The following is a 54,716-nucleotide window of genomic DNA, read 5'->3' as shown; positions in this document are numbered from 1 at the left end:
CAGTCTCCTTTCGGTTGTTGATCGCCCGATAGTAGACTATTGCAGTGCGCACGAATTTGGAGATAATGCCAAATGATCTCCAAATCGGGCCAATCCGCAAAGCTGCTGCGTTCCTGCTACGACGACTTCGATCCCGACTGGTTGGATCGCCCGGCCGCCGCCGTCCGTCTGGACTTCAGTGACTATGAAGCTGAAGTGCCCCAGGCCCTGCACGGGGCAGTCACATGCAGGACGGAGAATGGCGTCTGGATTGTCCCACCGGACTGCGGAGTCTGGATACCCGGCGGCGTACCCCATAGCAACCAGGTCACGTCCAACGCACGCCTATCCTATCTGTTCGTTCAACCCGACGCAGCGACGCTGCCGCAGGAGTGCTGCACGTTGTCTGTGTCGCCGATGCTCCGCGAGATGATCCTCCGACTGGCGGAGGTACCGGTCAATTCTGCTCCGGAAGATCATGTCGGCCGTATGGTGCGGGTCTTGCTGGATGAACTCGCTCAAATGCCGGTACAGGGGCTGGACTTACCCGCGTCCAGCCATCCCAAAATCGCCGCGATCACCGCTGCCCTGATGGCGGAGCCGAGCGACCGTCGCACCCTGGTCGATTGGGCGGCACACGTTGCCATGAGCGAGCGATCCCTGAAGCGGCTGATGGTCCAGGAAACGGGACTGACCTTCGGTCGATGGCGGCGGCAACTGCATCTGGTCATCGCATTGCGCGAACTGGCTAGCGGCGCGACGGTCCAGAGGGTGTCGAGCGACTTAGGATACGAATCGGCTACCGCCTTTATCGTAATGTTCAAGAAGGCATTGGGCACAACACCAACACGCTACTTCGCGAGATGATTTGCCGAGTGGCCGAATTCGGCAACGCTGGCCGGCCACGGCTGCGTCCTTCTCAACCCGCGCCATCTCAGGCTGGAAATCGGGATCGAGGGGAGGATAAACTCCGGTAGCGTATTTGTATCCCAAGAAGAAAACGGCGTTTAGCTCAAGTTTCCGCAGTACATGCCTGCAACGACCGCGCCAGCGGCGTAGGACAGAAACTGCTCCCTATTCAGTATTGAATAGGCCTGCGGTTCTGGCCCACTGCCGTCGAACAACTGATCGACAATCCAGCGAAAACCAAAATTGCACTTTTCAAACGGCATCTCCCACGCATTGTATTCTCACCAAGTCTAAACCAACGCCGTAATGGTCCAAACTGGACCTGCCGTTTAGACGCGCCACCAGTGTGCACTCTCGCTTTTAGTCAAAGCTCAGATTGGTCAGGGAGGCATCATTACCGATGACTGCATTGGGCCGGGCGTGATCGAAATCGAACGCTTTTGATTTTCTTCGGAACCATCGTGAATCGGCCTCGTTTGCCGCTCGGAAGGTGGAAACACATGCGCGATGACAAGGAGACATTGCCCGTCGTCGGGGAGGAACTCGTCGTAGGCACGCAGACCGTTACAGACGGCCGCGTCCGCGTCAGCACGCATACGGAAACCATCCGGGATTTCGCCGACGTTGAGCTCGGCGCGAGCGAAGTGGACCTCGAGCGAGTGCCGTTCGGCACGGTCGTTGAAAGGGTTCCTCAGGTTCGGATCGAGGGCGACGTTACCATTGTTCCAATTCTTGAAGAGCGGCTAGTCGTGGAAAAGCGGCTGGTGCTCGTAGAGGAGATCCGAATCACCCGGCGAACTACCTTTCGTACCGAACGCATCGAGGCCGATCTGCGCAGGCAGTCGGCGTCGGTCGAGCGCATCGAAGATGATGAAGCAACCAAGGAGACCTGAAATGGCAAACCTTTATAGCAACACCACGGGTTCAGTTACCTCGAACCCGGCGAACAACACTCTAAGCGCCTTCTTCGACAGTCGCAGCGACGCCGAGAGTGCGGTTGAGCGCCTGAAGAACGCAGGCGTCGCGAACGACGCGATCCGCTTCCTACCCGGCTACGAGGCTAATGGCGACGCCGCGGCGGTTGCGAGCGACGACCGCTCGGGCTTCTGGGCAAAACTCGAAGATTGGCTTTTCCCCGACGAAGACCGCGCCACCTACGCTGAAGGCCTTCGCCGCGGCGGGTTCCTGGTTTCGGTCCAGGTGGACGATGCGACCTATGAAACGGCGCACGACATCCTTGACGACGAGGGATCGATTGACATCGACGAACGTGCCGACTCCTGGCGCAAGGAGGGGTGGGACGCACAGCGCTCGAACGAGGCTTTCGCTACATCGACGTACGACGCCTCCCGGCAGCGTAAATTCGACAACGACCGCGACCGCGTCGTGAAATCGTCTGCAATAGCGCGCGAGGACACGTTCGACGACGGTTCGCGTGATGGGGCCATCCCTGTCGTCGAGGAGAAACTCCGCGTGGGCAAGCGCGACGTCAACCACGGCTCGGTTAGGGTTCGCGCCTATACCGTCGAGACGCCTGTCCGCGAGGACATCAGCCTACGCGACGAGAACGTCGAGATCGAACGTCGCACGGTTGATCGCCCGCTGACCGATGCAGACCGTGCTTTCCAAGATCGGACGATCTCCGCCGAGGAGCATCATGAAGAGGCCGTCGTCTCAAAGGATGCCCGCGTGGTCGAGGAGATCGGCATCCGCAAGACCGCGAGCGATCGTACCGAAACGATCGACGATAGCGTCCGTAAGACTGAAGTCGAAGTCGACGACGGTCGCAGGGGTGGCCAGTCCCAGTCCCAGAGCGCGTCAGGCCAGAGCCAGAGCCAAGGACAGGGCTTCCGCCGCGAGTGAATATCGATTGAAGCATCTTCGAAGCCCGGCCGTAGCGCCGGGCTTTCTCGAGGAATAGATGCGCACTTCTCGGTCAGTCCTTTGCGCCGCTCCCTGGGCAGGATGTAGTTCCGATGCTATTTCCGCTTAGTCGGTCCGCTAGTTTCAGACTACCTCGCATTCGCCTGAGGACTTCGGGCACGTCGGCATCGCGTTCGACCGTGGGTGTCCGTTCGCCCTCGTCAACCGTTTCGGAGGTGAATGCAATCGCTTAGCATAAGTTTTCGCGTTGCCCATCAGACCAAGCCGGTGGCAACTTCCAGCATACATCGTGCATACAATAGGACAGCCCATTTGACCGATGAAAAGCTGCGATCCGCGGATCCGGAACTGGAACACCAGAGCCGGCGAGGATTGCCATCGCTCGTTCTCGCCGCTCTGGGAGTCGTCTATGGCGACATTGGAACGAGCCCCCTCTATGCCTTTAGGGAAGCCCTCCACGCCACCGGTGGGTCGGGAGCGGATCGTGCGAACGTGCTTGGAATTTTGTCACTGATCGTCTGGGCACTCACGATCGTCGTTACGTTAAAGTATGTGACGTTCGTGCTGAAGGCGGACAACCGAGGCGAAGGCGGCACGCTGTCTCTCATGACTCTCGCCCGCGAAGGTCTGGCCGGACGCCCCAAATGGGTGCTTGTCCTGGGCGTGATCGGCGCCTCGCTGTTCATCGGTGATGCGATCATCACGCCTGCGATCTCAGTCCTGTCTGCGGTCGAGGGCATCGAGGTGGTCGCACCGGCGTTGTCCAACTGGGTCGTGCCGATCACTCTCACGATCATCGCCATGCTGTTTTTCGTCCAGCGATTCGGTACGAGCGGCGTGGCGTCGGTGTTCGGTCCCGTAACGGCTCTGTGGTTTATCGTCCTTGGCGTCAGCGGGGCGATCCACATATTTGACGACCCGTCGGTTTTGGGCGCGGTCAATCCAGTACACGCGCTCCGCTATATCGCAAGCAACATCGGTTCGGCCATCGCGGTGCTCGGGGCCGTCTTTCTTGCCGTGACCGGCGCCGAGGCCCTCTATGTCGACCTCGGACATTTCGGACGCCGTCCGATCGTCACGGCGTGGTTTTCGCTCGTCTTCCCCAGCCTGCTTCTGAATTATTTCGGACAGGGAGCGTTCGTGCTCGCGAACCCGCAGATGGCTGAGCATCCCTTTTTCAGCATGCATCCGGAATGGGCGCGGATTCCTATGGTATGTCTTGCCACCGCGGCAACGGTCATCGCCAGCCAGGCAGTGATATCCGGCGCTTATTCCCTTGTCCGTCAGGCGATGCACCTCAACCTGCTTCCTCGCCTGCGCATCCTCCACACCTCCGAAACTCAGTCCGGACAGATCTTCATGCCGCAGGTGAACAACCTGCTGTTCATCTTCGTGGCTGCTCTGGTGCTCTTCTTCCAAAACTCGAGCGGCCTTTCCGCCGCCTATGGCATCGCCGTGACAGGCGAAATGTTCATCACTTCAATCCTGCTCTTCATCGTGATGCGCCGTATCTGGAGCTGGAGGCTGGCGGCGGCTCTTGCAGTCATCGTGCCGATTACGCTGATCGACGCCGGGTTTCTAGCCGCCAACATCGCGAAGTTCGCAGATGGAGGATGGGTTCCCGTTGCGGTGGCGACGACGATGGCGCTCATCATGCAGACATGGACGGCGGGGCGTCGGCTGCTTGCTGCCCGCACCAAGGCCGACGAAATCCCGCTTGCGGCGATCATTGACAACCTAGCGCGGAAGAAGCCACCCACGGTGCCCGGCACGGCGATGTTTCTGACAAGCGACATCGAAGGCGCGCCAACCGCACTCCTCCACAGCCTGAAGCACTATAAAGTGCTCCATGAGCAGAACGTCATTCTTAGCGTCGTGACTTCAACGATGCCGTTCGTGCCAGACGATGAGAAGATTTTTCTCGAAAGCTTCAATCGCCACTTCAGCCGGCTGGTGCTCACGTTCGGCTACATGGAGACGCCCAACATCCCTCGTGCGCTCGTCCTCGCCCGCAAGCTGGGCCTGAAGTTCGATATCATGTCGACGTCGTTCTTCCTGTCCCGCCGAACGATCCTGCCGTCGAAGAAAGGTGGCCTGCCGCTCTGGCAGGACCGGCTGTTCATCTCGCTTGCTGAAAATGCCAGCAATGCGACAGACTATTTCGGGCTGCCGTCGGGGCGAGTGGTTGAACTTGGGCTGCAGACGACTATCTAGCGGATCCGAAATACCGCCGGCATTCGAAACCTGTTGAGGAACGAGGTCGGCGTCCGACCGGGAAATCGTCGACTCACGAGCTGACACGACCATTCGATTCTAAGATTAGAAGCAAGCCGCCGCGTCGTGCGTTTCGCGGGTCAACGATTCCCTGTCTTAAATCGACTTCATGCCTCTGCGATCACCGCAACGGAAATTTTCATGCCGGGAACGCGCACGGGCAGCTTCGCGCCCTGGCGTGCCGGGGGATCGATTGGAAACCAGCTCAGCCATTCCTCGTTCATGCCGGCGAAATCTTCTTCCTCGAGCATGATGACGGTCGCGCTTACGACCTTGTCCAGCGAACTGCCGGATTCTTTGAGGATGGCGGATATATTAGTCAGGCACTGGTGTGTCTGCTCTTGGATGGTCTCGCCCTTGATCTTGCCGGTACTGGGATCTATCGGGCTCGTCCCCGACACGAAGACAAGGCCTGCGGCCTTGACGGCTTGGCTGAATGTTGGCGGCGGCGGCGGTGCATTGGTTGTTCTTATGATGGTGCGGGACATGTTGGGCTCCGTGTGGGTAACAGCGTAACCTTATTCGGTTTCCGTCTTGAATTCGACCGCCGCGGCACCCAGCGAGCTTCGCGACTGGGGGTTGGTTCTAATATGCGGAGTCGGCGGCGGCGCGCTCGGGGCGGTCTTCAGCGGTTTTGCGCTGCATTTCGGCCTGAAAGATTCGGCGCTGGGCGCAGCCGCAGCCGCTAAAACGCATGGGGGACATTTGAGGTCCGGAGCCTCGTCCCGATCTGGTTCCTTTAAACCAAAAGACCCAAAGTCGACGCTGCAGATCTTCAGCCGCTTCAGGCTAGTCGTTTAGAACGATCTCGCGCACCATCTCGACGACCGCCGAAGCCAGCTTGGTCCTAGGCACCTTCCTGCCCAGCACCGGTTCAACGTCCTCCCCGACATAGTGGATGATGCGGCATTGCCAGTCCGGCCTCGCCTCCGACCATATGGCGATCGCGCCGTCCGGGTCGAGGCCGGAATCCATCACGATGATCCGGGGCTGAAGTCTGCGCATTTCTGCGACGGTCTCCTGCGATCTCCGGGTGGTGAAGACGGCTGCGCCTGCCTGCGCCAGAGCCAGCTCGAGGCGGCGCGCTGTTGGAGATTCGTCCTGTATGATGACGACGATTCCTTCGAGGGGTGGTGTCGCGAACGTCATGGCGCAACTCCCGATAATACGAACGACTTCATCACGGCAAGTTGCGTCATTGGCAAACTACTCCGATATTGCGGCCGGCAGGTTATCGAAGGATTCTGGACGTCATCCTAGGATATGCGGAGCGTCGAAATGGCGGCTGACACTAAACGACATATGATACTCACCAGCAAAGACCCGCTCGCATGTCTTGAGCTTTATCTTCAAGCCGGGTTCTTGCGCCCCGTCGAGAATTTCATACGCGACCAAGGCGCCTGGCTGTCGAGCCTTGTTGGTGATGGGAAAGCACGGTTTCAAGCAATTACCGACAAAACACAGGTTCTGCAGGACGTAGAACATCGACACGGGACTGGAGCTGCGATCGATCTCGATCACCCCTTCACCTCTAAGGCGTTGCGCGTCAATCGTAACAAGCGCTTCCTACCCGACGACGTCGCTGCAAACGCTCAGCGGTACCGCGCTAGTCACCACTGTATGAGGTCGCCGGGAGGTTCAGCGCACTGACGAAATCCTCCTCCGTCTCGTAGGCCACCACTTCCTGGTCGAAAAAACCGTTGCTTATCTGCGCGTAGACAAAGTCGCCGTCTTCCAGGTCGATGCGTGCGGTCTCGTAGATTTCGGCAAATGCTGCAAAGTGCTCCAGCCACATCAACAGTTTCTGAGGCTCGACTTCGATATCCAGTTGCTGGTGGGCGAAGGCGACGGCGGCGATGACCTTCTCAAGGTCGCCTCAGATGTCGCCACCGCCCGGCAATCTTGAAAAGTATACCACGATGGGATCGGCATCGGCTGTTTCGCCCGGTCGAGTGAAAGCCCCTATTCGATAATCCGGCATCAGAATCTCCATGGTCGCCGACCAGATCCCACATTGCTGGTGTCGATTCCGTTAACGGTGGCTACACCGAATCCTTTGAGATGGCTCACATTTTACCGAACCGATTACCGGCGCTGAAAGATCCGCTGACGTTTTGGTCGTTCGCTGAACCCTCCAACGCCTTGACGGATGAGAGCAAGACGCCCGGTACGGGTGCACTTCTCGACCGAGAGGACGAGAGCGTTTCGTCGGGCGATGGATGAGAATGCGACGCTATAGAGGACGCAGCATTTTCAGCCGGCGAGCCAGCCTCCGACCTGCTCAAGCGTCCGCCGTTCCTGATCCGCCGCCATGATGAATTCCGGCTGCCAGTTGTCTGAACGGCGTCTCAAACAAAGTGGTGGGCGACGCGGCCCCGAAGATAACGATGATCTACCTTGTAGGAGCGCCCGATGTTGGCGAATCGCCGTCTCACCGTATGACGGCGGCAGTCTTCCAAAAGCATCGCGATCATGGTGCGAGCGTGCCAGCTTACCCTAATTGAGCAGGTCCTGACGGCGCGTCCGACGGTGCCCTCGTCCGATCCGGGATCGGGGAGCGGTTCCTCGCCGGGTATGGGCTCGGGCTCAGGATTATCGAACGGGGGCACTGGCGGCGGGACAATGGGTTCGAATGGAACGGACATTGGCATTCATCCTCGTCGCGTGACAACGCAGAGCGTACTGGCAAGTTCCGGTCGATTGAAGGCCGGCGTCGGGGTCAATCATGGAGATCCATTTTTTGGACTGATTGACCCATTTTCTGGACCGACTGCACCATTTCTCGCTCTCACATCGCGCGGCACGATTGACAAACGGCTCGCTATCCTCCGCTGACGGAAACCGCCGTTTTGAGGTCCCCTACCCGTTCAACCCGTCAATCGGTTCGTGCACGCCATTTGAATTTCCGCTTCTCGTTCCGACCTCCCAAGCAGGTATTTGCTCGTCGAAACCTTTGAGCTGTCGCGGCCCTAGAGCGACCAATAAAATTTCTCCACGCACGGATTGCGCCACGGCGTGATCGACGAGGATTTGCAGATCATCGGCGGATGAACACAATCGCGAAGCCAAATTTACGACATGGCCGATCGCAGTGTAGTCAACCCGCTCTTCATAACCAATTCGGCCGACCGTCGCCCACCCCATCGCCAGTCCAATGCCGAAGCCGATCGCGTGGCCGTGCAGTCGCCACTCGGCAATCAAACGCTGAACGTCATCCTGCATGTCGATCGCCATCTTAACAGCACGAAGCGCCGGGTCTGCGCACGGTACCGGGGCGTTGACGAGCACCATCAAACCGTCTGCCGCGAAGTTGGTCAGCGTGGCCTCGTAGCGTGTGATGATCGCGCCGAGCGCCTCATAGTACTCGCGCAAGACCTGCATGATCTCCTCGGGTTCGGCGTGCGCCGAAAAAGCAGTGAAGCCACGTAAATCGCAGAATACAGCGACGACTTCTGCGCGCTGTCCGGCGAGCACGCTCTCGTCGCCGGACTTTTCGACGAGTTCCGCGACCTGCGGCGCGAGAAAACGCTTCAGCCGTGCAATTCGCTCTGAACGATCCCGCGATACGCCGAGTTCTTGCGCCATTTCATTGAACCGGCCCGCCAGCCGTTCGAATTCGTCTCCTGTGGCGATGTTGATCCGGTGCTCGAACTGTCCAGCACCGATTTTTTCGGTGCCTTCCTCCAGCAGGCGGATTGGTCCGGTCATCCGTCGGGCAAGCCAGTAGGCAAGCGCCGATGCGAAGACGGCGGCGGCGAGCAGCAGGCCACCCGTCCGCCACAATGACGCATACAGCGGTGCGAAAGCCTCGGCCTGCGCCTGCTCCACGAACACAGTCCAACCAAGACTGGCGATCGGCGTCATGGCGGTCACAACCGGTTCGTTCTCGGCATTGCGGGCAGTGGTCGCCTCTCCCCCTGCGGCGGCGATCTCATCCCGCAATCTGGTATATGCGGCCGCCGTCTTCTCGTCCGTTCCCTGCAAGACCTTGCTGATGTCGGGGTGGGCGATGAGCCGGGCGGTCCGATCGAGAACAAACGCCCGGCCACGACTACCGACGCGAATTTCCGAAACAACCGTCCAGACAAGCTTCAGGTTGATCTCGGCAACGACGATCCCACTTGCCTGGCGGTTTCCGGCCATGGCCATGGTCATGAACGGTTCGGAGCCGTCGCGAAAAGTGACTGGCCCGAACCATGTGCCATTCGAACGAACTCCCACGACAGCAGGATCGCCAGAGCGATCCGAGCCGCCTTCGGTCCTGTTCAAGTCGATTCGGGAGACATGCAGCCGTTCGACGCCGACATGGTCAACAAGGGTGACGCTGACGATCGCCGGGGCTTGGCGCATCACCCGCAGTGCATCGAGCCGATGGTCAGCATCAGCAGTCCAGTCGAACTGGACCGTCCAAACCAGTTGATCCTTGATGCCGTCGAGAAAGCTCTCAATTTTGTAGGCGGCCGATGTGGCCTCCACTCGCAATAGAGCGCTAAGCATCGAACGCTGCTCGCGATAGCCGAACCAGGCGTCGCCGACGCCACTAACAGCCAGCGGGACAATGACCGCAGCGAAGAAGGCGAGAAAGTATTTCCGGAACAGCGATCGGCGCATCGGGGCGGCTTGAGGCTGGACCGAACGCCGCACACCATCCTCACTCGATGACTTCATCAGCCATCAGCAAGACGGTCTGCGGCAGCTCGATCCCTAGTGCATCGGCCGTCTTCAGATTGACCGATAAGTCGAACTTTGTCGGTTGCTCGATCGGCAACTCCCCTGGCTTGGTGCCTTTCAAAATGCGATCGACATAATAGGCGAGCCGATGTTGCATTACACCATAGTCCGCCGAATATGCCATCAGGCAGCCATCTGCGACGTACCAGGAACCCCAAGCCATGATCGGCAGGTGATGCTTGGTCCCCAAGGTGGCGATTCGCGACGACTGGTCGGCCAGCATGAGGTCGGGCAGCACCAAGGCAGCTTGAGCGCCATCGGCCTTCATGCGCTCAAACGCAGCATCGAGTTCTCCTGGATCGCTGACTTGCTGGAGGCTCAAAGCCACTCCGAGGAGGCGGGCAGCTTGCTTGGTGTCTGTTTCGAAGGGAAGATACGACACCACCGGGTTTGCCAGCACGCCGACAGTGGCAAGGCCCGGCATGGCCTCCATCAAAAGCTGCAGCCGCTTGGCGGCTAGTTCGGTGGCGTAATAAGTGACGCCCGTGAGATTGCCCCCAGGTTTTGCGAGACTGCTAGCCAAGCCTGCCGCAACTGGGTCACCGCTGATGATGGTCACGATTGGAATCGCGTTGGTCGCTCTCTGGGCAGCATGAGCCCCCGGCTGAGACGACGTCACGATCACATCCACGGGGAGCTGCACCAGGTCCCTTGCCGCATCCGGAAGGTGACTGTCTTGCTTACTCGCGCTCCGGCACTCGAAGCGGAGTTCGTGCAGCGTGTAGCCCAGATCGTGAAGTCCTTGCATGAAGATTCCGAACTCACTGGCTTCGCTCGCATACGGCATATCGCAGGGCAACCAGGCGAGAAGGCCGATTCGTGGCGTCTTCGCCGACGTCTGCTGCCCGGCTGCAACGGCGGGAAAGCTCATCACCAGCGCGACTAAGAACTTTAGGTAGGGACGTCGTTTCGGTTTCATCCGAACACCCCTCGCTGCCCCTTCTCCTGATGGAGCGACCGACGAACAAGCCAAGATATTCAGTCGACCGAAGTATAGTTGATATTAGCCCGCATTGGTAGCACGCGCAGCCTGACCGACGGCGCATCACCGACAGCCGGAACTGACAAGGTAGGCCCACTGGCCGCATGTCCTTTTCGCGGCCTCGTCGGGTCAGGTGCCTTCTCACCCAATTGGTTGATCTTGGGTTCCGCGAGCTGGGTCAGCGTCTCATCGATCTTGATCTCCTCGACGAGCGTCTGCTGGAGCAACTCGGCTTCCTTCTTCATTCCGAGCTGCATCGCCCACGACTTGAGAGTGCCGTAGCGAGCGATCTCGTGCTGTTCGAGGGCCTGGGCTGCGGCCGGCAGCGTCGAGAGCTTCGGAGTCCTAGAATTCCTCGAGAATTTCCTGACCTTCCTCGATGATGCCATCGATCGCCGGCCGTTCTTTCCGTGGCCGGCTTTCCAAGCAGTTCGAACACCCTGGACCAGCCGCTCAACCTGCCCCTCCGTCTCCTGGAGATGCAGATCGAAAGCGGCCTTCAAGTCCTGGGACTTGGCCCTGCGACTTATTTCTCGTGAGAGCCGGGATGATCTTGCGTCTGCTTAATAGACATCCTTGAGACCGTCGACAAAGAGGTCTTCTAAGGTCTTTTGAGGCGAAATACTCCAGTCAAGAACTTCTTCACAGTGGCTTGTGCTGCCTCCGTTGCAGCTTTGTCGTAGCCCACGGTTGAACCGAGTTCCACACAAGCATCATTGAAGGTGAAGGGTTTGCCAGTCTCGACATTGAGTATCTTGCCGTCTTCCTCGCGCCGCTGACAATTGCGAGAAGATTGTGCGCTTTGGCTAACGGAAACCAACCGCGCATCGGGGTTATCGAACCCGTGGTGCGCGCCGGGATACTCGGTCATGACAGCGTCCTTTCCGGCCGCGTTGAGACGCGTGATGTAACCGAGGCACGTCACAGCCAGGGTCGTGTCGTCCGCCGCGCCGTGGAATTCGCGGACTGGTGCGTCGACAATGTCGAGTTCATCGACGAAGTGAATGTTGCAGGCAGGATAGAACGAGAGGTGTGCGGCGATGCGCGCCTTTGTCGGTCCGTGGAGAGCTTGGAAGTGCCGCATGCTGGTATAGAGCGCTGCGGTGGCGCCGCGCGAAAAGCCCATCACGCCGATGCGTGATGGATCGATCCGCGGGTGGTTCGCGAGCACGTCGACGGCGCGATAGGTGTCGTAGAATTGCGCGAAGGAGCTCAGCCGCGACTGATCTGTCTCGACCTGATCTATGCCTCGTCCGCCGAAGCTATCAAGGCGGAACGTCGCGATGCCCATTCTGTTGAGGAATTCGCCCCATCGGAGCGCCGGAGTGCTGTTGGCAGCACCATTGGAACCATGGAGCAGAACGACGGCCGGCAAATGCTCATTCCAACTGGGAAATCGGAGCTGACCAGTCAGCGTCACAGCAACTCCGTTCGCCGTATTCCCCCGCAAGAACTGTTCGTCCGTCAGGGTGAGTGATGGCACTGTCAACGTCTCGTCTGGGGGGAATTTCGGCCGGACTTCCCCGGCGCGTCCGAGCGCGGCGAAAAGTGTCACGATGCACAGGGTGAGCGCGGCTCCAATGAAGCGTGCCATGTCAAGCACCTCCGACTTTGCGCTCAACCTAGCACGTAAACCGGCCGCCATCTTTGGTCGGAGAATTGGGACCGGCCCGATGAGGACGTGTTCGCCGTTCAGACCGAAATCGCAGAGCAGGTCGCCAACCGCCTCGGCGGCGGAGTGGGACTGATTCAAGAGGCCGGGCGGGCGGCAGCCAAACGCAAACGGCCTGAAAACCTGAATGCCTATGATTACTATCTTCTCGGGTCCGAGAAGTCTCGGGCTTTAGGGAATGGGCTCGGCATAGTGTCGGGCTCGGGATAAGTGCCGTTATGCCGAGTTCGGCATAAAGGCACAAAGATGTCCCGCGGCTGCGGCACCGGCATCGGCTTGCCCCGTGCATCCGGACTGCCTGGCGAACTGTGGGCGAACTCGTCTCCTCTCCCTGTCGGGAGTTTGAAGTCGGCGTCGCGATCCGCAAGGCCTGATAGATCGCTGCTCAGATCGAAGAGCTGCTGCGCGACGAGATGGACGACGTCCCCTTCCCGCTGGATGCGGCCGTTGATCGCCATCATGGACGACCCAAGCACGACGCGGCGACGCCTCTCGAAGAGCGAAGGCCAGACGACGACGTTCGCGGGTCCGCTCTCGTCCTCGATCGTGATGAACATGACGCCCTTGGCGGATCCGGGCTTCTGGCGGACAAGGACGAGGCCGGCCGTCATAAGCCAGCGGCCGTCGCGGGCGTTCATCGCCTCGGCGCAGGTGACGATGTTCCGCTTCAGCAGGTCTCGCCTCAGGAAGGCGACCGGATGCTCCCGCAAGGTCAAGCCGACGTGGCCGTAGTCTTCGACCACGTTGTGGCCCTGGGTCATCTGACGCAGCCGGACTTCCGGCTCACGCTGCTCGGCAATCGTCTTCATGTCGCGTCCGGCCGCCGCAGCGAACAATGGAAGCGGCTCGTCGCGGAGCGCTTTAATCGCCCACAGCGCGTCCCTGCGTTCGAGGCCCAGAGACGGCCGGAAGGCGTCGGCCTCGGCCAGTTCGACGAGCGACGCCGCGGGGACGCCGGACCGCCGCCACATGTCGTCGACGCTGTCGAATTCCGAGTTCATCCGCGCCGCGACTATGCGCGCGACGTCGGCGATCGCCAGGCCTCTCACCATTCGCATTCCCAAGCGGACCGCGTGACGGTCGGTGTTCTCGATCCTCTCGAGCGTGCAGTCCCATCGCGAGCGGTTGATGCAGACGGGCCTGATTTCGACGCCGTGCTTCGCGGCGTCGCCGACAATCTGCGCCGGCGCGTAGAAACCCATCGGCTGCGAGTTCAACAAGGCCGCGCAGAAGACGTCGGGGAAATGGCACTTCACGTAGTTGCTCGCATAAGCGATGAGCGCGAAGCTCGCGGCATGCGATTCCGGGAATCCATAGGACCCGAAGCCTTCCAACTGCGAAAACGTCTTCTCCGCAAACTCTTGGGTGTAGCCATTCTTCACCATGCCGCTGACGAGCTTGTCCTTAAACCTGCTCACCCCGCCGGTGAATTTGAACGTTGCCATGCTCTTGCGAAGCTGGTCGGCCTCGCCGCCGGTAAAGCCGGCGCAGACCATGGCCACCCTCATCGCGGATTCCTGAAACAGCGGCACGCCCAGTGTCTTTCCAAGGACGGCTTCAAGTTCAGGTGTCGGATACTCGACCTTCTCCTTGCCCTCGCGACGCCGGAGGTAGGGATGGACCATGTCGCCCTGAATGGGGCCGGGCCTGACGATCGCCACCTGGACGACCAGGTCGTAAAACGTCCGCGGCTTCAGACGGGGCAGCATCGCCATCTGCGCCCGGCTTTCGATCTGGAACGTGCCGAGCGTGTCGGCCTTGCGGATCATCGCGTAGGTGGCGCTGTCCTCCTGCCGGATCGATGCAAGGTCGAGATCCTCGTCCTTGTGCTCGCGGATCAGGTCGAGCGCCTTGGACATGCAGGTGAGCATCCCGAGGGCGAGCACGTCGACCTTCATCATCTTGAGGGCTTCGACGTCATCCTTGTCCCATTCGATGATCTGCCGGTCGACCATGGACGCCGGCTCGATCGGCACGAGGTCGTCGAGACGATCTTGGGTGAGGACGAACCCTCCGGGATGCTGGCCCAGATGGCGAGGCGCGCCCATGAGCTGCTGGGCGAGCTGGAGCGTCAATATGAGGCGACGATCCTCGGGATTGAGGTTGAGTTCACGCACGTTCCTGTCGCTGACCTCCTCGGACCACGACCACATGCCGGACGACAGCGCCTTGATGACGTCCTCGGGAAGCCCGAGCGCCTTGCCGACGTCGCGGATCGCGCCCTTGGCGCGGTAGCGCGTCACAGTCGCGCAGAGCGCCGCCTTCTGGTGGGTATAGGTACTGTATATCCACTGGATGACCTCCTCGCGCCTTTCGTGTTCGAAGTCGACGTCGATGTCCGGGGGCTCGTCGCGTTCCTGCGACACGAACCTTTCGAACAGAAGATCATTGGTGGAAGGATCGATGCTGGTGATGCCGAGGATGTAGCAGACGGCCGAGTTCGCCGCCGACCCGCGTCCCTGGCACAGGATTCCCTGCGAACGCGCGTAGCGCACGATCGAGAAGACGGTCAGGAAGTACGGCGCGTACTTCATGGTCCTGATGAGATCGAACTCGTGCCGAACGGTCTTCAGCACGTCCGGCGGCAGGCCCTCCGGATAGCGGCTTGGAACGCATTCCCACACGTAGTGCTCGAGAGATTCCTGCGCCGACTTGCCGGGTATGATCGCCTCCTCCGGATACTGGTACGTCAGCTCTTCAAGCGAGAACTTGCAGCGGTCGACGATCTCCATCGTCCGTGCGAGCGCCTCCCGGTAGCGCGGGAACAGGCGCTCCATCTCCTCCGGCGGCTTTAGATATCGATCCGCGTGGCGCTCTCGCTTGAAGCCGACGTCGTCGATCGTCGTGTGCTCGCGGACGCAGGTGACGACATCCTGAAGCTGGCGGCGGCCCGGCTGGTGAAAGAGGACGTCGTTGGTGACGACCGTGCGAACCTTGTAGCTCGTCGCCAGGTTCGACAACTCGTGCAGCCGCATCTGATCGTTGGGACGACGCCGCAACGAGAGTGCTACGTAGGCGCGGTCGCCAAACAGACGGACGAGTTTGCGGAGTTGGACGGCGCCCGCCTCGTCCGGCAGGTCGGGGACAAGAACGGCCAACAGTCCTTCGGCGTAAAGGGCGACGTCCTCGAGAGAGAGGATGCAGTTGCCCTTGCCGCCCCTGCTCTTTCCGAGCGTCAGAAGGCGGGTGAGCCGGGAATATGCGGCGCGGTCGGTAGGGTAGACTAGGAGGGACATCCCTTCGGTCAAATCGAGACGGCATCCGACGACGAGGCGGACGCCCGTGGCGCGGGAGGCTTCGAGCGCCCGGACGACGCCTGCAAGCGAATTGCGGTCGACAACACCGATCGCCTCAATGCCGATCTCCTTCGCCGTCGCGAACAGTTCGTCGGCCGACGACGCGCCACGAAGGAAGCTGAAATGCGTGGTGACCTGGAGTTCGGCGTATCTCATGCGAAGATCCCGTGCAGGAACCATTTGTGAGAACCGGTGCCCGCGTCGACGCCGTCGCCGGAACGAAAGATCCAGTAGCGTTCGCCGATGTCGTCCTCGACGACGAAGTAGTCCCGCACGGCCTCGACCTCCGAAGTGCGCACCCACCATTCGCCGAACACCCGCTCCGGCCCGTCGGCGCACTTCACGCGACGCCGCTTGCCGCGCCACGAGAACCAGACCGGGGGATGATCCGGCATCAAGGCCATCGCTTCGATCGGATCGGGGCGGTCGAGCAGCCGAACCGGCCGCTTCCATTCGTGCGTCCACGACTCCCCGACGTCCTGGGCGGAAGCGGCGATGCGCCTGACGCTGCGCTCGGGCACGTCGGAGGCGGCCGGAGCTAGACGATAGACGCGCTGGCCGCGGTTGCCGAAGATGTCGATGAGAGGCGTTATGTCGTCGTTCTCCTCCTCGACCAGCGAGGACGTCTTCTGCATCTCTTCGAGCGGCTGCGACATCACCGCGACCAGCGAAAGCTTCTCGATGCCGAAGCCGGGCTCGATCTTCTCGGTACGATCCTTGAAGAGCTTGGCCAGCCAGGCGACCTCGCGCGCCGGTTTGGCGGTGCCCGCACGGATCGCCTGCCGGGTGCCGTCGACCTTCTCCACGACGAGGTCGGTGCGCCGGACGCCCAGCCCCTTGCGCTGCAGCTCCTCGACGAGCTGGACGACAAGCCGCCCGACGTACTTGTTGATCGTCTCGGGCGCGCCAATAGGCTCTGCAAACGAGCGGCTGACCTCGATCAGCTCCGGGCTGCGGATAGGGTCGATCGGCTCGGACACGCGCCCGAACGTCTGGTCGAGACGGCGGCCGAGTTCGGGGCCGAAACGGAGCGCGAGCGGCGCTCGAGCGGTGTTCGCAAGCTCGCCGATCGTGCGGAAGCCCAACGTACGGAGGTCGCCGGCGACCTTCTCGGGCAGCCGCAGCAGTGAGATCGGCAGACGTTCGACCGCCCGGACGATCTCCCCGCGCGGCACGATCACGGTTTCCCGGCTGATGGCGCGCGCGCACGCATGTGCCGCACCCCAGGTGTCGGCTATCGCCACCCTCGCCGTCAGTCCCCTGGAGCGGAAGTGGTTGGCAATGCCGGTCAGCATGGGCTCCTCCCCGCCTTGCAAGTGGTCGGCACCTTCGGTGTCGAGGACGATACCGTCCGGAGCGTCCATGGCGACGATCGGCGAGTAGACGGTCAGTGCCCAGAGCGTGATCCGCTCCAAGGCCGAGGCGTCTGCGACCGGATCGGCATCGACCATCATGAGCCCCTGGAAGAGCGCCTGCGCCTTGGCGGCCGGCATTCCTACCAGGACGCCCGCCTTCTTGGCGGCGGCGTCGGCGGCCGAAACCCAGCGCCTGGCGCTGCTCTTCGCGATCACCGCGATCGCCCGTTCAGGCGGAATGTCGGGATCGGCTCGACGTATCCTGTCGGTCGCCAGATCCGGAAGGTAAATGGATACGACCCTGCTCATCACATGCTCCCACGCAAAACTCGGCACACTCGCCTGCACGCGATCTCATCAGTTCCACAAGCCATCTCGCCCGTCCGACGCCGGGTACGGGGAGTGCTTCGGACGGTAGGACACTCACCCTCCACCGCGTCGTCGACGCCGTCGGCTGGCCGAAATCGTTCGCCTCCGTCTGTCTTCTCCAACGCCGGACGGCTATCCCCATCGTTCCGGTCTTCTCGGCTGCAAGCTGCAGCCTTCGCGAGGAGACCATCGGAAGACGGACGATCTCGCCGACCACGGCGCCCAGGCCGCCGTAACCGAGGGCCTCCTCCATGCTCGCGAGGACGTCCTCCTCCCGGTCGGACTCGACGAAGATCACCCGGTCCGGGTGGAGGCCAGCCTGCGCCAGGGCCGGCATGAAGAGATCGGGCCGGGTCAGGCACCAGACGACCTTCCCTTTCGTGCGGGCGGCGACCCCCGCGGCGAAGAGGGCCGCCGCCGCTCCGTCGACGGTGCCCGATCCGCCGCCTGCAAATTCGTGCAGAGCGCCGTAGGCGAGGCCTCCTCCGGGAAGGGTGGCGTCGATGTCCGGTAATCCGAAAGGCAGGCAGCCCTTCCGCTTCGCGACGCCGCCTTCAAGAGCAGCGATACGCTCGCGGAGATCGGCGATGGCTAGCTCGCGGGCAGCCGACATCGTTGGCGAATCCTTCAAAATCGCGTTGAAAAGGACGACATCATGTCGTGAAAACTAAACTGTTCTTCTTCTGTTCCTTATCGCCGGCGGCGTCAAGGCACGCATTGGACAGGAATCTAGTCCTAAAAATTAGTAGGAACTCAGATTAACAAAACGAATCAAATCGGTAGCGACAGCGCATAACTTGGCTGCACCGTCTAAAAATATTTGGACGCCGCTCGTCCCGTCCCAGTCGATTTGGCAAACCGAAATTTCGAGTCTTCGACTGCCTCTTAGGCGCCCCAGGCGCGACCACTTCAATCTCGGTGCATAGCTGTCAGAATCCCGTTCAAACCAGCGATCCACTGATCGGCATGCTTCCGTTTTCCATCTAATCTTCGACTTCGAGAAATGCTCGGCAACGCGAGTTCACGGTGACCTCGAGGATGTGGGTCTTGCGACTTCAGGAACCGCCACAGCAGGCGTGAATAGCAAGAGCTGCCTCTTTTGGATGACTCCCGTAACGGTACATTAGATGATAGCAATGCACGGGGATGCATGCTGTTTCGATGATGGGCGGGGATATGAGGAGTGCAACGTATATCCTTACGGCAGTCATTGCCGTGGCAATAGGAGCAACTGCTCCGTACGCAGCCGAGGGTCGCAGAGTTTCCTTGGGATGGCAGACGTCATGCGGCGTGGATCCAGGTGCGATAAGCCACTCGGGCGGTGCCTACATTTTTCACCAGAGTTCCAACCATTGCAGCGGCGGTATTTTCAAGCAACGATCGGAACTGAACTCTGGCAACATCTCCGTCAACAGCCGAGTGAGCTACGCATTCGACACCACCGTCTCGATGAAGACATCACAAAGCAATGATTTCATTTTATTCCAGGTCCATGATGGACGGAACGGCTGTTCACCGCCGATGAGCTTGCGCTGGACTGGTGGCAATTCCCTTCGGTTTGACAGCGACTATACACGCGGCAAAGGAATGGCAGGTTGCGTCGAAAATCGCGGCCTTCGGGGCGCTGGTTATCATGGACCCAGTCTCAGGCGAGACGGAACGCCTTACCACCTGCGCGTCACGCTCGCGTTCGACGGGCAAGGCGGATTTGACGTGTCGGTCCAGATCAACGGAAGCGGCGTCTTGTCGGGGCGGTACCAACCATCGAGTGACCCGCAATTCGTCACGTCGAAACGTTTCTATATGAAGCATGGTGTCTATTCCCAGAAACCGTTCGACTACGAGATGAGGTCATTGGGCATGCAGGTCCTTCGCGTCGGCTAATAGCTCTATTTTGCCCTCTGCCCTACCTGAGTATCCTCGATTTCGATGACGGCGGCATCCTGAGCTGGGTCGATGTCATCCCAAGTGGGTTTTGGTTCGCGACCGTCAGCTCTGAATTGGGCGAAGTTCTGGTGGCCACCCGAATTGCCCGGTTGATAGCGAGCCCATGCAGTATATGAGAGTGGTTCGCCATCCACCCAGTGCCATCCTCCGTCGGGTTCCTTCGCTCCGTCGTCTTGCATCAGGCCGATCATCGGTCCGCTACTTTGCGGCTCGCCACCGACATCCTGCACGACCCAGTGACCTGGCTTCTCGAGGGTTAGGTTGTAGACGAATTCGTTCTCTTCGGCTGAGGATATGGTCGCAAGATGTCCCTTCAAGCCGGCCGCCAGGTCGAGTAGTGCCGCCATGCTGGCCCCCCACGTTCTGATGACCAAGTACCTTGAATGGCCAAAGTGTCCTTCGGTGACGAGATCGAAGTTGGCCAGTATGTCCTTTTCCGATTTGCCCTGAATGCTCTCGTCCTTCTTATATGCCCGCTGCGCCCACTCCGGCGTGCGTTGCTGCGTCAGGACAAAGACCGAAGCCCCAAAAGCCGCGATCGTCAAGATTGCCAGCCCAGCCAGAAACGCTGGCTTTCGGATAAATGCGGCCGATCTTCTTCTTGATAATGCTATGAAGTTTTCATCTACGTCGGAGATCGCATAAACGGTGATCGGCTTCGCGAGGTTCTTGACATAATGTTCGCCGATCCGCTTGAGTTCGGTAGGCAGCTTTCGGTCGACCTGCTCAAATACGCCCTCACTGAGGCATATCCCGCCGGGCTGAGCGATCGACTCCAATCTTGCCGCGATGTTCACCCCACCTCCGAGAACGTCGCCGTTCGGCTGCACGTTGACATCGCCGAGGTTGATTCCAATACGGTATTTGAGGCGTTGCGCCGACGGTACCGTCTCGTTGTAGCTCCTGTGGGCTGCCTGGATATCAATGGCAGCGAGAACTGCTTCGACCGCGCTATCGAATACTGCGATGACGCTGTCGCCGGCGGTATTTGCGATTGACCCCTCATGTCGACGGATAATGGCGTCCATTATCTCGCGGAGTTTTGCTAGATGAGACAAGGTGGCAATTTCATCATCTTCGACATGCTGGCTGTATTGCGCGATATCCGCGGCGAAGATGGTAGTAAGCCTCCTGCCCATGTCGACCTCCGGGTATCGAAATATAGGCAACATACAATTTGGCCGCTGATCCATAAAGCACCAGCACCTCGTTAATATTAGTTAGGACTGCGCGCGGTTGTAACTGGATGGCAGAGCCTCATCGTCGAATTGTGTGCGCCAAGCGACCGTAGACCGTTGATCCCCTGGCCTCTGACACAGATGCCAGGCCGTTTTTTGCGATCTATCTTACCGTGACGACCCCGCACAGCCGAATCTGGGTCAAGCGCGGGCGGAGTTGCAGCGAGCGGTGGCTCCGCCCCCTTCCGCGGAATGGACGGAGCGTCCCCTCGTCTCCGTTGGCATGCGCCCCCCGGATTCGCTGATAATCTCTGGTCCCAAAGTTTCCCTCGCCGCCGGAAGGATGATGATGCGGGTGTTTGGCGGGTACGACCACGAATTCAGCTTCGCAACACGGATGCTCGATGTTGCCATCCTCATGCGTCGCAGGTCAGCGGTCGCACAACCTTTGCGACGCACCCAGTTGCGCTCACCGGGTTACTTCGAGTTCGACCAAGGTCCGCAAGGTCCTTGCAACGAACGGCACCTGCTTAGCGTGGGCGCTCGATCTTGGGATCGCCATCCTGAGAATTCGAACTCCAAGCTCTTCCTGGCTGGCCAATCGACGTACTTACGCCCCTGACCCCGCGCATGAAAGATGTCAACGACCGCTTCGGCCATTTAAGCCAAGTAGCTTAAACCTAGATTCTCCATGGTGCCGCCTACGAGAGGTACAATCTTTCCGCGAGCGCGAAGAGGGGGCAGGTCCTTGAGATCGCCGCTAGAGCCTGTCGGAAGGGATCGACCCCGCCCTTCTTCGGAGCAGTTTGAACTGACGACACATCAGGGTGAAGCATCCAGACGAGCAGGAGCGGCTGACGTCCTCCGCAACCACCTTTCCATCAAGGATTCGGACGAGGCGCTGGGAGCGTAATAGGGATCTCGAAGATGGAACGGCGTGGACCTGACTGGCGCGAAAGTCAAGCGCGCAGCCTTTCGTTCCGAAGGCGGTTCGACCCGAACGAAGACCTTTCGCGTCACCGCCGCCTATGGACGATATCGGAAGCAAACGGCCGGCAGATCACGAGACACGAGGCTTATCCATGCGGTCTCCCGCATCTCCTTTCAACAGGTGCCACCTCTGGGGTTTCGCAACGACCAACGCTGATGGTTCCGTCGATGGCAAGTCTGCTCCACGATGGCGGGATTGAAGTCGGGCTCCACGAGCAAATGCCCTGCACGCGTGAAAGCACAAGAGCCTGTTTTGCATTCTGTTTGTCGCTCGCGCGGGCGAAGAATCCACTTGGATCTGGTCGAGCGCCTTCACCAACTCGGTAGGATTCGATCTTGAAATTGCCACCGTTATAGCTGCACGCAGGGGTATGGCGCTGTGGACCGGGAGCCGGCCCGGTTTCTTGATCGAGGATAAATCGGCGCCAGTGGAGGGTCTGGGCCGCCGGCCGACCGTCGTGACGAGGGTCGCAGGAATCCTTGACAGTCACTGGCACCAGAAAGCTCTTAATCCTTGCCCGACCCTCGGGCGGTGGATCCCCGCGGAAGGTTCCTGTTCCTCTCAGCAGCGACGCCGCGCTTCCCACCCGATCCGCCTTGTCTCACGACGAGCCAGCCCTCTATTGATGCCGTTATGGTCAGTCGATCTTGGCTCGCGGAACGAGCGACCGGCAATACACTTCCGCAAGGATTCCGCACGCACTGGCTAAAGTCCACACTCCAGGACTCCCTGGCATGCGGCAGATTAAAGCCTCTCCGCGACAGCCGTGTCCTCACCAAACAATCCAGTTGAGCTTCGCATCGATCGCCGCCTGAGGGGCGGCGTTATATAAACGAAGTCATCCGGCGAACGGGCGTGTGCAGAAGCACCATCTGGCGGAACAGGAAGGACAAGAGCAGTGACTTTCCCCCCTGTCGAAGGCTCTCGAAGGGACGCATTGGCTGGCCCGACGTCCGGATCGACCAATGGATTCTCTCGAAACCTGTGCGCTCGAGTCGCGGCCGACGGCGCCGACGACTGATAACCGGCCGGTGGTGAGATGAGCGCCCAGCCGACAAGCGCGCGTTGCCCAGTTCGTTGCCCCAAAAAGGGTGAAGCGGTTGGGCGACGCTTAGAACCGGTTGAAATTATGGCGACCCCTGCAGGAATCGAACCTGCGACAACCTGCTTAGAAGGCAGGTGCTCTATCCAGCTGAGCTAAGGGGCCGTCCGGCGGCCGCGTCTCACGAGCGCGACCGGATGCGGCATATCTGGACCAGAAATCTCAATGCGTCCAGGGCTGCGTGCGGGTATAGCGGAAATTGTCGGGATAGGCGACAACCTGGCGTATCGGGTCCTTCGGCGCGATGACGCGGTATTCGATGCCGTTGCGCTGGGCATAGGCTTCGGCGAGTTCCTGCGTTTCGAAGGTGAGCTTCACCTGCTGGCGCATATCACCCGAAGAGGTGTAGCCCATGATCGGATCAATCTTGCGCGGCGACTCCTGATCGAACTCAAGCACCCAGAGATGGCTCTTGGCCTTGCCGGACTGCATGGCGGTCTTGGCTGGACGATAGATCTTGGCAGACATGACTGCAGCGTCTCCGACTATGCGGGCAGCGCCCGTCTTTCATGGTCTCAATCCCGTTGCCGGCCCGTGCCGGGCCTTTTGCGTCATCGCTGAGGATAACGCAAAGAGATGAATTTTGCTTAGCTGCGAATCCCCGCTTTTTCAAGGAAAAAGGCGGCGCACGACGACGCTGCCGTGTCCGTTCGCATGACGGCTGACACCGCCTCCCCTTCAAATCCGGTGATTTCCGGCCGGATTTCGCAATATTTCCGCTTGTCTCACCTTGTGATCACAACCTGATTGCCGCTGCCTTCCCTCGGCACTAGTTTACGGCTCAATCGATTTCAGTGGATTTGCACTCATGATCAAACGTTCGGCGGAGTTCAATGCCATTGTGATAGGCGCTAGCATCACGGCGTTCTTCTACCTTGCCATCAGCTACGCCCAATATATCGGCCTGCTAGCCCGCGGCTAAGGTAGCCTTCAGCTGACGTACAATTGCGCCAAGCAGACCGAACCCGTGCGCCCGGCAAGCAGGCCGGCGACCTATCAAGATTTTTTCTGTCTTGCATCCACAGGTCCGGCGAGGAATCTTCGGCCAGAGCTGGATTTATGGGTTGCGACGGCGAAGTGAACCGTGTATCTCCCCTGCCATTCACGGCACGGAGTGTAGCGCAGCCTGGTAGCGCATCTGGTTTGGGACCAGAGGGTCGGGAGTTCGAATCTCTCCACTCCGACCATTCAAATATCCCGATATTGTTGAATTCCTTGACAGGCGCAGCGCAGCTTGCAGTTATACGCGCCGTTACTTCATCTTTTTCGTCGTCGTGGCGCTGACGATCCTGTCACCAGGCTTGATTCCCAATTTGGCAACGATGCCGGCATTGAGTTCGACGACGTATTTCACCGCGCTCATCGAATCGATGATGTCACGCGAATAGGGCACTGCCTTTTCCTTGATGTGGCGGATCGTGCCGGTGTCGTCGGCAAAGAGCATGTCGAGCGGCAGGATGGTGTTTTCCATCCACATGGTGACGCGCCTTGGCTCGTCGAAATCGAAGATCATGCCGGCATCGTCGGCCATCACCTTGCGAAACATCAGGCCGCGGGCGCGCTGATCCGGGGTCGAGGCAATCTCGACAGTGAAATGCAGCACCTTGCCCGCCGCAGTCTGGATGAGCAGCGGCTCCTTGTCGAACCGCATCTGCTCGTCAGCGAAGGCCGGCAGCGCAACCATGAAAAAAAGCGCCACGACGGCGCTTCTGATAGCATCAAATAGGATTAGGCCGCGCATGTTCAGTGCGACCGGCTTGCCGGGCTCGGAACGTCAGGATGGATCTCTGCGGCCATCAGGCCCTTTTCGCCGTCGCCGAAGCGGACAAGGACAACCTGGCCGGGGCGCAGCTCCGTCAGGCCGAAGCGGCGAAGCGTTTCCATGTGCACGAAGATGTCTTCGGTGCCCTCGCCGCGCGTCAGGAAGCCGAAGCCCTTGGTGCGGTTGAACCACTTGACGAGCGCACGCTCGAGTCCGCTCGTCGCGGTGACCTGCACATGGGTACGCACCGGCGGGAGCTGCGAGGGATGAACCGCGGTCGACTGGTCCATCGAGAGGATCTTGAAAGCCTGATAGCCGCGCTCGCGGCGCTGGATGAGGGCGACGATACGCGTTCCCTCGAGGATCGTCTGGTAGCCGTCGCGGCGCAGGCAGGTCACGTGCAGGAGTACATCCTGCATGCCGTTGTCGGGCACGATGAAGCCGAAACCCTTGGCGACGTCGAACCACTTGACGACGCCGGTGATTTCAACAAGATCGACCGCCTCTCCTGATAGCTCGTCGAGGTCGGAGTATTCGTTCGATGAAATCCTGTCAGCCATTGTCGCCAGCCCCTCGAATACGCGTCACACTGTTACGGTTAACTGATTCTTGAAATCAAGATTAACATCTTGGTAACGGATAAGCGCAAGTCCTAGTTTTCGGTTATTCCCAGGTGCACATTTTATAAAGATGACTTGCCCGAAGCTGACCTCGGCTCGCCGAAAAAAGCTAGCCCCAATAAAGGAGTAAATAGAATGCGTTATCTTCATACAATGGTGCGCGTCAAAGACCTGGACGCCTCGCTTGCCTTTTACACCACGCTGTTCGGGCTGGAGGAGATTCGCCGCCACGAAAACGAGAAGGGCCGCTTCACCCTGGTTTTCCTGGCTGCTCGCGACGATCTCGACCGTGCGCGCAGCGAAAAGGCCCCCTGCCTCGAGCTTACCTACAATTGGGACACGGAAGATTATAGCGGAGGTCGCAATTTCGGCCACCTCGCTTATGAGGTCGACGATATTTACGCGACCTGCCAGAATCTGATGGACAACGGCGTCACCATCAACCGGCCGCCGCGCGACGGGAACATGGCGTTCGTGCGCTCGCCCGACGGCATCTCGATCGAAATCCTGCAAAAGGGCAGCCCACTTCCGGCCACTGAGCCCTGGGTCTCGATGGGCAATACCGGCGCCTGGTAAGGCTTTTCGCCGCAAGGCTTTTGCGAGGCTTGCGGTTTTTTCGATTTCGGGTCCGGCCAGTGCCTTGGCGCTTGTCGCGATCCGGCCCCGCAGGCAATCTCCTGGCGACTCGAAGCGGAAGAGAAGCGTTTTTCGCTTATTTCCGCATCAACTGGAGACCGTCGCTTGCGTAAGATGCAGATGCGGATGCCCGTGACGGGCGCTTTGCTGATCGCCACCTCGGTGCTGGCGCTGCCCGGCTGCGCGTCGGACAAGAAGGCGCTCGATTCGGCGGCGGTGGTTCCGGCTGTGCCGGCCGCAGCCACGGCGGCGCCTGCAGGCCCTGCCCCACGTTCGGTCTATACCGATCCACGGCTCGTCAACGTCTCCGGCGCTCAAGCCGCGCCTCAGGTCGTGGCACAAGATTCGAATGCCGTCGCTCCGCCCGCCGATCCGGCGACAGCGGCGCCTGCCAATATCGGTGGGCTGGTCCTGCAGTCGACCCGGATCAACGCGCAAGCGATGAGCATCTTTTCCGATCGCCAGCCGGCGCCGCAGAACAACAGCACGTCCACCGTCATTCAGCCGCAGGCCTATGTGCCGGTGGAAGGTGCAGTACCGGCGCGAACCAGCGTCTACAGCCAGCCGCCCGTGCCCACGCAGCCGGCAGAGCCGGTGCTACCGCAGCAATCCTCGCAGAATAGCACGCAGCTTGCGCCGGTGCAGACGGCGTCGTTGGCGACGGGCAGCATTCCCACCTCGACGATGAATGCGCTCTACAGCGCACAGCAGCAGAATCTGCTCGGCAGCCTCTCCGGCCTGCTGCACCAGGCCGCCCTGCCCGGTATGACACGCATCGCGCCGAACGGGCTGCATCTTCAGAACGACAAGGTCGAGGTCGGTTGCTTCAAGCCCGATCTGCTGAAGGTGATCAAGACGGTCGAAAACCATTTCGGCCGACCGGTCATCGTCACCTCCGGCTATCGCGACGATGAGCACAACCGCCTCGTCGGCGGCGCTGACGAATCGATGCACAAGAGCTGCGAGGCCGCCGACATCCAGATCGACGGTGTCGCGAAATGGGATATCGCCGCCTATATCCGCTCGTTGCCGGACCGCGGCGGCGTCGGCACCTATTGCCATACGGATTCGGTTCACCTCGATACCGGCAAAACTCGCGACTGGAACTGGGGCTGCGGCGGCAAACGCGCGCCGATGACGACCGCACGAGCGATCTGACGGCCGCGGGATTTTCACATTACGTTACGGTAGCACCACCTAGTCTCATTAAAGAAACAACCAGCAGCCCGTTGATTCAGCTTTAATAATCGACTTCTCGAACGCGCTCGGATTTCCTGTCATTTTTTTGAAAGAAACCGCAATTGCCGCTTGCGGGATTCAAATGGCCTGACTATAAGGGCGCCACCACGAAGGACGCGCCCTTCGTCTATCGGTTAGGACACCAGATTTTCATTCTGGGAAGAGGGGTTCGACTCCCCTAGGGCGTACCACTTTCTCTCCATAAAGAAGCCATTAGTTCCGCTTGCAGAAGCCGGCGCGCGCTCCTATTTTAACGAGGCTGCCTGCGCCCTTCGTCTATCGGTTAGGACGACAGATTCTCATTCTGTAAAGAGGGGTTCGACTCCCCTAGGGCGTACCAATTCCTCATGATAGGTTATCGTCATCCGTTTCGATCGACCTTCGCCGATCCTATGAGTCCCCTCGAGGAGAACCCTTCGGGTTCGCGCGAGGCTGCCCATCCTGGCCCGCCGGCTTGATTTTTCTCCGCTCCGCCGTGCCTTGCACATCGTTTCTCCACAGCCACAAATAAATCGGCGAAAACGATGATTTTTTCGCGCCTTGGCGCTTGCGGCCTTCGAAGGCGCTGACTATAAGGGCGCCACCACGAAGGAAGCGCCCTTCGTCTATCGGTTAGGACACCAGATTTTCATTCTGGGAAGAGGGGTTCGACTCCCCTAGGGCGTACCACTTTCTCTCCCTTGACATTTCACATCGTCAGCGCTCTTGCGCGACCGCTCTATTTCGCCGGCGCTGCATCGCAGACGCGCAGCTGGATGCGGCGTGCGCCCTGGTAGTGGTCGGCACCGAGCGAACCGGCGACATGAAGGCTGGCACCGCGTGAATTGATGAGAAGATTGCCAAGCGGCGTATCGGCGGCGCGAAAGGCGATGCCGTCGAGCCGCGATCCGTCCATGGCCTCCAGCGTCACCTTCACATGTTTCTCGCCGACCAGGCGGGCGTCGCGCAGACGATGCGCCGGTATGGCAAAGAGCGGCTGTGCGTGGCCGGAGCCATAGGGGCCGGCGGCCTCCAGGCGGTCGATGAGTTCGAGGGTGGCGCCGCTTGCGCCGATCGCGCCGTCGATCTTCAGCGTCTCGTTGGCGACGAGATTGGCCACCGTTCTCTCGGCCTTCTCCGTGAAGAATGTCCTCAGCCTGCCGAGATCGGTGCGCTCGACCGTCAGTCCCGCGGCCATGGCGTGGCCGCCGCCCTTGACGAGCAGACCCTCGTCGACTGCGGCCCGCACCATCCTGCCCATGTCGAAACCGTTGATCGAGCGGCCCGAGCCGGTGCCGCGGCCGGAGGGATCGAAGGCGATCGCGAAAGCGGGCCGTTTGAACTTTTCCTTCAGCCGCGCCGCGATCAGCCCGACGATACCAGGATGCCATTTCTCATGGGCGGTGACGATAACGGAGGCGCCCTCGCCGTCGCCATATTCGGCAAACGCCTCGGCTTCCGCCTCCTGCAGCATGATCGTCTCCATCGCCTGGCGTTCGCGATTGAGCTCGTCCAGGCGCTGCGCGATCACATCCGCCTCGCCGGCGTCGTCGAGCGTCAGCAGCCGGCTTCCGAGTGCCGCGTCGCCGATCCGCCCGCCGGCATTGATGCGCGGGCCGATCAGGAAGCCGAAATGATAGGGCGTCACCGGGCCGGCGAGCCCCGCCTTGCGGAAGAGTGCTGCCAGTCCGGCATTGCTCTGGTGGCGGGCAGCGACTAGCCCCTTCACCACATAGGCTCGGTTGAGGCCCTTCAGCGGCACGACATCGCAGACCGTCGCCAGTGCCACGATATCCAGCCATTGCAGTAGGTCGAGCGCCAGGATGCGCTTGTTGCCGGCCGCGCGCAGCAGCCGGAGCGTCGCGACCAGCACCATGAAGACGACGCCGGCGGCGCAAAGATGCCCCTGCCCCGAGAGATCGTCCTCGCGGTTCGGGTTGACCAGCGCATGGCAGGGCGGCAGCTCATGTGTCACCTGGTGGTGATCGATGACGACGACATCGATGTTGCGCGCCGCAGCGGCGGTCAGCGCCTCGTGGCTGGTGGAGCCGCAATCGACGGTGACGATCAGCTCAGCGCCGTTGTCGATCAACTGGTTGATCGCCGCCGGATTGGGGCCGTAGCCTTCGAAGACGCGGTCGGGAATATAGATGGTCGCCCTGACGCCAAAATGGCGGAGAAAGCGGAACATCAGCGCCGAGGAGGCTGCGCCGTCGACGTCGTAGTCGCCGAAAATCGCGACGCTCTCGCCGCGCTCGATCGCGCGCAGGAGGCGGGTCGCGGCCTTTTCGCAATCAGTCAGCTTATGGGGATCGGGCATCAGGCTGCGGATCGTCGGATCGAGGAATTCGATTGCCTCGTCCACCGTCACGCCGCGCCCGGCGAGCACCCGGGCGATCAGATCCGGCAATCCATGGATCTGCGACATGGCCAGCGCGCGGTTCTGCCCGGCCTGATCGAGCCGCGCCACCCAGCGATTGTCGAGCGCGGATTTCTCCACGCCGAGAAATGCGCGCTGTACCGGGTCGACGAGATCTGCCATGCCACACTCCGCTGACTTCATCTGCTCTTTCTACAGGAGCGGCGGAGATAACATAGCGATGGATTTGCAGACACGGATTTTTACCAAAGCACGTCGCGCAAAGGTGTGGAGCGGTTTGCGACAACGACATGCGTAAAAATCAAGACCTTAGCGCGAGAGCGAATCTGAAAGATCGCGACACGCTTTAGAATACCGCCCAGACGATCAGGGCGACACCGGCCAGTTGCACCAGGATAACGGAGAAGAGGGTAAGAAGAATGGCCCAGTTACGGCCTTCCGGACTTTCGTCGTCGTCATAGGCCTCATTCGAGGCCGCGTCGGAGGGGTGGTCACGAACCTTAATACGGTTCGTCTCGGGAACTTCTCTAAACACACCCGGATGATCGGGAGGCTCCTCTTCCGGGCGACCATACCCCTTCCCGGCATGGCTGTCCTTGTTCACGATGTTCTCCAAAGCCGCCGACTCCCTCTCCCGGCTTATTTATATCAATGTTTCGGTATCTGTTAATATAAGTTTTCGTGAGAGCAGTTAAACAGGCAATAAAAAAACCCGCCCTGCGTGCACAGAGCGGGTCAGCCATCCCGGATTGTGGCAAAGGTCAGCCTTCCTCCTTCGGCCGCTCGATGCGAATCACCTGCGGTTCGCCGAAGAGGTAACCTTCCGACTTGATCGAGGCGACTGCCTTGCGCACCGACTCTTCCATCGTCGCATGGGTGACGAGAATGATCGTTTGGTGGTGCGACGGCGCCAGGTGTTGCTTGGAGCGCTGGACGATCGATTCCAGCGAGATGTTGTTTTCCGCCATGCGGGTTGCGACGCTGGCAAAGACGCCGGTGCGATCGAGCACGGTCAGGCGGATGAAATAACCACCCTCGTGGCTCTGCATCTGCGCCTTGCGGTACGGCTCCAGCGTCTCTGCGGGATGGCCGAGCACCGGCACGCGCTGGGCGCCCGGCTGGCTCTTGGCAATATCGGCGATATCGCCAAGCACGGACGAGGCAGTGGCGTTGCCGCCGGCGCCCGGGCCGACCATCAGCAGTTCGCCGAGCACGTCGGATTCGATCGCCACCGCATTGGTGACGCCGTCGACCTGGGCAATGACCGAATCGACCGGCACCATTGTGGGATGGACGCGCTGCTCGATGCCGGTATCGGTGCGCTGGGCAACGCCCAAGAGCTTGATGCGGTAACCGAGCTCGGCGGCAGCGTGGATATCCTCGATCGAGATGTTGGTGATGCCTTCGAGATAGATGTCGTCGGCGGCGATCTGATTGCCGAAGGCGAGCGTCGTCAGGATGGAAAGTTTATGGGCCGTGTCGTTGCCCTCGATATCGAAGGCCGGATCGGCCTCGGCGTAACCCAGCCGCTGCGCTTCCTTGAGGCATTCGGCGAAGGAAAGCCCCTCCTTCTCCATCTTGGTCAGGATGTAATTGCAGGTGCCGTTCATGATGCCATAGATGCGCGAGACGGAATTGCCCGTCAGCGATTCGCGTAGCGCCTTGATGACCGGGATGCCGCCGGCGACTGCTGCCTCGAAGTTCAGCAGCGAACCCTTCTCCTCGGCGATCGTCGCAAGCTCGACGCCGTGATAGGCAAGCAGCGCCTTGTTGGCTGTCACCACATGGAGACCGCGCTGCAGTGCTGTGCGCACGGAGATATTGGCCGCCCCTTCAGCGCCGCCCATCAACTCGACGAAGACGTCGATATCACCCTTTTCGGCAAGCTCTTCCGGCCGGTCGAACCAGGTGGCGGCAGAAAGATCGATGCCGCGGTCCCTCGCCTTGTCACGCGCGGAGACCGCCGTGATGGTGATCGGACGCCCGCAGGTGACGGCAAGCTCGTTGCTCTTCTGCTGAATGATGCGGACAAGCGAGGCGCCAACGGTGCCCAAGCCCGCAATGCCGATTTTGAGGGCATCTGCCATGGATCGATCCTGAAATGTCTGTGTGGCGGCAGCCGCATGACGCGGCTGCCCAACGGTTGGATTAACGATGTGCGTTCAGCGAGATGACGTTGTGCATTGTCTCGTCAGCCGTCGACATGAACTTCTTGATGTTGCGCGCAGCCTGACGGATACGGTGTTCGTTCTCGACAAGTGCCAGACGAACGTAGTCGTCGCCCATTTCGCCGAAGCCGATGCCCGGGGCAACGGCGACGTCGGCCTTCTCGACCAGCAGCTTGGAGAATTCCAGCGAACCGAGATGACGGAACTTTTCCGGGATCTTCGCCCAGGCGAACATCGTCGCAGCCGGCGGCGGCACCTCGAACCCGGCCTTGCCGAAACTTTCGACCATGACGTCGCGGCGACGTTTATAGACGTTGCGGACTTCCGCAATGTCGGAGCCGTCGCCGTTCAGCGCATGCGTCGCCGCCACCTGGATCGGCGTGAAGGCGCCGTAGTCGAGATAGGACTTGACGCGGGTGAGCGCCGCGATCAACCGCTCGTTGCCGACGGCAAAGCCCATGCGCCAGCCGGGCATGGAGAAGGTCTTCGACATCGAGGTGAACTCGACCGTCACGTCCATTGCGCCCGGCACTTCGAGAACCGACGGCGGCGGGGAGCCATCGAAGTAGATTTCCGAATAGGCAAGGTCGGAAAGCACGATGATGTCGTGCTTTTTCGCAAAGGCGATGACGTCCTTGTAGAAATCGAGCGTCGCGACAAAAGCCGTCGGATTCGAGGGGTAGTTGAGAATCAGCGCCAAGGGCTTCGGGATCGAATGCCGGACGGCGCGTTCCAGCGGTTCGAAGAAGCTCGCATCCGGCTCCACCGACATGGAGCGGATCACGCCGCCTGCCATCAGGAAGCCGAAGGCGTGGATCGGGTAGGTGGGATTCGGGCAGAGGATCACGTCGCCAGGCGCCGTAATCGCCTGCGCCATGTTGGCGAAGCCTTCCTTGGAGCCCAAGGTGGCGACCACCTGGGTATCCGGGTTGAGCTTGACGCCGAAACGGCGGGCATAATAGGCGGCCTGTGCGCGGCGCAGGCCCGGAATGCCCTTGGACGAAGAATAACGGTGCGTGCGCGGATCCTGCACGACCTCGCACAGCTTGTCGACGATCGACTGGGGAGTGGGGAGGTCTGGGTTTCCCATGCCGAGATCGATGATATCGGCGCCGCCCGCTCGCGCGCTTGCTTTCAAACGGTTGACCTGTTCGAAAACATAAGGCGGCAAACGCCGGACTTTGTGAAACTCTTCCATCTCATTCCCCATGGAAAGGCGGCATTTCGGGCCGCAGTCGAAGTTCGTTCCGTCTTCCGGCGGCTGCGACACGAACTTCAGAATCGCAACGCCGTATTCATCAGACCCAAGCGACGCGGCGAATCTTTGACGGAAAGGCCGCGTAACGCGCTTTATCGGGAAAATTGTATCTTCCGATCCTTGCCGAAGGCTTTGCGTCCAAATTGCCTGAAAGGCAAGGTCTATTTGGAGATTTCAGACAGCGTATCAGTGCCGTGCTCGGCGGCGAGACGCCGCATTTCGGCGACCTTGGCCTGATAATCGGCTTCCGAGATCGCGCCGGCCTTGCGCTGGGCGCCAAGTGCCGTCAGCTGGTGCTGCAGTTCGGCCGCCTGCTCGTCGCTCATCTGGACATTGGCGGCGGTCAGCGGCGCGCCGAAATTCGGATAGCCGTCCGGGTATTTTGCAAGGCCGCCCTCGGCCGCCTCGCCCTTGGTAGCCGGCATGACGACGGCGGTGGGTGCTGCTCGCTTGGCGGCGGCTGCGGCCTTTTGTTCCGCCGTCAGATTGCATCCAGCAAGGGCCATCGCCGCCGCGACGCAGATCAGTGCGGTGCGGTTGAAGGTTGCGATGCGCCGAATGCCGTTCTTCGTCATGCCTCAAAAATCCAGTTTTGACTGCTTCGACTGTTAAATTTGTCGCAGCCACAAAGCAATAGCATGAGCCGATGCGGGTGGAACTTGTTTTCTCGTTCGATCACGATGTACAACGAATGGATAAAAAGAGTGGTGCTGCCGCCGGAGGAAATGGTGACCGACAGCAAGCAGGAGAGTGGCGGCCAAAGGAATGGCGACAAGACCGGCTTCGACGCGACCGATCTCGATCCCTATCTGTTGAAGGATCCAGAGGCCATGGCGATGAATTTCGCCCGGGCGCTCGAAAACCTCGGTCAGGCTGCTTCCGCCTGGCTCGCGCCGCGCGAGCGTGGCGAAATCACCGATACCGCCGTCGATCCGATGACCGACATGGTCAAGACGCTTTCCAAGGTCACCGAATACTGGATTTCCGATCCGCGCCGCACCTTCGAGGCACAGACGCAGCTGATGTCCTCGTTCTTCGGCATCTGGATGCGCTCGATGCAGCGCATGCAAGGCACGGGCGGCATGCAGGGCGATCTCACGCCGCCCGAGCCGGACACCCGCAAGGACAAGCGCTTCTCGGACGAAGACTGGCAGAAGAATCCGTTCTTCGATTTTCTCCGCCAGGTCTATTTCGTCACCACCGACTGGGTGGAAAAGCTGGTGTTGGAGACCGATGGCCTCGACGAGCACACCAAGCACAAGGCCGGCTTCTACGTGAAGCAGATCACGGCAGCGCTTTCGCCGAGCAACTTCATCGCCACCAATCCGCAGCTCTACCGCGAGACGATCGCAACCAGCGGCGCCAACCTGGTGCGCGGGATGAAGATGCTGGCCGAGGATATCGCCGCCGGACATGGCGACCTTCGCCTTCGCCAGACCGACATGACGAAATTTGCCGTCGGCCGCGACATGGCGCTGACGCCAGGCAAGGTGATCGCCCAGAACGACATCTGCCAGATCATCCAGTACGAGGCTTCGACCGAAACGGTGTTGAAGAGGCCGCTTTTGATCTGCCCGCCCTGGATCAACAAGTTCTATATTCTCGACCTCAACCCGCAAAAATCCTTCATCAAATGGTGCGTCGACCAGGGTCAGACGGTTTTCGTCATTTCGTGGGTCAACCCGGATGCGCGCCACGCCGACAAGGACTGGGCAGCCTATGCCCGCGAGGGCATCGATTTCGGGCTTGATACAGTCGAGAAGGCGACCGGCGAAAAGGACGTCAACGCTGTCGGCTACTGCGTCGGCGGCACGCTGCTGGCCGCAACGCTGGCGCTGCATGCCAAGGAGAAAAACAAGCGCATCAAGACGGCGACACTCTTCACCACCCAGGTCGACTTCACCCATGCCGGCGACCTCAAGGTCTTCGTCGACGAGGAGCAGCTTGAAGCGCTCGAAGAGCATATGCAGGCGGCCGGCTATCTCGACGGCACGAAGATGTCGATGGCCTTCAACATGCTGCGCGCCTCCGAGCTGATCTGGCCTTATTTCGTCAACAACTACCTCAAGGGTCAGGATCCCCTGCCCTTCGACCTCTTGTTCTGGAACGCCGATTCGACCCGCATGGCGGCGGCAAACCACGCCTTCTACCTGCGCAATTGCTATCTCAAGAACGCGCTGACGCGGAACGAGATGATCCTCGACGGCAAGTCCGTGTCGCTGAAGGACGTGAAGATCCCGATCTATAATCTCGCCACCCGCGAGGATCACATCGCACCTGCCAAGTCCGTCTTCCTCGGCAGCCATTTCTTCGGCGGCAAGGTGGAATTCGTGGTGACCGGCTCGGGGCATATCGCTGGCGTCGTCAATCCGCCTGACAAGAAGAAGTATCAATTCTGGACCGGCGGCCCCGCCAAGGGAGACTATGAGACCTGGCTCGACAAGGCGACGGAGACCCCGGGATCATGGTGGCCGCATTGGCAGGCCTGGATCGAGACACATGACAGTAGACGTGTGCCGGCCCGCACACCCGGCGGCGACGCCTTGAACGCGATCGAGGAAGCGCCGGGAAGTTATGTGATGGAGCGCGCCTGAGAAGGCCCAACGCATCTCTTTTTGAGACGTCGTGAGAAACTGCAACGCCGCGTAAACAAATTAGAAACCATAATTCGTCATCCTTGCGATACAGTCGGACGTCGTGGGTGGTCTAAATTCGGCCCATTTGCGCCTGTACCGGCCCCCGGCGAAGTGTAGTCAGTCAGTGCCGCCGGCCTGCGTAGCGAGTTTGAAAGACGAGTGTAGTATGGCGTGTGCGGTCGGGACGTTCGATGACGTCACCCCTCTTGGCGGATCTGCTTTCCGTTGGCGCAGATCTCGCGGTTTCCTTTACGGTGCTGTCGGCGCCGGATTTCTGACCTCCACATGGCTGATCGCGACCTTCGCGACGATGCACTCGATAGCCACTCCCAATTCTCCGCCGGATCGCCTGGCACAGGTGGCGACTGCACCGAAGGTGGCGCCTACACCGCGCCACGAGAGGCTGATCCATGTCGGCAAGGCCGACCGGCTAACCGCCTTCGATGCGAAGCCGACGATCCCCCTGACGGCAAGCCTCATTCAATCCCATGCCGAAAAGACAGCCGCCGCTGCAACGGCGCTCGCGGTTCTCGCCAAAAGCAATCGCCTCGCTATGGCTGCCGAACAGCCCGTGGTAGCTGCGATTTCCGACAGCGCCAAATTCCGCAAGGACGATGTTATCGCGCCGCCGGTCGAGCTCGCCTCGGCAGAGACCGAAGAAGACGACGGCGACCGGATCATCGTTCCCTCGAAGGAGGCGGTGGCTGCAGCCGAACTCACAGCCCTGCTTGCGCTTGCCGATGCAGGATCCCGGCAAATCGCGCCGGCTCCGCTCGAGCCAACCGCATCTCCGGTCAAAACGGCCTCAATTCCCGCCTCGGAACCTGCACCGGTAGTCGTTGCCGCCGCGGAGGACGCGCCACCCTTCGATCTCGTGCTGGCGCCGGACGAAGGTTCCGTGCCGCTGCCGATGGCACGTCCGGATGGCCTCATCGGCAAACCGCCACTGGCCTCCAGGGGTTCGCAGCGCGCTGGTGAGCCTGCACTTGCCTATGCCCAGCCGAACTCGCCGATCGAGGACGACCAGGACGACGCAGTGCCGCGCTACGACAAGCCGGTGTTCTCGCCGAAGCTGCGCGCAGGCGTGGCGATCTACGATATCGAAAACAGCACCGTCTATTTGCCGAACGGCGAACGGCTCGAGGCCCATTCCGGGCTCGGCAAGATGCGCGACAACCCGCGTTATGTGAACAAGAAGATGCGCGGACCGACGCCGCCGCACACCTATGTCCTCACCGTGCGCGAAAGCCTTTTCCATGGGGTCGAGGCGCTGCGGCTGACGCCGGTGCAGGGTTCGGACGCCATCTATGACCGTGTCGGCCTTCTCGCCCATACCTATATGCTCGGCAAGAACGGCGATTCCAACGGCTGCGTCTCCTTCAAGGACTACCGCCGCTTCCTCGCCGCCTACAAGCGCGGCGACATCAAGCAGCTCGTGGTGGTGCCGCGGCTGAACAACAAACCGTCTTCGACCTTTGCTTCGCTGTTTTCGCGGCGCAGCTGAGGATTGGAGAGCGCACTGCCGATTGCCCGGCTACGGGCGCTAGTTCAACCAGGCTGCGATTCTCTCCACCGCCTCGCCGATCTCGGCTTCCGAGCCCGCATAGGACAGACGCAGCGTTCGACTTCCCTCCAGCGGATCGAAATCGAGACCGGGCGTTGCGGCGACGTCGATTTCCGCGAGCATGCGTTTGGCAAAGCCCATGCTGTCATTGCTGAAGCGGGTGACGTCGAGATAGGCATAGAAGGCGCCGTCCATCGGCGAGGCGATCGAAAACCCGATCTGCGGCAGTCGCCGCATCAGCAAATCACGATTGGCGGCATAGCTTGCCTTATAACGATCGAGTTCGGCGCCAGCGCCAAGAGCGGCCGTGGCGGCGATCTGGGAGAGCTCAGGCGGGGAGATGTAGAGGCTCTGCGCCACCCGCTCGATCGGACGGACCAGGCGTTCCGGCAGCACCATCCAGCCGATTCGCCAGCCGGTCATGCAATAATATTTGGAGAAGGAGTTGATGACGATCGCCTCGTCGGTCAGCTCCAGCGCGCTCGCCTCCTCGCCGGCGAAAGTCAGCCCGTGGTAGATTTCATCGGAGATGAAGGCGATGGAATGGGCCGCGCAGTAATCCGAAAGCGCCTTCAGCCCCTCGCGACCGGTCACCGTGCCAGTCGGATTGGCGGGGCTTGCGAGCAGCACGCCTTTCAGCGTGATGCCGCTTTCCTTCTGCGCCGCTTCCAGGCTTTGCGGCGTCAGGGTGAAGTGGGTCTCGGCCGTTACAGGCACTTCGAGAACCGTCAGGCCCAGCGCGCCGAGGATATTGCGATAGGCGGGATAACCGGGTCTTGCGATCGCCACCGCATCGCCGGCATCGAAGAGCGACAGGAAGGCGAGATTGAAGCCGGCCGAGGAACCGGTGGTGATGGCGATGCGCTTTGGATCGATCTCCAGGCCGTGGCGATCCTTGTAGTGCCAGGCGAGCGCCGATTTCAGCCGTGCCGTCCCCAGCGCATCGGTATAACCGATCCGGCCTTCGGTAAGGGCTGCGCGCGCCGCTTCGAGAGCCGCTTGAGGTGCCGGATGCGAGGGCTGACCGACCGCCATCGAGATCACCGGATGGCCGCTCGCACGCCGCTTCGTCGCCTCCGCCAAGACGTCCATGGCGTGAAAGGGCTCGACTTCGCTGCGTTTCGATATGGAAAACAAGATCGTTTCTCGCTCAGCTTCTGCAATGACGGCCCGACAATTGCCGCATTAATCGGCTCATCACAATCCCGCGAGGGCCACGCGGGGATGAAAAATTCCTGTTTGAGCAGAACCGAACGCACCGTACCTTGACGCGAGGCATTCAAGTCCATTAACCCGGCGACGTCATCTCGACGACGAGACGACCATACCGCCGATGACGAGGATATCATGGCATTCTTCCCGAAGACCTTTACCGCTCTGGCGCTTGCCGCATCGATTGCCCTTCCGCTTCCGGCGGCAGCGCTCGACGACCAGCAGAAGAAGGAGTTCGGCGAATTCATCAAGCAATACCTGATCGAGAATCCTGAGATCATGCTCGAAGTCCAGGATGCGTTGCAGAAGAAGCAGGAAGCCCAGCGGTTGGTGAAAGCCAATATGGCGATCGAAGAGAACACCACCGACATCTTCGAATCGAAGAACGACGTTACGCTCGGCAATCCCAAGGGCGATGTGACGGTCGTCGAGTTCTTCGATTATAATTGCAGCTACTGCCGGCATGCGCTGCCCGACATGCAGGCGATGCTGAAGAAGGACAAGAACGTCCGTTTCGTCCTCAAGGAGTTTCCGATCCTCGGGCCGGATTCGGTTGCCGCCCACAAGGTGGCCGACGCTTTCCGCAAGCTGGCACCGGAGAAATATGCCGATTTCCACGTCGCCCTTCTCGGCACCGAGGGCCGCGCCTCCGACGAAACAGCGATCGCGGTCGCCGCTTCGCTCGGCGTCAGCGAGGACAAGATCCGCGCCGAGATGGCAAAGAGCCCGAATGACGGCATCGTCCAGGCGACCTACCAGCTCGCCTCCAGTCTCGGCATCAGCGGCACACCTTCTTATGTGATCGGCAACGAACTGGTGCCGGGTGCCGTCGGGCTCGACGATCTCGAAGCCAAGGTCAAGAACATGCGCAGCTGCGGCAAGACCGCCTGCTGAGCAATCAACCGCCAAACGATAGCCCATCAAATCGCCAAAATCGAAGCGTTTCAACCATGTGGACAAATGTGGCGCGATTGCCGCTGGCCAATCCGTAAGGGCTTTCATTCAGCTCTCGCGGAGTCTATAGGTTGCCGTCGTACATTTTACGGAACATTCGATGACGCAAACGATTTTTGTCCTGAACGGCCCCAACCTGAACATGCTGGGTAAACGAGAGCCCGGCATTTATGGCGGCAAGACGCTCAAGGACATCGAGGCGGACTGCAAGGCCGCAGGCCGCGAACTCGGCATCGATATCGATTTCCGTCAGAGCAACCATGAAGGCACGCTCGTCGACTGGTTCCATGAGGCCGACGAAAAGGCCGTCGGCGTTGCCATCAATGCGGGCGCCTATACGCATACATCGGTCGCGCTGCATGATGCGATCCGCGCGATTTCCATTCCCGTCGTCGAGCTTCACATATCCAACGTGCATGCACGGGAAGAATTCCGCCACAAGTCGATGATCGCGCCGGCATGCAAAGGCGTGATCTGTGGCTTCGGGCCTCACAGCTACATCCTGGCGCTCCACGCGCTGAAGAACATCACGGCATAAGAAGAAGACAGGGCAACACCATGGCTGAAAAGAAATCGGGTATCGACCAGGCACTGATCCGCGATCTCGCCAATATTCTCAACGAAACGGATCTGACTGAGATCGAGGTCGAGCAGGACGACCTGCGTATCCGCGTTTCGCGCGCCGGCACGCCGCAATATGCCCAGGCGCCGATCGCAGCGCCGGCCTTTGCCGCGCCCGCCGCAGCGGCAGCCGCTGCCGCGCCTGTCGCAGCTCCCAGCCGCAACCCGGCCAATGTCGTCAATGCACCGATGGTTGGCACCGTCTACATGGCGCCGGCTCCGGGCGCGCGTCCGTTCATCGAAGTCGGCGCAATCGTCAAGGAAGGCCAGACGCTCATCATCATCGAAGCGATGAAGACGATGAACCAGATCCCTTCGCCGAAGTCAGGCAAGGTGACCGAGATCCTCGTCGATGACGGACATCCCGTTGAGTACGGCCAAGCCCTCGTCGTCATCGAATAGGCCGATGCCCATGATTTCGAAAATCCTCATCGCCAATCGCGGGGAAATCGCCCTTCGCGTGCTCCGGGCCTGCAAAGAACTCGGCATCGCCTGCGTCGTGGTTCATTCCACCGCCGACGCCGATGCCATGCATGTGCGCCTTGCCGACGAAAGTGTGTGCATCGGCCCGCCCTCCTCGCGCGAGAGCTATCTCAACATCCACCAGATCGTCGCCGCCTGCGAGATCACCGGCGCCGACGCCGTGCATCCGGGCTACGGCTTTCTGTCGGAGAATGCCAAGTTCGCCGATATCCTTGAAGCCCACGGCATCACCTTCATCGGGCCGACGGCGGACCACATCCGCATCATGGGCGACAAGATCACCGCCAAGACGACGGCGCTGGAACTCGGCATTCCCGTCGTTCCGGGCTCGGACGGCGAAGTGAAGACCGAAGAGGATGCGCTGAAGACCGCCGCCGAAATCGGCTATCCCGTGCTGATCAAGGCCACGGCCGGCGGCGGCGGACGCGGCATGAAGGTCGCCAAGAGCGAGGCCGACCTGATCGAAGCCTGGTCGACGGCGCGCACGGAAGCGGCAGCCGCCTTCGGTAACGATGCTGTCTACATGGAAAAATATCTCGGCAAGCCGCGGCACATCGAAATCCAGGTGTTCGGCGACGGCGAAGGTAATGCCATCCATCTCGGCGAGCGCGACTGCTCGCTGCAGCGCCGCCATCAGAAGGTCTGGGAAGAGGCGAATTCGCCGGCACTCAACGTCGAGCAGCGCATGAAGATCGGCCAGGTCTGTGCCGACGCCATGAAGAAGTTGAAATATCGCGGCGCCGGCACGATCGAATTCCTCTACGAGAACGGCGAGTTCTATTTCATCGAAATGAACACCCGTCTGCAGGTGGAGCATCCGATCACCGAAGCGATCACCGGCATCGACCTCGTGCACGAGCAGATCCGCGTCGCCTCCGGCGGCGGTCTCTCGGTGACGCAGGACGAAGTGCATTTTTCCGGTCACGCCATCGAGTGCCGCATCAATGCCGAGCACCCGCGCACCTTCGTGCCCTCGCCCGGCACCATCACGCATTTCCACGCGCCGGGCGGCCTCGGCGTCCGCATCGATTCCGGTGCCTATCAGGGCTACAAGATCCCGCCCTATTACGACAGCCTCATCGGCAAGCTGATCGTGCACGGCCGTACCCGCGTCGAATGCATGATGCGCCTGCGCCGGGCGCTCGACGAATTTGTCGTCGACGGCATCAATACGACGCTGCCGCTGTTCCAGCATCTCGTTTCCAACCAGGATATCGCCAACGGCGACTACGACATCCACTGGCTGGAAGACTACCTCGCCAACACACCGGCGGCATAGGACAGGAATGGCAGGATCGCGCAGGAAGTCACCAGGCATAACCCCTGACATTCTCCTGCGCGCCTATTCCATCGGCCTCTTCCCGATGGCCGAATCCGCCGACGACCCGGAGATCTTCTGGGTCGAACCAGAACTCCGCGGTGTGCTGCCGTTCGACCGTTTCCACGTGTCGAAAAGCCTTGCCAAGACGGTGCGCAAGAAACCCTTCGAGATCCGTTTCGATCACGCTTTCGATCAGGTCATCGCCGCCTGTGCGGAGGAGACATCCGGGCGCCCCAGCACCTGGATCAACAAGACGATCAGATCGCTTTACGCGACGCTCTTCGACATGGGCCATGCCCATACCGTCGAAGCCTGGGAGGGCAATGAACTGGTCGGCGGCCTCTATGGCGTCTCGCTCGGCTCGGCCTTCTTCGGCGAAAGCATGTTTTCGCGCCGGACGGACGCCTCGAAGATCTGCCTCGTTCATCTGGTCGACCGGCTGCGGGAAAAGGGCTTCACCCTGCTCGACACGCAGTTCACCACCGAGCACCTGAAGACGTTCGGAGCGATCGACGTTCCGAAGGCCGATTATGCCGCGATGCTTGCCGCGGCGATGGAATCGCCGCATCTGGAATTCTGAGGATCGTTTTCAGAGTAAAATTCGGCAGCCAATATCGTCCTTGCCCGTCGTGGATCACTTCGTTCCACGCGTCGGGTTGTGGAGGATGCGGCAGACCAGCGAGGACGCAGTTACTTCGCCTTGGCGCCGTCAGGCGCCGGGACATCCGAGTTTGCCTTGCAGTCTTTCAGCCAGACGTCGTAGATCGGGTGTTCGACGGCGTTGAGGCCGGGGCTGGCGGCGAACATCCAGCCGGTGAAGATGCGGCGAATCTTGCGGTCGAGGGTGATCTCGTCAACCTCGACGAAACCGTCGATCTTCTGCGCTTCCGACTGGTCGCGCGAATAACAGGCCTTCGGTGTCACCTGCAGCGCACCGAACTGTACGGTCTCATTGACATAGACGTCGAACGTGGTGATGCGGCCGGTGATCTTGTCGAGGCCGGAGAAGACGGCAACCGGATTTTCGATGCGTGCGGCATTTGCCGTAACTGGCTGAAGCAGGGCCGAGAGCGCCAGCAGCGATCCGGCGGCACGCAGCACCATGTTCCGCGTGAAGAGCTTCATATGTACCCGTCTCCAGACATTTTCAGTTCACCGCCGCGGTCAAGCGCGGCCAACCTGCGGGTAAAGGTCAATTGTGGCCAAAAGCCGGGTCTTGGGATCGCCCCGGTCGGGCCGGCTCAGTTGCCGGGCGTCCAGGCGTCATAATCGCCGGTGACACGCGGACGCTCGCCCGGAACGGCGATGGAGCCCGGCGGACGATAGGCCTGCGGCGAACCGGTATGGTTGGGACGGTGCGGCTTTTGCCATTCCTTGGCGACGTAGTTCTCTTTGGACGGCGGAACATCGGTGCGATGATGCATCCAGCCATGCCAGCCCGGCGGAATGGCGGAGGCTTCGGCATAACCCTTGTAGATCACCCAGCGCTTCGGCAGACCGTAGGAAGACATGCCGCCTTCGTAGTAGACGTTGCCGAATTCATCCTCGCCGACGCGCTTGCCAAAACGCCAGGTCGCAAAACGCGTGCCCATCGTCTGACTGTTCCACCAGGTAAAGGTCTGAACCAGAAGATTCCACATGTCTTTTCCTTGTGCCCGCCAAATGCGAGCCAAACCAGAATTCGTTTCCTCGCTTATGCCGTCGCCAAGCCGAATTGTCCAGCGATTCCACGAGGGCCACGGGTCATTTCAAAGCCATCTTGAAGCCCAGATGCGAGGGCTTGAAGCCCAACCTTTCATAGAAACGATGGGCATCCTTGCGTACTGCATTCGAGGTCAACGCTACCCGCCCGATACCGCGGCCTTTTGCCTCTGCAATGGCGAATTCGATCATTGCGGCACCGATCCCCTGCCCGCGCATATCGGCGCGCGTCTGCACCGCCTCGATAATCATCGCTGAGGAGCCGCGGCCGGTGAGCGAAGTCGTCACCATCGTCTGGAACGTGCCGACAACCTCGCCGCCGCGCTCTGCGACGTAAAGCGTCTGGTCGGGCGAAGCCTCGATGGCGGCGAAGGCCCTGATATAGTCGGGAAAAGCTTCGGCATCGGTCGTATCGCCGTGACCGCCGAGCGCATCGGCGGCAAACATAGCCACCAGCGCTGGCAGGTCGTCCTTGCGAGCTTCACGGATATTCAAATCTTGTGGCACCACACTTTTCTACCTATGTAAAAATTGGACGATGATTGTGGCGGAAGGAAAAAGACGGATGTTCTTGAGCGATATCCGTGAGGTCAGATACTCCGCCAGGGATATTCGGCTTAGAATTGCACTATCAATGCTGGCGATAATTGTCTTCGGCTTTGGGCTTTTCGATAGGACTTTGAATTCGCTTTTCCTGACCCTTCTGTGTGGGCCGCCAATTGCGTACTACCTATTTCGCAATCTTTATGTCCTAATCTTTTCATCCAATAAGACGATCATTGCGATAGGCCCAAATGGCTTCAAAGATCTTCGGCTAGTGCAAGAATTGATTCCATGGCCGGCAGTCGCACGCATCGAGGAGGCGGCACCGACGCTGGCGCAAAGGATTTTGCGAACAATTTTTCTGGTTCTGGGCAACGTGTTGTCCGCAACGCCGGGAACGGGCGCAGAAGGCACCGGAGATACAATCGCTGTCTGGTGCCAGCCAGACGGCATTCGGGATCGCAAACCACCGTTCTCGCTATTCCATACCGCACGTTCCGCGAATGAACTTCGGCAACTGCGCATCGAAACGAGTGGTCTTACCATGAGCAAGGAGCGGCTGATGCAACTGCTCCAGACCTACCATGCCCACCACAACAAGGCACTCAACGATACAGGCGTTTAGCCCGCCAAGCGCTTCTCCAACACCAATGCCGGAATGCCGGATTGCCCGGCCCCGCTATTCTCATTGCGGCCGATCTCAGTGAAGCCGTGCGAGAGATAGAAGGCGATCGCCGCAGCATTCTGCGGTTCAACTTCGAGACGCATGATCTCGGCATCGGGAAAGCAGGTTTCGAGTTCGGCGAAGATATCGCGGCCGATACCCTGGCGCTGCAACGCCGGCCTGACATAGAGGAGATGCAGCATGACGGTCTTCGTCAGTGCCTGCGACATTGCCGCATACCCCATGCCGCCGATATTACGGCCGTCATCGGCAATAAGGAATTCGGCATCCTTTCGCACCAGGCGCGCCTTCAGCGCCGCCGCCGAAAAGAGATGAGCGACCAGTTCATCTACTTTAGCTCTGCCATGCAGGCCGTCATAGCTGGCATGAAAGCTCTCCACGAGCAGGGCGCGCACCTTCTCCAGGTCCCACTCGCCGGCCGTGCGGACGAAATACACCGCTTATTCCTCGATGCCGAGCTTCGCCTTGACGAGAGCCTGGACAGCCTGCGGATTGGCCTTGCCGCCGGTCGCCTTCATCACCTGGCCGACGAACCATGCCGCCATGGTCGGCTTCGCCTTGACCTTGGCGACCTGGTCAGGATTGGCGGCGATAATCTCGTCGACGGCCTTTTCGATTGCGCCGGTATCCGTCACCTGCTTCATGCCGCGCACTTCGACGATCTCGGCGGGATCGCCGCCCTCGTTGAGCAGGATCTCGAAGAGATCCTTGGCGATCTTGCCGGAGATGGTTTCGGCCTTGATGAGATCGATGATGGCGCCGAGCTGGGCCGGCGAAACCGGCGTCTGCTCAATGTCCTTGCCGGTGCGGTTCAGCGCGCCGAGCAGATCGTTGATCACCCAGTTAGCGGCCATCTTGCCATCACGGCCGGCGGCGACGGCTTCGTAATAATCGGCGATCGCCTTTTCGGAAACGAGCACCGAGGCGTCGTAGACCGACAGGCCAAGCTCGCGCACGAAGCGCTCCTTCTTGTCGTCAGGCAGTTCCGGCAGATCGGCTTCGAGCGCCTTGATGAAGGCGTCGTCGAATTCGAGCGGCAGCAGATCCGGATCGGGGAAGTAACGATAGTCGTGCGCATCCTCCTTGGAGCGCATCGAGCGCGTCTCGCCCTTGTTCGGATCGAAAAGGCGGGTCTCCTGATCGATCTTGCCGCCCTCCTCCAGAATGCCGATCTGGCGGCGGGCTTCATATTCGATCGCCTGGCCGATGAAGCGGATGGAGTTGACGTTCTTGATCTCGCAGCGCGTGCCAAAATCTTCGCCCGGCCGGCGGACGGAGACGTTGACGTCGGCGCGCATCGAACCTTCGTCCATGTTGCCGTCGCAGGTGCCGAGATAGCGCACGATCGAACGCAGCTTGGTCATATATGCTTTGGCCTCGTCGGACGAGCGCATATCCGGCTTGGAGACGATCTCCATCAGCGCGACACCGGAACGGTTGAGGTCGACATAGGACATGGTTGCGTGCTGGTCATGCATCGACTTGCCGGCATCCTGTTCCAGATGCAGGCGCTCGATGCCGATCTCGATGTCCTCGAACTGGCCCTGGCGGTCCGGCCCGAGCGAAATGACGATCTTGCCTTCGCCGACGATCGGATCCTTGAACTGCGAGATCTGATAGCCCTGCGGCAGGTCGGGATAAAAATAGTTCTTGCGATCAAAGAGGGAGCGCTTGTTGATCTGGGCTTTCAGGCCGAGACCGGTGCGAACCGCCTGCTTGACGCATTCTTCGTTGATCACGGGCAGCATGCCGGGCATGGCGGCGTCGACCATCGAGACGTTCGAATTCTGCGGCTTGCCGAATTCCGTCGAGGCGCCGGAGAAGAGCTTCGAATTGGACAGCACCTGGGCATGGACTTCCATACCGACGATGACTTCCCAGTCGCCGGTGGCGCCGGGGATGAAGCGTTTCGGATCAGGCGTGCGGACGTCGACAAGGGTCATCTGATGCTCTTTGCAGGCTGTTCTTTTCCACTGGTGAGGTAAAGGAAATGGCGTGCCGGTGCAAGGCTTTCGCTATGGCGCGCATCGCGGCTTTGCCGTCCATTAACGGAGCCGCGGTAGGGTTCCCCTATGACGATGACCGATATTATAAAATGGGCCTTGCTGTTTCTGGCGCTGAACCTTTTGGTATTCTCGATCTATTTCATGGATAAGCAGGCGTCGCGCCACGGCAGGCGGCGCATCAGCGAGCGCACGCTTCTCGTGCTTGCGCTGATCGGCGGCAGCCTTGGCGCACTGGCGGCACAACATCTGTTGCGGCACAAGACGAGAAAGGAGCCGTTCCGGTCAATCCTGGCGGCGATCCTGATCTTGCATGGCGCACTGATTGCTGTGCTGGCCTTCGTGCCGCAATGGAGCTTTCTGCTTCTTCAGGATTTTTGAAGCATCAGAATTCCTGCCCATATTCGCCTTGGCTATCCGAAACGAGCTGTTTCGTCAGTCCAACGGAGGGCACGTCGCGATCAAGCTTCGGATTGTAAGCGACCGAGAGCCAATGGATGCTGTAGCCGTGCTTCCGGAAGAAGCCAATCGCCTCGCTATTGCCGGAATGGGTCTGCATCGCCGCCTTCTCGAGGCCCTGATCGGCGATCTCCTTTTCGATGCGGACGAGAAGGGCCGAACCAAGGCCCTGGCGGGTGAAGACGGGATCGATCCAGAAATCCGAGATGGTTTCGTCCAATCCCTCGCGCGCCGCCCAGCCTGCGACCTGGCCGTTCTGCTCGACGACGGTGATGGTCAGCCAGTCGTTTTCCACGAAGTTCCGGAAGGCGTTGCGCGCCGCGTCGGTCATCGCGTCCGATTCGCCGATCGACGCCATCGCCTTTTGCCAGGCCCTCAGCCCGATCTCGCTTAGTAGCTCCGCTTCACCGTCGCGGGCATTGCGAATGTGGATCAACGACACCTCCGCGTTACCCCGCAACTAGACCATTGAGTCGCGAATTTTACCAGTAGCTCAACGGGATGATCGACAGAAACCGCGGTTTTCGACTGGTTTTTGAGAGGCAAGTACGCTCTTGACCGAATTTTCCGGGCTGAATAATAGGTCTTATCGAGGTGTTTTATGTTGAGCCTGCCTCAGACCCGGTAAAGGCCCTGCCCGCAAGTTTTCTTGCGCGCATGGCCCGAAAAAAACGAAGCCCTGACGTTCGAATGAGCGCCAGATCGTTTTTGTGCGCCCTGCCGGGCGCGATACCGGATCTCAACACATGGACATTTCTCGCACGGAGCAGCGCATCCTGCATCTCATGGCCCAAGGCGGCCGCATTGAAATTACCCGCGACGACGACAGGAAGATCAAGGCGGTCAGCTGCTTCACCCGCGACGGCTGGCTCTATCCCGGCGTCGACCTCGATCTCTTCCGCAGGCTGAAGCGACTGAAGGCAATCAAGTCCTCAGGCGGCCACCCCTACCGGATCACCGAAAGAGGGCTGAGGTTGGTCAGGTCGCAGCTGAACAACAGGTAATAGCGGCCCTCCCGATCGCGTCTCGAACGGGCGCGATCGGGAGTATCGCCTCAAGCCTTTGCAGAGAGTTCCGCCCGCATCGCCGACCACTCGTCAGCCATCGTGCCCGTGCCGCGCGCCTTGCCGGCGCGGCGATACCAGTAGTCGGCGTTCCAGTCATCGCCCTCGATGCGATGGCAAAGGGCGTGCCCCCAGTCGAACGGCTGTTCGCCTTCGTGGCGCTGGCAGATGTCGTGGACCGCCTGCCAATCCGCGCCCATGGTGAAACCGCTGGCAGCGAGGCGATCAACTGCCTCGATCAATTGCGCAAGATCACTGTTCGCCATAAGACCCCCTCTTGGTTCCTGCTATTGGCCAGCCAACCGTTTCTCCAGATGGACTTTTTCAAGTTCGACACCCATGCTCTTGGAAAATTCGCGGCCACGCCAGATGATGGTGAAGCCGCAACGTTCGTAGAGCCGGATTGCGCCCTTATTCCCGGCGTGCGTGTCGAGCCTGGCCGTCGCCAGCCCCTCTGCAGCCATCAACTCGCACAAATGAAGCAAGAGAGCCCGGCCGACGCCGTTGCCGTGGTGATCGGGATGCACCCAGAGGTCGGACACATAGTTCGATTGATTTTCACGCGCGCCCCAGCCGACGATCGTCTCGTCCCGTTCGGGAACGAAGATCTCACCTTTCGTTTCCTCAGGAAAGATGATGAACTCATGCCGCACCCTGGCGATCACATCGGGATCAAGATAGCTGACCTCGAAGGCATCGCTGGCGGCCCAAGCGGCAAAGCCGACGGCGCCGACCGCTTCGTGGTCGGCAGCCGCTATTCTTCGGATCGTTAGATCCGTTACCACCACTTGGCCGGCGTAAACCGGCCGGCTGCCTGCTCGATGACATGAGCGGTCTTGAAGAGGGTTTCCTCGTCGAAGGGCTTGCCGATCAGCTGCAGGCCGAGGGGCAGTCCCTTATGGTCAAGGCCCGCCGGCACGGCGATGCCCGGCAGGCCCGCCATGTTGACCGTCACAGTGAAGATGTCGTTCAGATACATCTTCACCGGATCGGCGGCGAGGTTCTCATCGGCAACGCCAAAGGCAGACGACGGCGTTGCCGGCGTCAGGATAGCATCGACGCCGGCGTCGAAGGCGAGTTCGAAATCGCGCTTGATCAGCGTGCGCACCTTCTGGGCGCGGATGTAATAGGCATCGTAATAGCCGGCCGACAGCACATAGGTGCCGATCATGATGCGGCGCTTGACTTCCTTGCCGAAGCCCGCGGCACGCGTCTTCTCGTACATGTCGACGATATCCTTGCCGTCGACGCGCAGGCCGTAGCGCACGCCGTCGTAACGCGCGAGGTTCGAGGATGCCTCTGCGGGAGCGACGATGTAATAGGCCGGAAGGGCGTATTTGGTGTGCGGCAGCGAGATGTCGACGATCTCGGCGCCGGCATCCTTCAGCCAGGCGATGCCCTGGCGCCAGAGGGTCTCGATCTCATCCGGCATGCCGTCGACACGATATTCGTTCGGAATGCCGATCTTCATGCCCTTCAGCGACTGGCCGAGAGCTGCTTCGTAATCCGGCACCGGTAGATCCACCGATGTCGTGTCCTTTGCGTCGACGCTTGCCATCGACTTCAAAAGGATCGCGGCATCGCGCACGTCGCGGGCGATCGGGCCTGCCTGGTCGAGCGAAGAGGCGAAGGCGACGGTGCCCCAGCGCGAGCAACGGCCATAGGTCGGCTTGATGCCGACGGTGCCGGTGAAGGCGGCCGGCTGGCGGATCGAGCCGCCGGTATCGGTCGCGGTCGCGCCGGCGCAAAGATGCGCGGCGACCGCTGCGGCCGAACCGCCCGACGAGCCGCCGGGCACGAGCTGCTGGTTGGAGCCTGCGGCGCGCCAGGGATTGATCACTGGGCCGTAATAGGATGTTTCATTCGACGAGCCCATGGCGAATTCGTCCATGTTGAGCTTGCCGAGCATGACGGCGCCGTCATCCCAGAGGTTCTGCGTGACCGTCGATTCATAACGCGGCTCGAAACCGTCGAGTATACGGCTGCAGGCCTGGGTGTGGACACCGACGGTGGCGAAAAGATCCTTGATGCCGAGCGGAATGCCTTCGAGGTCACCGGCCTTGCCGGCGGCGATGCGCGCGTCGGAGTTCTTCGCCATGACGCGGGCGAGATCCGGCGTGATCTTGATATAGGCATTCAGCCGATCATTGGCCGCATCGATCGCCGAAATATAGGCTTCGGTCAGTTCGATCGCGGTGATCTCCTTGCCGCGCAGCTTCTGGCGGGCTTCGGCAATGGTCAGGCTGGTGAGTTCGCTCATCGTGTTTTCGCTTCAGATCTGGAAATGGCAACAGGGTCGGAAAGAGGCTTCGAAGCCTTATTCGACGACTTTCGGCACCAGGAAAAAATTGTGGTCGGTGACGGGCGCATTGGCAACGATATCGGCTGCCTTGCTGCCGTCGGTCACCGCGTCAGTGCGCTTCTTCATCGCCATCGGGGTCACCGAGGTCATCGCCTCGACGCCGTCGACATTCACTTCGGAGAGTTGCTCGACGAAGCCGAGGATGCCGTTCAGCTCGCCGACCATGCGATTTGCCTCGTCGTCGGAGACGGCAATACGGGCAAGGCGGGCGACGCGCTTCACGGTGGCAAGATCGACGGACATGGCATTCTCCGGATAGGATTTTTCCTACCCGCTATAAAGGCCATGTCCGCCTGACGCAACGGGGTTTCGTCAGATCGACAGGCTCTCGGAAGGCCTGATCGCCTTCACATCCGTCTTCGATCCATCCATGCCGGCAACGAATTTTTCCGCCGTCTGGTCGATGATCGGGAAGGTGCCGTAGTGGCAGGGGATCGCGGTCTTGAAGTTGAAATAGCGCCGGCAGGCAAGGGCTGCCACCGCGCCGCCCATGGTAAAGCGGTCGCCGACCGGCACGAAGCCGATATCAGGCTGGTGCAATTCGTTGATCAGCGCCATGTCGGAGAAGATGTCGGTATCGCCCATGGCAAGGATCGAGGCTTCGTCGTCGAAATGCAGCATCAGGCCGTTGGCGTTGCCGAGCGCGTGCGAGACGCCGTCCTCGGTGATCTGGGCGGAAGAGTGCAGCGCATTGGTGAAGGTCGCCGAGAAGCTGCCGAGCGCGATCGTGCCACCGGTATTGCCCATCTCGATCTTGTCGACGCCCTTGGAGCCGAGCCAGGCGGCGAGATCGGCATTGGCGAGAACGACGGCGCCGGTTTCCTTGGCGAGTGCCACGGTATCACCGACATGATCGCCATGGCCGTGCGTCAACAGGATGTGAGTGATGCCTGCAGAAACATCCTTGATATCCTGGCCGGAAAAGGAGGCATTATAGCTGAGGAATGGGTCGAGCAGGATCTTCGCCTTTGATGTCTCGATGCGGAAGGCGGAATGGCCGAGCCAGGTGATCTTCATGAAATGTCTCCTTATTACGTGATGCAAAGCTAGTTTAGATGCTAAGGACATATCTTATGCGGCCGCAAAGAAAAGCGGCGGCGACTTCAATTTGTTTTGACGGGATGAAACGGCGATGACGGTGCTGACGATCGAGGAAATGGCCGAGACGCTTGCCCCGCGACAGGCGATTGCCGGCCTGGATCTCGGCACCAAGACGATCGGGCTTTCGATGTCCGATCTCGGACGGCGCTTCGCCACGCCGCGCACGGTGATCCGCCGCGTCAAGTTCACCATCGATGCCCAGGCGCTGCTCGACTTCGCGATAGCGGAAAAGGTCGCCGGCTTTATCATCGGCCTACCGATGAACATGGATGGATCAGCAGGTCCGCGCGTGCAGGCGACACGCGCCTTCGTGCGTAATATGGAGCAGAAGACGGCGCTACCCTTCGTCTATTGGGACGAGCGGCTTTCGACGGTTGCGGCCGAACGGACGTTGATCGAAATGGACGTCTCGCGCGCCAAGCGGGCCGAACGGATCGATTCGGCCGCCGCAAGCTTCATCCTTCAGGGCGCGCTCGACAGGCTTTCCTTGCTGGCAAGATCTGATGGAGACGAATTCAGCGCCTGACGCGCTTTCCACCAGGCGATGATCGACTTGCGCTTCCGGAAGGCCAGGATGGCGAAGACGACGAGGCTGTCGACCGCGATTGCGCGGGCAACGAGGGGCGGGATAGACTCCGGCGGAATGCCGAGCGCCTTCCCGTATAGCTCGAACGTCAGGTCATGGACCTGCCGCGTGAACATGAAGATGCCGAAACTCATGTCATAATAGGAGAGCCAGTACCATCCGCCCAGAAAGACGATGGGGCCGGCCCAGAAGATCAGAAACCACTTCATGCGGCCTCTCCTCCATGCTTGCGCACCACGGGCAGATCGAGGGAGACCAACCAGGTCGATGATGCCATGATGCAAAGCACCAGCGTCGGAATTGCGATATCCAGCGCCAGGACTGCGAAAAACATCATCGCCGTCACCAGAAACGCGGCTTTAGCGATCTTGGTTCCCATGGGCGTCAACTCGGGCTCTACTCATACATTTCTGCTCACCGCCACACTGTCGGGTTAACCAGGCCCCCGCAACGTAAACCATTTGTTAAGGTTAATGCGAGCCCCGCCCCCTGTGGATGAGGCAGGCATCAGCCGTAAACGCCGCGGACGATGCGCTTCAGCGCTAGTGCCGCCTTCTCCCAGTCCTTGGATGTCTTCAGCGACAGGCCGGCGCACTGCCCGCCGGCTGCGGCTGCCAGCACAAGGTGCTGGATCGCGGCGATGACGACGGCGTTGACGACTGCCGCATCCACGCCCTTCGGCGGCGCCAGCGAGCCGCGCATCCGTTCGAGCCAGAGAGCGAGCGCCTTCGAACGCGCTTCGGCCAACCGCCTCACCTGTTCGGTATTTTCCGATATTTCCCAGGCGAGGATGCGGCGCATCAGCGGATCGGTTCTCAAGGCGTCGAGGAGGAGAAGCGACAGCCGCTCCATCAGGTCGCCATAGGTGAGCAGGAACATGCCGCCGGCGTCTTCCGGGATGCGATCCTTCACCCATGTGCCGAGATCGGTGCCGATCGCCTCGACCAAGCCGTCGAGGCCGCCATAGTAGCGATAGATTAGCTGCTTGTCGCAACCGGCGCGGCGGGCAACCGCATTGATGCCGAAATTCTGGAAGCCTTCTTCGGCGAGCAGCCCCTTGGCGGCGGCCAGGATTGCGCGCTCGGTGGCGCCGCGATCACGCACGCGCCGTTCCGGCTCGCCGCCGGCCCCAGGTGAATTTTCAAGAATTACGGCTTCATTCAGCATGATCGACCCTTCCCCGCTGTCACCAATCGGTGAGTAGCGAGGAGACATCAAGCAATCAATCTTATCCCCTTGGGAAGATTGTGGATATTCCAGCGGACAGTTGATTGTCCGTCGAACGGATGTGGAAAGCTGCACGCTGGACTGATCGGATCCGTCCAGAAATCTCGTTCTGGCGGTTGATCGTGATGGACGAACCCGGCATAGCTGCATTATGAACAAATCTAACAATCTCCGCTAAGGCCCTGCAATGGTGAACTATATCGAAGCCTCTACCGCGCCCCCGAAGAATACCGGCGCCATCCGGCTTTATGATGCTGAAGCATTCGAGGGTATGCGCAGGGCATGTCAGCTGACCGCGCGCTGCCTCGATGCGCTTGCCGACATCGTCAAGCCCGGCCTGCTGACCGATGAGATCGACAGGTTCGTCTTCGATTTCGGCATGGATCACGGCGCCTATCCGGCGACGCTGAACTATCGCGGCTACACCAAATCGACCTGCACCTCGATCAACCACGTCGTCTGCCACGGCATTCCCAACGACAAGCCGCTGCGTGACGGCGATATCGTCAATATCGACGTCACCTTCGTGCTCGACGGCTGGCACGGCGATTCCAGCCGGATGTATCCCGTCGGCGTCGTCAAGCGCGCTGCCGAGCGGCTGCTCGAAGTCACCTATGAATCGCTGATGCGCGGCATTGCCGCCGTCAGGCCTGGCGCCCGCACCGGCGCGATCGGCGAGGCGATCCAGACCTATGCGGAAGCCGAACGCTGTTCGGTGGTGCGCGATTTCTGCGGCCATGGCGTTGGCCGGCTGTTCCACGATTCGCCGAATATCCTGCATTACGGCCGCGCGAACGAGGGGCCGGAGCTGCGCGAAGGCATGATCTTCACCATCGAGCCGATGATCAACCTCGGCCGGCCGCATGTGAAGGTGCTGGCCGACGGCTGGACGGCGGTCACCCGCGACCGCTCGCTTTCGGCGCAGTACGAACACACCGTCGGCGTCACCTCCGATGGCTGCGAGATCTTCACGCTGTCGCCTGGCGGGCTCGACCGTCCCGGCCTGCCGTCACACATCGGGTGACGGTCCGATGGCGAAGGGCCCGGTTTCGACATCTTCCGACGACGAGCTGCCTTTCCCAACGCAAGATTCCCTTGCCGCCGACGAACGCTCGTTCTTTGGCGGACGGCCGCAAAAACCGTCCGCACCGAATGCCGGGACCGCCCTGCCCGCCTCGCTCGCAGGCCAAGAGCATTATCACGGCCATCGCGAGCGATTGCGTGACCGCTTCCGCGAGCTCGGCGACACCGCGCTTGCTGACTACGAAATCCTCGAACTGCTGCTTTTCCGGCTGATCCCGCGGCGTGACACCAAACCGATCGCCAAGGCGCTGATCGAACGGTTCGGCTCGCTCTCCGGCGTTTTCGGTGCGCCTCAGGCGCTGCTGATGGAAGTCAAGGGCGTCGGCGAGGCCGTGGCGCTCGACCTGAAGCTGATCTCGACTGTCGCCCACCGGACGCTGAAGAGCGAGCTCAGGAGCAA

General features: G+C 60.5%; 56 protein-coding genes, 5 tRNA genes and 2 pseudogenes (1 of these 63 running past the window's edge). 27 read left to right on the top strand and 36 right to left on the bottom strand.

What is annotated here, in order from left to right:
* The first annotated feature begins 72 nt into the window (after positions 1-72).
* From HFO99_RS20985 to HFO99_RS20970, 4 genes are all read left to right on the top strand, one after another.
* Entirely contained in the window at positions 73-846 is a 774-nt protein-coding gene (locus tag HFO99_RS20985; protein ID WP_222363333.1) for an AraC family transcriptional regulator, read from the top strand.
* A gap of 542 nt (positions 847-1,388) precedes the next feature.
* Positions 1,389-1,781 (top strand): DUF2382 domain-containing protein, encoded by a 393-nt coding sequence (locus HFO99_RS20980; RefSeq protein WP_222363331.1) that lies wholly within the window; start codon positions 1,389-1,391, stop codon positions 1,779-1,781.
* A gap of 1 nt (position 1,782) precedes the next feature.
* Entirely contained in the window at positions 1,783-2,751 is a 969-nt protein-coding gene (locus HFO99_RS20975) for a YsnF/AvaK domain-containing protein (protein ID WP_222363329.1), read from the top strand.
* 333 nt (positions 2,752-3,084) lie between these two features.
* Entirely contained in the window at positions 3,085-4,986 is a 1,902-nt protein-coding gene (locus HFO99_RS20970) for a potassium transporter Kup (RefSeq protein WP_222363321.1), read from the top strand.
* A gap of 167 nt (positions 4,987-5,153) precedes the next feature.
* On the opposite strand, the gene HFO99_RS20965 is transcribed toward HFO99_RS20970, so the two are convergent.
* Positions 5,154-5,534: a RidA family protein gene (locus HFO99_RS20965; protein ID WP_025398008.1), complete on the bottom strand. Its 381-nt coding sequence runs from the start codon at positions 5,532-5,534 to the stop codon at positions 5,154-5,156.
* 58 nt (positions 5,535-5,592) lie between these two features.
* On the opposite strand from HFO99_RS20965, the pseudogene HFO99_RS33510 reads away from it, so the two are divergent.
* Positions 5,593-5,743: pseudogene (locus HFO99_RS33510) on the top strand (chloride channel protein); the annotation flags it as partial.
* A 92-nt stretch (positions 5,744-5,835) separates the two neighbouring features.
* Here the strand turns inward: HFO99_RS33510 and HFO99_RS20960 are convergent.
* From HFO99_RS20960 to HFO99_RS20930, 7 genes are all read right to left on the bottom strand, one after another.
* Entirely contained in the window at positions 5,836-6,195 is a 360-nt protein-coding gene (locus HFO99_RS20960; protein WP_222363319.1) for a hypothetical protein, read from the bottom strand.
* A 102-nt stretch (positions 6,196-6,297) separates the two neighbouring features.
* Positions 6,298-6,567: a hypothetical protein gene (locus HFO99_RS20955; RefSeq protein WP_222363317.1), complete on the bottom strand. Its 270-nt coding sequence runs from the start codon at positions 6,565-6,567 to the stop codon at positions 6,298-6,300.
* An 85-nt stretch (positions 6,568-6,652) separates the two neighbouring features.
* The gene (locus HFO99_RS20950) at positions 6,653-6,841 is read right to left on the bottom strand and encodes a hypothetical protein (RefSeq protein WP_222363315.1); all 189 of its coding nucleotides are present in this window, start codon (positions 6,839-6,841) and stop codon (positions 6,653-6,655) included.
* Positions 6,842-7,905: 1,064 nt separating this feature from the next.
* Positions 7,906-9,714, bottom strand: a complete 1,809-nt coding sequence (locus HFO99_RS20945; protein ID WP_261323248.1) for an adenylate/guanylate cyclase domain-containing protein — start codon at positions 9,712-9,714, stop codon at positions 7,906-7,908.
* Entirely contained in the window at positions 9,698-10,696 is a 999-nt protein-coding gene (locus HFO99_RS20940) for an ABC transporter substrate-binding protein (protein ID WP_222363313.1), read from the bottom strand. Before HFO99_RS20940 ends, HFO99_RS20945 begins: the two co-directional genes overlap by 17 nt.
* Positions 10,697-10,755: 59 nt before the next feature.
* Positions 10,756-11,289, bottom strand: coding sequence for a ferritin-like domain-containing protein (locus HFO99_RS20935; protein ID WP_315860494.1), 534 nt, complete (start codon positions 11,287-11,289; stop codon positions 10,756-10,758).
* 71 nt (positions 11,290-11,360) lie between these two features.
* Complete coding sequence (locus HFO99_RS20930; protein ID WP_222363310.1) at positions 11,361-12,353, bottom strand: dienelactone hydrolase family protein; 993 nt, start codon at positions 12,351-12,353, stop codon at positions 11,361-11,363.
* A 39-nt stretch (positions 12,354-12,392) separates the two neighbouring features.
* Between HFO99_RS20930 and HFO99_RS33505 the strand changes: the two are divergent.
* Positions 12,393-12,605: pseudogene (locus HFO99_RS33505) on the top strand (adenylate/guanylate cyclase domain-containing protein); the annotation flags it as partial.
* Here the strand turns inward: HFO99_RS33505 and HFO99_RS20925 are convergent.
* Genes HFO99_RS20925 through HFO99_RS20915 form a run of 3 tightly spaced genes read right to left on the bottom strand, consistent with a single transcriptional unit; the run spans position 12,572 to position 18,064 of the window.
* Positions 12,572-15,883 carry an error-prone DNA polymerase gene (locus HFO99_RS20925; RefSeq protein ID WP_222363308.1) on the bottom strand — a complete coding sequence of 1,104 codons (3,312 nt, stop codon included), beginning with the start codon at positions 15,881-15,883 and terminating at the stop codon, positions 12,572-12,574. The pseudogene HFO99_RS33505 and the gene HFO99_RS20925 sit on opposite strands and share 34 nt — an antisense overlap.
* Positions 15,880-17,391, bottom strand: a complete 1,512-nt coding sequence (locus HFO99_RS20920) for a Y-family DNA polymerase (protein ID WP_222363306.1) — start codon at positions 17,389-17,391, stop codon at positions 15,880-15,882. Before HFO99_RS20920 ends, HFO99_RS20925 begins: the two co-directional genes overlap by 4 nt.
* Positions 17,312-18,064, bottom strand: coding sequence for an ImuA family protein (locus tag HFO99_RS20915; protein WP_222363305.1), 753 nt, complete (start codon positions 18,062-18,064; stop codon positions 17,312-17,314). Before HFO99_RS20915 ends, HFO99_RS20920 begins: the two co-directional genes overlap by 80 nt.
* Before the next feature lie 653 nt (positions 18,065-18,717).
* Here HFO99_RS20915 and HFO99_RS20910 point away from each other — a divergent pair.
* Complete coding sequence (locus HFO99_RS20910; RefSeq protein ID WP_261323247.1) at positions 18,718-19,335, top strand: hypothetical protein; 618 nt, start codon at positions 18,718-18,720, stop codon at positions 19,333-19,335.
* Positions 19,336-19,340: 5 nt separating this feature from the next.
* On the opposite strand, the gene HFO99_RS20905 is transcribed toward HFO99_RS20910, so the two are convergent.
* Positions 19,341-20,537, bottom strand: a complete 1,197-nt coding sequence (locus HFO99_RS20905; RefSeq protein WP_222363303.1) for an adenylate/guanylate cyclase domain-containing protein — start codon at positions 20,535-20,537, stop codon at positions 19,341-19,343.
* A 1,858-nt stretch (positions 20,538-22,395) separates the two neighbouring features.
* Between HFO99_RS20905 and HFO99_RS33965 the strand changes: the two genes are divergently transcribed.
* Positions 22,396-22,605 carry a helix-turn-helix transcriptional regulator gene (locus tag HFO99_RS33965; RefSeq protein WP_409994941.1) on the top strand — a complete coding sequence of 70 codons (210 nt, stop codon included), beginning with the start codon at positions 22,396-22,398 and terminating at the stop codon, positions 22,603-22,605.
* Between the two features lie 92 nt (positions 22,606-22,697).
* Here the strand turns inward: HFO99_RS33965 and HFO99_RS20895 are convergent.
* Together HFO99_RS20895 and HFO99_RS20890 are read right to left on the bottom strand one after the other, a co-directional pair.
* Positions 22,698-22,774, bottom strand: a tRNA-Arg gene (locus HFO99_RS20895).
* 57 nt (positions 22,775-22,831) lie between these two features.
* A complete protein-coding gene (locus HFO99_RS20890) occupies positions 22,832-23,137 on the bottom strand; it encodes an ETC complex I subunit (RefSeq protein WP_222363299.1) in 306 nt (101 codons plus the stop codon).
* 642 nt (positions 23,138-23,779) lie between these two features.
* Between HFO99_RS20890 and HFO99_RS20885 the strand changes: the two genes are divergently transcribed.
* Positions 23,780-23,856 (top strand) — tRNA-Pro (locus tag HFO99_RS20885).
* 65 nt (positions 23,857-23,921) lie between these two features.
* On the opposite strand, the gene HFO99_RS20880 is transcribed toward HFO99_RS20885, so the two are convergent.
* Both HFO99_RS20880 and HFO99_RS20875 read right to left on the bottom strand, forming a co-directional pair.
* The gene (locus HFO99_RS20880; RefSeq protein WP_222363297.1) at positions 23,922-24,410 is read right to left on the bottom strand and encodes a DUF192 domain-containing protein; all 489 of its coding nucleotides are present in this window, start codon (positions 24,408-24,410) and stop codon (positions 23,922-23,924) included.
* A 2-nt stretch (positions 24,411-24,412) separates the two neighbouring features.
* Positions 24,413-24,991 carry a cold-shock protein gene (locus HFO99_RS20875; RefSeq protein WP_012757289.1) on the bottom strand — a complete coding sequence of 193 codons (579 nt, stop codon included), beginning with the start codon at positions 24,989-24,991 and terminating at the stop codon, positions 24,413-24,415.
* Positions 24,992-25,186: 195 nt separating this feature from the next.
* Between HFO99_RS20875 and gloA the strand changes: the two genes are divergently transcribed.
* The 5 genes from gloA to HFO99_RS20850 all read left to right on the top strand — a co-directional run bounded on the left by gloA (position 25,187) and on the right by HFO99_RS20850 (position 27,595).
* Positions 25,187-25,627, top strand: a complete 441-nt coding sequence (gloA, locus tag HFO99_RS20870) for a lactoylglutathione lyase (protein WP_222290715.1) — start codon at positions 25,187-25,189, stop codon at positions 25,625-25,627.
* 174 nt (positions 25,628-25,801) lie between these two features.
* Positions 25,802-26,845, top strand: a complete 1,044-nt coding sequence (locus HFO99_RS20865; protein WP_409994940.1) for a YcbK family protein — start codon at positions 25,802-25,804, stop codon at positions 26,843-26,845.
* A 197-nt stretch (positions 26,846-27,042) separates the two neighbouring features.
* Positions 27,043-27,117 (top strand) — tRNA-Glu (locus HFO99_RS20860).
* A gap of 74 nt (positions 27,118-27,191) precedes the next feature.
* Positions 27,192-27,266, top strand: a tRNA-Glu gene (locus HFO99_RS20855).
* 254 nt (positions 27,267-27,520) lie between these two features.
* Positions 27,521-27,595 (top strand) — tRNA-Glu (locus HFO99_RS20850).
* A gap of 49 nt (positions 27,596-27,644) precedes the next feature.
* Here HFO99_RS20850 and recJ read toward each other — a convergent pair.
* From recJ to HFO99_RS20825, 5 genes are all read right to left on the bottom strand, one after another.
* A complete protein-coding gene (gene recJ, locus HFO99_RS20845) occupies positions 27,645-29,447 on the bottom strand; it encodes a single-stranded-DNA-specific exonuclease RecJ (protein ID WP_222335833.1) in 1,803 nt (600 codons plus the stop codon).
* A gap of 184 nt (positions 29,448-29,631) precedes the next feature.
* Positions 29,632-29,889: a hypothetical protein gene (locus tag HFO99_RS20840; protein WP_222335834.1), complete on the bottom strand. Its 258-nt coding sequence runs from the start codon at positions 29,887-29,889 to the stop codon at positions 29,632-29,634.
* Positions 29,890-30,046: 157 nt separating this feature from the next.
* The gene (locus tag HFO99_RS20835) at positions 30,047-31,372 is read right to left on the bottom strand and encodes a homoserine dehydrogenase (protein WP_222363293.1); all 1,326 of its coding nucleotides are present in this window, start codon (positions 31,370-31,372) and stop codon (positions 30,047-30,049) included.
* Between the two features lie 61 nt (positions 31,373-31,433).
* The gene (locus tag HFO99_RS20830) at positions 31,434-32,651 is read right to left on the bottom strand and encodes an LL-diaminopimelate aminotransferase (protein WP_162118691.1); all 1,218 of its coding nucleotides are present in this window, start codon (positions 32,649-32,651) and stop codon (positions 31,434-31,436) included.
* Positions 32,652-32,872: 221 nt separating this feature from the next.
* The gene (locus HFO99_RS20825) at positions 32,873-33,286 is read right to left on the bottom strand and encodes a hypothetical protein (protein ID WP_222301972.1); all 414 of its coding nucleotides are present in this window, start codon (positions 33,284-33,286) and stop codon (positions 32,873-32,875) included.
* Positions 33,287-33,436: 150 nt separating this feature from the next.
* Here HFO99_RS20825 and HFO99_RS20820 point away from each other — a divergent pair, with 150 nt between their 5' ends.
* Positions 33,437-35,305 carry a PHA/PHB synthase family protein gene (locus tag HFO99_RS20820; protein WP_222363407.1) on the top strand — a complete coding sequence of 623 codons (1,869 nt, stop codon included), beginning with the start codon at positions 33,437-33,439 and terminating at the stop codon, positions 35,303-35,305.
* Between the two features lie 208 nt (positions 35,306-35,513).
* The gene (locus tag HFO99_RS20815; RefSeq protein ID WP_222363291.1) at positions 35,514-36,851 is read left to right on the top strand and encodes a DUF2778 domain-containing protein; all 1,338 of its coding nucleotides are present in this window, start codon (positions 35,514-35,516) and stop codon (positions 36,849-36,851) included.
* Positions 36,852-36,890: 39 nt separating this feature from the next.
* Here the strand turns inward: HFO99_RS20815 and HFO99_RS20810 are convergent, their stop codons facing one another.
* Entirely contained in the window at positions 36,891-38,048 is a 1,158-nt protein-coding gene (locus HFO99_RS20810; protein WP_222363289.1) for a pyridoxal phosphate-dependent aminotransferase, read from the bottom strand.
* Between the two features lie 210 nt (positions 38,049-38,258).
* Between HFO99_RS20810 and HFO99_RS20805 the strand changes: the two genes are divergently transcribed.
* The 5 genes from HFO99_RS20805 to aat all read left to right on the top strand — a co-directional run bounded on the left by HFO99_RS20805 (position 38,259) and on the right by aat (position 42,082).
* Positions 38,259-39,017 (top strand): DsbA family protein, encoded by a 759-nt coding sequence (locus HFO99_RS20805; protein WP_018484901.1) that lies wholly within the window; start codon positions 38,259-38,261, stop codon positions 39,015-39,017.
* A gap of 160 nt (positions 39,018-39,177) precedes the next feature.
* Positions 39,178-39,615 carry a type II 3-dehydroquinate dehydratase gene (gene aroQ / locus HFO99_RS20800; RefSeq protein WP_222363287.1) on the top strand — a complete coding sequence of 146 codons (438 nt, stop codon included), beginning with the start codon at positions 39,178-39,180 and terminating at the stop codon, positions 39,613-39,615.
* Between the two features lie 20 nt (positions 39,616-39,635).
* Positions 39,636-40,100, top strand: coding sequence for an acetyl-CoA carboxylase biotin carboxyl carrier protein (accB, locus tag HFO99_RS20795; RefSeq protein WP_222363285.1), 465 nt, complete (start codon positions 39,636-39,638; stop codon positions 40,098-40,100).
* A gap of 4 nt (positions 40,101-40,104) precedes the next feature.
* On the top strand, positions 40,105-41,460 hold the full coding sequence (gene accC / locus HFO99_RS20790; RefSeq protein WP_222335841.1) for an acetyl-CoA carboxylase biotin carboxylase subunit: 1,356 nt from the start codon (positions 40,105-40,107) through the stop codon (positions 41,458-41,460).
* 7 nt (positions 41,461-41,467) lie between these two features.
* A complete protein-coding gene (gene aat, locus HFO99_RS20785; RefSeq protein ID WP_222335842.1) occupies positions 41,468-42,082 on the top strand; it encodes a leucyl/phenylalanyl-tRNA--protein transferase in 615 nt (204 codons plus the stop codon).
* Positions 42,083-42,192: 110 nt separating this feature from the next.
* On the opposite strand, the gene HFO99_RS20780 is transcribed toward aat, so the two are convergent.
* The 3 genes from HFO99_RS20780 to HFO99_RS20770 all read right to left on the bottom strand — a co-directional run bounded on the left by HFO99_RS20780 (position 42,193) and on the right by HFO99_RS20770 (position 43,710).
* Positions 42,193-42,627: a DUF2155 domain-containing protein gene (locus HFO99_RS20780; RefSeq protein ID WP_222363283.1), complete on the bottom strand. Its 435-nt coding sequence runs from the start codon at positions 42,625-42,627 to the stop codon at positions 42,193-42,195.
* Positions 42,628-42,743: 116 nt separating this feature from the next.
* A complete protein-coding gene (locus HFO99_RS20775; protein WP_222335844.1) occupies positions 42,744-43,142 on the bottom strand; it encodes an NADH:ubiquinone oxidoreductase subunit NDUFA12 in 399 nt (132 codons plus the stop codon).
* A 103-nt stretch (positions 43,143-43,245) separates the two neighbouring features.
* Complete coding sequence (locus HFO99_RS20770) at positions 43,246-43,710, bottom strand: GNAT family N-acetyltransferase (RefSeq protein ID WP_222363281.1); 465 nt, start codon at positions 43,708-43,710, stop codon at positions 43,246-43,248.
* A 58-nt stretch (positions 43,711-43,768) separates the two neighbouring features.
* On the opposite strand from HFO99_RS20770, the gene HFO99_RS20765 reads away from it, so the two are divergent.
* Positions 43,769-44,371 (top strand): hypothetical protein, encoded by a 603-nt coding sequence (locus HFO99_RS20765; protein ID WP_222363279.1) that lies wholly within the window; start codon positions 43,769-43,771, stop codon positions 44,369-44,371.
* On the opposite strand, the gene HFO99_RS20760 is transcribed toward HFO99_RS20765, so the two are convergent.
* Positions 44,368-44,868 (bottom strand): GNAT family N-acetyltransferase, encoded by a 501-nt coding sequence (locus HFO99_RS20760; protein ID WP_222363277.1) that lies wholly within the window; start codon positions 44,866-44,868, stop codon positions 44,368-44,370. The genes HFO99_RS20765 and HFO99_RS20760 overlap by 4 nt on opposite strands.
* A gap of 3 nt (positions 44,869-44,871) precedes the next feature.
* Positions 44,872-46,374 carry an Asp-tRNA(Asn)/Glu-tRNA(Gln) amidotransferase subunit GatB gene (gene gatB, locus HFO99_RS20755; RefSeq protein WP_222363275.1) on the bottom strand — a complete coding sequence of 501 codons (1,503 nt, stop codon included), beginning with the start codon at positions 46,372-46,374 and terminating at the stop codon, positions 44,872-44,874.
* Positions 46,375-46,503: 129 nt separating this feature from the next.
* On the opposite strand from gatB, the gene HFO99_RS20750 reads away from it, so the two are divergent.
* Complete coding sequence (locus HFO99_RS20750; protein WP_222363273.1) at positions 46,504-46,815, top strand: DUF1294 domain-containing protein; 312 nt, start codon at positions 46,504-46,506, stop codon at positions 46,813-46,815.
* Between the two features lie 4 nt (positions 46,816-46,819).
* On the opposite strand, the gene HFO99_RS20745 is transcribed toward HFO99_RS20750, so the two are convergent.
* On the bottom strand, positions 46,820-47,329 hold the full coding sequence (locus tag HFO99_RS20745) for a GNAT family N-acetyltransferase (protein ID WP_222335850.1): 510 nt from the start codon (positions 47,327-47,329) through the stop codon (positions 46,820-46,822).
* Positions 47,330-47,639: 310 nt separating this feature from the next.
* Here HFO99_RS20745 and HFO99_RS20740 point away from each other — a divergent pair, with 310 nt between their 5' ends.
* The gene (locus HFO99_RS20740; protein WP_222363272.1) at positions 47,640-47,897 is read left to right on the top strand and encodes a YjhX family toxin; all 258 of its coding nucleotides are present in this window, start codon (positions 47,640-47,642) and stop codon (positions 47,895-47,897) included.
* A 50-nt stretch (positions 47,898-47,947) separates the two neighbouring features.
* Here HFO99_RS20740 and HFO99_RS20735 read toward each other — a convergent pair whose 3' ends face one another.
* From HFO99_RS20735 to HFO99_RS20715, 5 genes are all read right to left on the bottom strand, one after another.
* On the bottom strand, positions 47,948-48,223 hold the full coding sequence (locus HFO99_RS20735; protein ID WP_222363270.1) for a hypothetical protein: 276 nt from the start codon (positions 48,221-48,223) through the stop codon (positions 47,948-47,950).
* A 21-nt stretch (positions 48,224-48,244) separates the two neighbouring features.
* Positions 48,245-48,745 carry a GNAT family N-acetyltransferase gene (locus HFO99_RS20730; RefSeq protein ID WP_222363268.1) on the bottom strand — a complete coding sequence of 167 codons (501 nt, stop codon included), beginning with the start codon at positions 48,743-48,745 and terminating at the stop codon, positions 48,245-48,247.
* Positions 48,736-50,217 (bottom strand): Asp-tRNA(Asn)/Glu-tRNA(Gln) amidotransferase subunit GatA, encoded by a 1,482-nt coding sequence (gatA, locus tag HFO99_RS20725; RefSeq protein WP_222363259.1) that lies wholly within the window; start codon positions 50,215-50,217, stop codon positions 48,736-48,738. Before gatA ends, HFO99_RS20730 begins: the two co-directional genes overlap by 10 nt.
* 57 nt (positions 50,218-50,274) lie before the next feature.
* On the bottom strand, positions 50,275-50,562 hold the full coding sequence (gene gatC, locus HFO99_RS20720) for an Asp-tRNA(Asn)/Glu-tRNA(Gln) amidotransferase subunit GatC (protein ID WP_222252775.1): 288 nt from the start codon (positions 50,560-50,562) through the stop codon (positions 50,275-50,277).
* A 69-nt stretch (positions 50,563-50,631) separates the two neighbouring features.
* Positions 50,632-51,336 carry a metal-dependent hydrolase gene (locus HFO99_RS20715; RefSeq protein ID WP_011651680.1) on the bottom strand — a complete coding sequence of 235 codons (705 nt, stop codon included), beginning with the start codon at positions 51,334-51,336 and terminating at the stop codon, positions 50,632-50,634.
* Positions 51,337-51,451: 115 nt separating this feature from the next.
* Between HFO99_RS20715 and ruvX the strand changes: the two genes are divergently transcribed.
* Complete coding sequence (gene ruvX, locus HFO99_RS20710; RefSeq protein WP_222363257.1) at positions 51,452-51,946, top strand: Holliday junction resolvase RuvX; 495 nt, start codon at positions 51,452-51,454, stop codon at positions 51,944-51,946.
* On the opposite strand, the gene HFO99_RS20705 is transcribed toward ruvX, so the two are convergent.
* From HFO99_RS20705 to HFO99_RS20695, 3 genes are all read right to left on the bottom strand, one after another.
* Positions 51,883-52,215, bottom strand: coding sequence for a DUF6105 family protein (locus tag HFO99_RS20705; protein ID WP_164576812.1), 333 nt, complete (start codon positions 52,213-52,215; stop codon positions 51,883-51,885). The genes ruvX and HFO99_RS20705 overlap by 64 nt on opposite strands.
* Positions 52,212-52,385, bottom strand: coding sequence for a hypothetical protein (locus HFO99_RS20700; RefSeq protein WP_222363255.1), 174 nt, complete (start codon positions 52,383-52,385; stop codon positions 52,212-52,214). Before HFO99_RS20700 ends, HFO99_RS20705 begins: the two co-directional genes overlap by 4 nt.
* Positions 52,386-52,513: 128 nt before the next feature.
* A complete protein-coding gene (locus HFO99_RS20695) occupies positions 52,514-53,173 on the bottom strand; it encodes a TetR/AcrR family transcriptional regulator (RefSeq protein WP_222302113.1) in 660 nt (219 codons plus the stop codon).
* 247 nt (positions 53,174-53,420) lie between these two features.
* Between HFO99_RS20695 and map the strand changes: the two genes are divergently transcribed.
* On the top strand, positions 53,421-54,257 hold the full coding sequence (gene map, locus HFO99_RS20690; protein ID WP_222363253.1) for a type I methionyl aminopeptidase: 837 nt from the start codon (positions 53,421-53,423) through the stop codon (positions 54,255-54,257).
* 7 nt (positions 54,258-54,264) lie between these two features.
* Positions 54,265-54,716, top strand: the 5' portion of a protein-coding gene (gene radC / locus HFO99_RS20685; RefSeq protein WP_222335859.1) for a RadC family protein. 376 nt of this gene lie beyond the right edge of the window; only the first 452 of its 828 coding nucleotides appear in the window; the start codon lies at positions 54,265-54,267; its stop codon lies beyond the right edge, outside the window.

Origin of the sequence: Rhizobium leguminosarum (genome assembly GCF_019798305.1) — a bacterium.
Classification (GTDB): Bacteria; Pseudomonadota; Alphaproteobacteria; order Rhizobiales; family Rhizobiaceae; genus Rhizobium; species Rhizobium leguminosarum_U.
Note: the sequence above shows the minus strand (reverse complement) of the source record. Positions and strands in the feature narration are given on the sequence as shown.

What these genes read in the sequence shown, in the direction of transcription:
- HFO99_RS20985 (WP_222363333.1), top strand. Translation starts at nt 73, where the DNA reads ATGATCTCCAAATCGGGCCAATCCGCAAAGCTGCTGCGTTCCTGCTAC.
- HFO99_RS20980 (WP_222363331.1), top strand. Translation starts at nt 1,389, where the DNA reads ATGCGCGATGACAAGGAGACATTGCCCGTCGTCGGGGAGGAACTCGTC.
- HFO99_RS20975 (WP_222363329.1), top strand. Translation starts at nt 1,783, where the DNA reads ATGGCAAACCTTTATAGCAACACCACGGGTTCAGTTACCTCGAACCCG.
- HFO99_RS20965 (WP_025398008.1), bottom strand. Translation starts at nt 5,534, where the DNA reads ATGTCCCGCACCATCATAAGAACAACCAATGCACCGCCGCCGCCGCCA.
- HFO99_RS20960 (WP_222363319.1), bottom strand. Translation starts at nt 6,195, where the DNA reads ATGACGTTCGCGACACCACCCCTCGAAGGAATCGTCGTCATCATACAG.
- HFO99_RS20950 (WP_222363315.1), bottom strand. Translation starts at nt 6,841, where the DNA reads ATGTGGCTGGAGCACTTTGCAGCATTTGCCGAAATCTACGAGACCGCA.
- HFO99_RS20945 (WP_261323248.1), bottom strand. Translation starts at nt 9,714, where the DNA reads ATGAAGTCATCGAGTGAGGATGGTGTGCGGCGTTCGGTCCAGCCTCAA.
- HFO99_RS20940 (WP_222363313.1), bottom strand. Translation starts at nt 10,696, where the DNA reads ATGAAACCGAAACGACGTCCCTACCTAAAGTTCTTAGTCGCGCTGGTG.
- HFO99_RS20930 (WP_222363310.1), bottom strand. Translation starts at nt 12,353, where the DNA reads ATGGCACGCTTCATTGGAGCCGCGCTCACCCTGTGCATCGTGACACTT.
- HFO99_RS20925 (WP_222363308.1), bottom strand. Translation starts at nt 15,883, where the DNA reads ATGAGATACGCCGAACTCCAGGTCACCACGCATTTCAGCTTCCTTCGT.
- HFO99_RS20920 (WP_222363306.1), bottom strand. Translation starts at nt 17,391, where the DNA reads ATGAGCAGGGTCGTATCCATTTACCTTCCGGATCTGGCGACCGACAGG.
- HFO99_RS20915 (WP_222363305.1), bottom strand. Translation starts at nt 18,064, where the DNA reads ATGTCGGCTGCCCGCGAGCTAGCCATCGCCGATCTCCGCGAGCGTATC.
- HFO99_RS20905 (WP_222363303.1), bottom strand. Translation starts at nt 20,537, where the DNA reads ATGGGCAGGAGGCTTACTACCATCTTCGCCGCGGATATCGCGCAATAC.
- HFO99_RS20890 (WP_222363299.1), bottom strand. Translation starts at nt 23,137, where the DNA reads ATGTCTGCCAAGATCTATCGTCCAGCCAAGACCGCCATGCAGTCCGGC.
- HFO99_RS20880 (WP_222363297.1), bottom strand. Translation starts at nt 24,410, where the DNA reads ATGCGCGGCCTAATCCTATTTGATGCTATCAGAAGCGCCGTCGTGGCG.
- HFO99_RS20875 (WP_012757289.1), bottom strand. Translation starts at nt 24,991, where the DNA reads ATGGCTGACAGGATTTCATCGAACGAATACTCCGACCTCGACGAGCTA.
- gloA (WP_222290715.1), top strand. Translation starts at nt 25,187, where the DNA reads ATGCGTTATCTTCATACAATGGTGCGCGTCAAAGACCTGGACGCCTCG.
- HFO99_RS20865 (WP_409994940.1), top strand. Translation starts at nt 25,802, where the DNA reads ATGCAGATGCGGATGCCCGTGACGGGCGCTTTGCTGATCGCCACCTCG.
- recJ (WP_222335833.1), bottom strand. Translation starts at nt 29,447, where the DNA reads ATGGCAGATCTCGTCGACCCGGTACAGCGCGCATTTCTCGGCGTGGAG.
- HFO99_RS20835 (WP_222363293.1), bottom strand. Translation starts at nt 31,372, where the DNA reads ATGGCAGATGCCCTCAAAATCGGCATTGCGGGCTTGGGCACCGTTGGC.
- HFO99_RS20830 (WP_162118691.1), bottom strand. Translation starts at nt 32,651, where the DNA reads ATGGAAGAGTTTCACAAAGTCCGGCGTTTGCCGCCTTATGTTTTCGAA.
- HFO99_RS20825 (WP_222301972.1), bottom strand. Translation starts at nt 33,286, where the DNA reads ATGACGAAGAACGGCATTCGGCGCATCGCAACCTTCAACCGCACCGCA.
- HFO99_RS20820 (WP_222363407.1), top strand. Translation starts at nt 33,437, where the DNA reads ATGGTGACCGACAGCAAGCAGGAGAGTGGCGGCCAAAGGAATGGCGAC.
- HFO99_RS20815 (WP_222363291.1), top strand. Translation starts at nt 35,514, where the DNA reads ATGGCGTGTGCGGTCGGGACGTTCGATGACGTCACCCCTCTTGGCGGA.
- HFO99_RS20805 (WP_018484901.1), top strand. Translation starts at nt 38,259, where the DNA reads ATGGCATTCTTCCCGAAGACCTTTACCGCTCTGGCGCTTGCCGCATCG.
- aroQ (WP_222363287.1), top strand. Translation starts at nt 39,178, where the DNA reads ATGACGCAAACGATTTTTGTCCTGAACGGCCCCAACCTGAACATGCTG.
- accB (WP_222363285.1), top strand. Translation starts at nt 39,636, where the DNA reads ATGGCTGAAAAGAAATCGGGTATCGACCAGGCACTGATCCGCGATCTC.
- accC (WP_222335841.1), top strand. Translation starts at nt 40,105, where the DNA reads ATGCCCATGATTTCGAAAATCCTCATCGCCAATCGCGGGGAAATCGCC.
- aat (WP_222335842.1), top strand. Translation starts at nt 41,468, where the DNA reads ATGGCAGGATCGCGCAGGAAGTCACCAGGCATAACCCCTGACATTCTC.
- HFO99_RS20780 (WP_222363283.1), bottom strand. Translation starts at nt 42,627, where the DNA reads ATGAAGCTCTTCACGCGGAACATGGTGCTGCGTGCCGCCGGATCGCTG.
- HFO99_RS20775 (WP_222335844.1), bottom strand. Translation starts at nt 43,142, where the DNA reads ATGTGGAATCTTCTGGTTCAGACCTTTACCTGGTGGAACAGTCAGACG.
- HFO99_RS20765 (WP_222363279.1), top strand. Translation starts at nt 43,769, where the DNA reads ATGTTCTTGAGCGATATCCGTGAGGTCAGATACTCCGCCAGGGATATT.
- gatB (WP_222363275.1), bottom strand. Translation starts at nt 46,374, where the DNA reads ATGACCCTTGTCGACGTCCGCACGCCTGATCCGAAACGCTTCATCCCC.
- HFO99_RS20750 (WP_222363273.1), top strand. Translation starts at nt 46,504, where the DNA reads ATGACGATGACCGATATTATAAAATGGGCCTTGCTGTTTCTGGCGCTG.
- HFO99_RS20740 (WP_222363272.1), top strand. Translation starts at nt 47,640, where the DNA reads ATGGACATTTCTCGCACGGAGCAGCGCATCCTGCATCTCATGGCCCAA.
- HFO99_RS20735 (WP_222363270.1), bottom strand. Translation starts at nt 48,223, where the DNA reads ATGGCGAACAGTGATCTTGCGCAATTGATCGAGGCAGTTGATCGCCTC.
- gatA (WP_222363259.1), bottom strand. Translation starts at nt 50,217, where the DNA reads ATGAGCGAACTCACCAGCCTGACCATTGCCGAAGCCCGCCAGAAGCTG.
- gatC (WP_222252775.1), bottom strand. Translation starts at nt 50,562, where the DNA reads ATGTCCGTCGATCTTGCCACCGTGAAGCGCGTCGCCCGCCTTGCCCGT.
- HFO99_RS20715 (WP_011651680.1), bottom strand. Translation starts at nt 51,336, where the DNA reads ATGAAGATCACCTGGCTCGGCCATTCCGCCTTCCGCATCGAGACATCA.
- ruvX (WP_222363257.1), top strand. Translation starts at nt 51,452, where the DNA reads ATGACGGTGCTGACGATCGAGGAAATGGCCGAGACGCTTGCCCCGCGA.
- HFO99_RS20705 (WP_164576812.1), bottom strand. Translation starts at nt 52,215, where the DNA reads ATGAAGTGGTTTCTGATCTTCTGGGCCGGCCCCATCGTCTTTCTGGGC.
- HFO99_RS20700 (WP_222363255.1), bottom strand. Translation starts at nt 52,385, where the DNA reads ATGGGAACCAAGATCGCTAAAGCCGCGTTTCTGGTGACGGCGATGATG.
- HFO99_RS20695 (WP_222302113.1), bottom strand. Translation starts at nt 53,173, where the DNA reads ATGCTGAATGAAGCCGTAATTCTTGAAAATTCACCTGGGGCCGGCGGC.
- map (WP_222363253.1), top strand. Translation starts at nt 53,421, where the DNA reads ATGGTGAACTATATCGAAGCCTCTACCGCGCCCCCGAAGAATACCGGC.